Source organism: Rhodococcus sp. JG-3, from assembly GCF_000482405.1.
Classification (GTDB): domain Bacteria; phylum Actinomycetota; class Actinomycetes; order Mycobacteriales; family Mycobacteriaceae; genus Rhodococcoides; species Rhodococcoides fascians.
Genome location: NZ_KI519398.1, coordinates 2,601,113 through 2,645,143, shown reverse-complemented (window position 1 = coordinate 2,645,143; position 44,031 = coordinate 2,601,113). Strand labels below are relative to the sequence as shown.

The following is a 44,031-nucleotide window of genomic DNA, read 5'->3' as shown; positions in this document are numbered from 1 at the left end:
GATGTGTGCGTGTTCTCCCAGGACGCGACCGTCTTCGGCGGCAGTTTGGGGGAGATCTACGGCGAGAAGATCGTCAAGGTGATGGACCTGGCGATCAAGACCGGGCGGCCGTTGGTGGGTATCAACGAAGGTGCCGGGGCCCGCATCCAGGAAGGGGTGGTCTCCCTCGGGTTGTACGGGGAGATTTTCCACCGCAACGTCCGCGCCTCCGGGGTGATCCCGCAGATCTCGGTGATCATGGGTCCCGCCGCCGGTGGGCACGTCTACTCCCCGGCCCTGACCGATTTCGTGGTCATGGTCGATGGCACCAGTCAGATGTTCGTCACCGGCCCCGATGTGATCAAGACCGTCACCGGGGAGAACGTGACGATGGAAGAGCTCGGTGGCGCGCACACCCACATGGAGAAGTCCGGGGTCGCGCATTACGTCGCGTCCGGGGAGCAGGACGCCCTCGACTACGTCCGCGACCTCCTGTCGTATTTGCCGTGGAACAATCGGGCCGATGCCCCGCGGACGGCCGCGTCGGATCCTGTTCTCGGATCCATCGAGGATTCGTTGACTGCGGAGGATCTCGAGCTCGACACGTTGATTCCGGATTCGCCGAACACTCCGTACGACATGCACGAGGTGATCCGCCGGATCCTCGACGACGACGAATTCCTGGAAGTGCAGGAGGGGCGGGCCCGCAACATCATCGTCGGGTTCGGGCGGATCGACGGCCGGTCGGTGGGGATCGTGGCCAATCAACCCACCCAGTTCGCCGGCACCCTCGATATCGATGCCTCGGAGAAAGCAGCCCGGTTCGTCCGCACCTGTGATTGTTTCAACGTTCCGATCATCACGTTGGTCGATGTGCCGGGGTTCCTGCCCGGGACGGGGCAGGAATACAACGGCATCATCCGACGTGGAGCGAAGTTGTTGTATGCCTACGGGGAGGCGACGGTCGGGAAGATCACCGTCATCACCCGTAAAGCCTATGGCGGGGCGTACGACGTGATGGGGTCCAAGCACATGGGTGCCGATGTGAATTTGGCGTGGCCGACGGCGCAGATCGCGGTGATGGGTGCCTCGGGTGCGGTCGGGTTCGTCTACCGCAAGCAGTTGCTCGAGGCCGCGAAGAACGGTGAGGACGTCGATGCGTTGCGGCTGACGTTGCAGCAGCAGTACGAGGACACGTTGGTCAACCCGTACGTCGCTGCCGAACGCGGGTATCTCGATGCGGTCATCCCGCCCAGTCACACCCGCGGTCAGATCGTGACCGCGTTGCGACTGCTCGAACGCAAACAAGTCACCCTCCCACCCAAGAAACACGGAAACATCCCACTATGAGCGACACGAATCATGACGCAGTGAGCGAAGCGAAGCATGACGACGTGAACGACGGTCAGGCCGATGCCACCTCGGGCATGTCCGCGGCAATCAGGGTCGTCAAGGGCAATCCGGACGACGAGGACGTGGCGGCTCTGGTGGCGGTGTTGACTGCGGCGCAGAACGATTCGGCATCGAGCGCGGATTCTCGGCCTCGGGAATTGTGGGGTGCACCGTCGTCGATGCATCGCGGCTTCGCGGCGCAGTCGGCGTATTCGTACGCCGCGTCGGGCCGATACTCGCGGTGACGGTGCCGCCCGTGACGACCCGGGCCGATTCGGTACGACTCGTTCTGGCGTCGGCGTCACCTGCTCGCCTCGGGGTTCTTCGTAGTGCCGGCGTGGAGCCGATCGTCCGGGTGTCGGGAGTCGACGAGGACGCGGTGACGGCCGAACTGGGGCCGTCCGCGTCCGCCGCCATCGTGGTCACCGAACTCGCGCGGGCCAAGGCCGCCGCAGTCGCCGAGACGTTCGCGGATTCTTCGGCGGATCTGGTGATCGTCGGGTGTGATTCGATGCTGTCGATTGCCGGTGAGCTGCACGGTAAACCGCACACCGTCGAGGTGGCCCGTGAGCGTTGGCGGACCATGGCCGGGTCGACCGGGGCGCTGTTGACCGGTCATGCCGTTCTGCGAGTGACCGCCGGAGTCGTGGTGGCGCAGGCTGCAGCGCACAGCTCGACAACGATTCGTTTCGCAACCCCGTCTGCTGTCGATCTCGACGCGTATCTGGCGTCCGGCGAACCTCTGCAGGTTGCGGGAGCTTTCACGCTCGACGGTCTCGGCGGCTGGTTCGTCGACAGCATCGAGGGTGATCCCTCGTCGGTGATCGGCATCGGCTTGCCGCTGGTTCGTACTCTTCTCGAGCGGGTGGGTACGTCGCTTGCCGCCCTCTGGGACGGCTCGCCGGACGACCCGATCGGGATCTGACCGGCGAGACCTACCTCAGGGCAACAGATCGATCAGCTCGCGAGCCCAGTCCTCGGCCATTGCCTTGGGCTTGATGTTCGACGAGCTGTCGTGCCGAGCGTGGGTGCCGACCTGCTTCGCACCGAGCTCGGTGAGCTTTTCGGCGATGATCTCGCCGCCGCGGTTGAAGGTGTCCTCGTATACCTTGTCTCCCAGACCGAAGACTGCGAACTGCAGTCCTGCGAGGTCGGGGGCATCCTCGACGAGTGCCTCGTAGAACGGCTCCGCGCCGGTGGGGAGCTCTCCGTCGCCGTAGGTGGAGCAGATGACGACGTGGAAGTCGTCCGTGTCGATGTCGGAGACCTCGTACTCGAGCATGTCTCGCACCTCGGCATCGTGATCACCGAGCACGTCCGCGATCTTGTCGGCGACCTCCTCGGCCGTACCGGTCTCGGACCCGAACAACACGACCACTGCCATGGATCGCTCCCCTTTCTCACATGCGCTCGAACACTCGAACAGTCGCAAAAGCATAGCCGTACCGGGGATCCCGCCGAAAATCCGCGTACGCCCGATGTTGTGATTTGTCTCGAGGTCACCAGAATTCGGCAGTCAGGCCCCAGTTCGTGTACTCGGCCTCGACCAGCCCACGCAGGTGCTCTTTGCTGGGGAACGCGTCCGGGTCGAGACCGGTGACGCACAGCGTCGCGCGGTCACCCGAGTCGTTCCACCAGGCACTGACCCCGCCGGCGGTGCGACGGAGCAACGCCACATCGGTGTTCTGGGTGATCGACCGCATCGCCACTGCCGCGGCGTCGACGCCTCCGATGGTGCGCAGTCGCGCGCCGCGATCGCCGAGGTTCGAGCACAGACACAGAGGTGCCGAGCCCGATGCCGCCAGCTTGGCGACGACGACGTCGGGCAACACCTGCATCAGTGGTTTGAGCAGCTCGAACACCGATGTCACCGTACTGTCGGCCTGGTCGGTGAACGCCTGCTTGCTCGATGCGCGGATGGCCGTCAGATCGTCGCGGTAGCCCTGTCCCCCGTCGACGTGAATGGACACCCCGGACGTCGCGTTGGCGCGACTGTCTCCGGGTGTTCGGGTGCTGACAGGAAGGGCCACCCGTACCCGGTCCTGCGGACCGACGCGTCCACTCGCGGTGAGAATGCCGAGCACGACCGCGACAAGGAGACTGTTCGAGCTCCCGCCCCTGCTCGCTGCGGCCGCGGCCCAGTCCCCCGATGCGCAGTCGACGACCACCGTGCTCGGTACCCACTTGCCTTCTCGAGCCGCGGTGACGGCCAGGGCACGGCTCGGCGTCGGGCCGGGTGCCGTGGAGCCCGCTGCTACCTCGCCGGACGAGGTTCGCGAACGTACCGCGTCCACTGCCGTACGTCCGAGCGCTCGCGCCATCCCGGACAATGCCGCACCGATCTGTCCGACGCCGTCCGCGATGTCGGCACGTACCGACGACCGCGGGGGAACGTGGTCGAGCCCGCCGCGAACGAAGTCGTCCGGAGTCGCCCGACCGGCGAGAGCTGCTGCCGCCGCAGAGGTCAGGGCACCGCCGTCACCGACCACGTGCGATCCGACGAGAGAGACCACCGTGCCGCCGCCGTCGACCGAGGTCGCCGACAAACGCCACGCAGGTCCGTCGATGGGGTCCAGCGTCACCGCTGCCTCGTTCTCGATCCACAGATCGATGCCGTCCCGGGCGATCGCGTGTCCGATGACGACCGGGGCGGCGGGCGTGCGGGCCGTGATCCAGCCATCGCGGGCACCGGGCACCGCCGAGCGTCGTACGGAGCGATCCAACGGGCCGGTAGCAAGCAACTGCCACATGGATTCGAGTGCGTCGAGCGGGACGGCCGAGTCGAACCGCCACACGATCTGATTGACCACGGGCACTTCGAGTACGCACTCCATGCGCAGGAACAGGTCGTCGTCGTACGTCAATCTCTCCACCACGAGAGACTATCCCTGCCCGCCCACGTAGGTGGAACGGCCGCAAATGTGTTTCCCGCCATATGTTTTCGTATCGGCTCGGTTCGGACGGTGCTGATAGGTTGGGGCTCTTCCCCACGCCGACACGTCTGCGAGTGCGCCTGTGAAGTTCGTGATGCCGTTCAACGGAAGCCGAGGCGACGTGACCCCCGGTATCGCTCTCGGGCTCGAACTCGCAGATCGCGGGCACGACGTGCTGTTCGGTGCCCCACCCAATCTCACCGATGTCGTGTCGGCTGCCACGGCATCCTCCGAACGTATCGAGGTTCAACCGTTCGGGCCCGACACGCAGCAGCTGTTGGAGTCCGATCTGGTCAGAGTGCGTATCAAGTCTCGAAACCCGCGGACCCGCTTTGCTGCGCTGTCCGAGCTGGCTCATCACGGCTGGGACGACATGACGTCCGAGCTGAACCGAATGGCGGCAGGGTGCGACGGAATCGTCACCGGCTCGCTCGGTCAAGAGATGGCTCTGAACGTGGCCGAATCGCACGGCACAGCGTTTGTGTCCCTGCACTACTGCCCCCTCAGGCGCAACGATGCAGTGTCGATCACACCGGGCGTGAACCTACCTGCCGTCGTCAATCGGTCGATGTGGGCGGCCCTCGAGGCACTGCGCTGGAAGTCGATGAAGAAGCGCGACAACGCGCAGAGGGCATCACTGGGTTTGCCTCCCACCACGGAGTCGACGCCCGTGAGGTCGGCGCGCTACGGCGGTATCGAGATTCAGGCCTACGAATCGGCGCTGTTCCCCGGGCTTGCCCGACAGTGGGGCCCGCTACGCCCGTTCGTCGGCTTCATCGGCCTGGTCGACGGAGTCACCGAGACGGATCCCGCGTTGCGCCGATGGCTCGACGCAGGAACTGCGCCAGTGTATTTCGGCTTCGGCAGCATGCCGGTGCCCGAACCGGCTGCACTGATGCGCATGATCGACAACGTCACCGATCGATTGGGCGTGCGCGCCCTGGTCTGCGCGGGCTGGAGCGATCTGCTGGAGTCCAATTCAGCCGTCCATCGATCGAACCCGAACGTCTTCGTCGTGAAATCGGTCGATCACGCGACGGTCTTTCCGCGCTGTCTGGCCGCGGTTCATCACGGCGGCGCAGGGACGACTGCAGCCTCGGCACGAGCCGGGCTGCCGACCCTGGTGTGCTGGTTCAGCGCCGACCAACCGTTCTGGGGATCCGCGCTGCGGCGCGTAGGAGCCGGGTCGAGCACGAAGTTCTCGACGTTGACCGAATCCGTTCTACAGCAGGGCATTTCCGATCTCATGACCGAAGACGCCCGGCTGGCCGCGCGAGCGCTAGCCGATACGATGACGCCTGCTCGAACGGCGACGGCCGCTGCCGCCGACATCACCGAAGCAGCAGCGCGCGACCGCTGACCCGCTCACCAGAAGCGTGCCGAGAGTCCCCATCTCCGAAGCGCCTCGGTCAGGTGTTCACGTAGTACGTGCTCGTCCGGGCATCGGTCGGGGTCCATGGCGTGGACGGTCACGGTCACACTGGTGCCGGTCTCGCTCGACCATGCGGTCAGACCGCCGTCGAGCGAACGAGCGAAGTCGGCGTCGGCTCCGGCGAACGTCGCTCGACCGGACACCGCCCGGGCAGCGATCCCCGCCACCGTCGTGAAGTCGTCGGGAAGAGAACCGAGGTTCGACGCCAGCCCTTCGGCACCGTCGCGGGGCTGCGGCACTCGTGCGACCACCGCGTCGGGCAGCATTTGAACGAGTGCCTGGGACAGGCCGTCCGGAGCGGCACCGGCGGCCTGAGCAGCGGCGAAAGCCGTGAACGCCGATTTGCTGGCGGCGCGGATCGGGCGGAGGTCCAGATCGGTCGGGTCGGCGATCGGCACGTCGATCTTGACGATCTTGGTGGCGTTGGACCGTGTGTCGGATGCGTCGCCGCGATCACTGACGGGCAGGGACCACTGCACCGTGTCTCCCACCGAAGCACGGCCGGCAAGTCCGGACGCAGCAGTCAGGACCGCCACGAACAGCGAATTGGATGTTCCTCCCCAGCGTTCCGCAGTCGATCGCCATGCATCGGCGTCCACCTCGGCAACCACGTGCGGGGATGTCCAGTCCGCCGCAGCCGCTCGCTCGGGAGCTGCCCGGTGTGGTTTCGGCCTCGACTGGGTGGCATCGGCAGGCTCGGAGCGTCCGGACAGAGGCAGAGCCTGCACCGCCGCGTTCACCAACCATCCACCCGCGGACCGAATTTGCTCGACGGCGTCACCGAAGTCGGAAGCGAGGGCCTCGAGGCCACCCGAGGCGGAGGCGACACGGGACGCGACGGAGTCGGAGTTCGCGGCACGGAATGCAGCGATCAGGGCACCACCGTCGGCGACCATGTGCGAGGCGACCAACGACAGCACCATGCCGCCGTCGCTCAGTCTCGTCGCCGCGAGTTGCCAACCCAATCCGGTCTCGGGGTCGATATCGGGATCGATACGGCCGTCCGCCCATTGCCGCACCATCGTCGGGTCTATGAATTCTGGATGAAAATCCAGTGAATGAGAGGCGGCCGACGGCACCCACCGATCTCGGGCCGTCGGAATTGCCGATCCCACCACCCTGCGCGCAAGCAGACCGTCGGACAGGTTGTCACGCAGTCTTTCCAGGTCTTCTCGCTGCACGACGTCGTCGAACCACCACAGGAACTGGTTGTAGACGGGAAATCCGATGCCGTGGTGCATTCGCAAGAAAAGGTGATCGGCAAATCCAATTCGAGTCACGCGCCGAACCTACTACATCGAAAGAAACGGGAAGGTGGTGCTGTTTTTCGTCGGTCGATTCATTCAATGTTTGCAATAAGTGCCATTCCACCGAGCGGACGCGCGAATGTGACTCCGGTCTCGGGGTGCCGGTCCGGCCCGAGGTCTGGGTTCCGAACCCGTCACCCGGATCGGCTCTCTCGAATCATCGGGCCCTGACGTGCGGTTACGCTGGAATCACAGTGCCGACGTGTGCGAGAATCAGTTTTCCGACCGACGTTCCACCCGTCGGTCAACCCCCTCGACAGTGACAAGAATTACTTTTACGCGTCGCGAAATAGTTTCGCTTTCGCCCTATTGTGAGTGCCGTACTCACGTCGACCGGACGGCGACTTCACGGTCCGTCGAATAGTTGTTCTTTCAATGTCGAAAGCATTGCGAGTGCACCCGATAAAAGCGAGCCGGACCGACGACTTCCGCCGTTACATCCACCACTCGACCGTAATCGAATGCCGATAGACACCACTACTGCCGAATACCGCTGGCCGAGCCCGGAACGGAAGAGGACACCATGGAATACACCGAACTCGCCGACTATCCACTTCCCGCCGGACGCTTGACCGAGTGGGTTCCCCGCGTCGACGACGCCCAGTGGGCTCTCGATCCCCGCGGGCTGTCGTTCACGCACGAGGACCATTGCGAGCGCAGCGCGCCGGGCTCCTGGATCGGCACGGTATTCGAGATCCATCGTCGCTACGACGTCGAGGCCGTACGCCGCACCATCGCCGCGTACATGGGTCGGCACGAGGCGTTCCGAACCAAGGTTCGTCGTGACGACCAGTCCGGTTCGTGGCAGCGCTTCACCGCACCGGTCGACGCCGTGCAGGTGACAGATCGCCCACACGCGGAGTCGCGATCGGAAACTCAGGTGTTCGGCCATCTGCAGTCGTGGTTCGGCGACACCGTGTCTCCGACGGCATGGCCGCATTTCGTTCTCGCCACCATCGAACCCGACGACGCGTCCCGCACTCTCGCCGGTGGGCCCGAGGAATCGTTCCTGCTCGCCTTCGCGGCCGATCATTCGGTCATGGACGCATACAGCCAGATCTATGCGATCAACGAGATCGACCGGCTTTACGCGCAGGCCCTCGACGGCATCGACCCGGAATTGCCCGAGGTGGGTAGTTACGTCGACTTCAGTCAGTCCGAACGGGCACTCGGCGACACCCTGACGGCGGATCACGGTGCCGTGCGAACGTGGCAGGACTTCCTCGCTGTCGAGGACGGCCGCTTCCCTGCTTTCCCGCTTCCGTTGGCGGGCGACCGGCCCCGCGCCGACACCGGCCCTGCGCCCCAGAGCAGCATCTCGTCGTGGCTTCTGACCTCCGAACAGTCGGACGGCTTCAATGCGGCGTGCCGCGCTGCCGGATACAACATGCAGGCCGGAATTCTTGCGGCGCTCGCATTGACGAATGCTCGCCTGTCCGGCAGTCGGTCTCTGCGCACGGTGATGCCGATGCACACCCGCGACGAGCAGAAGTGGGCCGCGTCGGTGGGGTGGTACGTCGGCATTCTTCCGATGGAGATCCAGCTCGACAACGCCTGCACCTTCGTCGAGGCACTCGAGGCCGCGGCCACCGCGGGCGCTGCGAACAAGGGCCTGGCCCGTATGCCGTACTCGAAGATCGCCAAGATCCTCGACTCCACCGAAATTCCCCGGTTCGTGGTCTCGTACATCGACCTGCGGTTCCTGCCCGACGCCGCCCAGTGGCAGGGGCGCAAGGGGCGGGCGCTCAGGAGCAACTGCCACGCCGACGACGAGGTCTACTTCTGGGTCAATCGCACACTCGAAGGGCTCAACATCTCGGCCCGCTTCCCCAGTTCGGATGTCGCGTCGACCAATGTCCATCGGTTCATCACCGAGTTCGTCGCGGTTCTGACGGCGGTCATCGACTCCGACGGCGGTAGCGATACGGTGCTCGCGGCGGCCCCGCCGTCGGTCGTCGTCGCCGCAGAATGAGCGTGGACGCAGAATAGGCGTGGACGCAGGAGAAGTGGATGCGCAGAGGACGGAGACGGCGGCGTAGGCAGCCGGTACGTTCCGTCCACTGCGCCCCGACCGGAAGAGTGAAGCGAACATGATCATCACCGCAATGGGCCGCTGGAACCCCGCGCCCGGCCGACTGCTCGAGTGGCATCCCACCGCGGCCGCACAGGCGAGCGCCGCTGCGGCACCGATCGATTCGACTCCACCGTCGTTTCTTCAGGAAGACCACCTGAAGGCAGCGTGGGCAGCGCGCGCACGTGGCGACGTGCACACGGCGTACACCGGGGTGGCCACCGAGATCGACGGCGACATCGACACCGAGGCGATGAGCCGTGCGCTGACTGCGTATGTGCTGCGGCACGAGGGTCTGCGGTGCTGGTTCGAGGTGGACGGCACCGACGTGGTTCGACACCTCGGCGGCCAGGAAGTTGCTCGTTTCGATACCGTCGACGCAGGTGAGACATCCGACGACGAGCAGTTCCAACACTATGTGCGGCAGCGCTTCTCGACCGAGGCCACCGCCGACATCTGGCCGGGGTTCGTCGTCGGAGTGGTATCGAGGCCGGGCAGCTTCACGCTGTACTACGGTGCCGATCACGCGTTCACCGATGGTGGTTCACAGGCTCTGGTCATCAGCGAACTGGCCGATCTGTACGCGATCGAGATCGGGGCGGATGTTCCGCAACCGGCTTCGGCGGGAAGTCACCTCGAGTACGCCGCCGACGAGCGCGCCCGGGCCGCGACGTTCGGTGCAGACTCCCCCGAGATCGCCGCGTGGCGCGACATCTTCACCAGGCACGAGGGCCGTATGCCTCGGTTCCCACTCGATCTGGGGCTTGCACCCGGCGAACGCGCCCCGGTCCGCATCGTCGAACGCCACCTGCTGGACCGAGAACTGACGGCAGCCTTCGATGCCGCGTGCAAGGCCGCCGGAGCACGGATGAGCAGTGGAATCTTCGCTGCCGTCGGCATCACCGACTTCGAGCTCGCGGGGAACGCGGAGTACTTCGGGATCACGGTGCTGAGCACTCGCCACCACGGTGACTACGGACAATCCCAGGGTTGGTTCGTCAACTTCGCGCCGGTCGCGTTCGACATCGCCGGTCACGAGCGCTTCTCCGACGTCGCCGGCCCGGCGCATGGGGGTTTCGAGCGGGCCAAGCAGATCGCCGAAGCACCGGTCCATGCGGTACTCGGCGCTCTCGCCGCAGACGGCACGCTCGGAAGCGAACTCGCCGTGAGCCCGAACATGCTCTCGTACATCGACTTTCGCTGGTTCCCCGGCGTCGGGCGAGATGCGGACACTCGTGCCAAGCATTTCACCGGCGAGGGCGCGACCTCCAACGCGTCGATGTGGATCAACCGCGACGGTGAGCATCTGTATCTGGTGGCGCAGACCCCCGACACGGCCGTCGCTGCCGAATCGGTCGAGCGGTACCACGCACACCTGGCATCGGTACTGGAAAAGATAGCGCGCACAGGCGATTACGTCCTGACGCCCGGTTCGGTTCAGGAGCGGGTCGGTGCGGGTCACCTCGATCACTGAGTACCATCCCGCGGCCGGTGTCGTCGTCGAATTCACCGCCGACGTCACCGGGGATGCACAACGGTCCCCGATTCCACCGTCGTTCAATCAACGGTTTCATCTGGGCGATCTGGGCGAGGCTCGGCGAGTATGGATCGCGGGCACGTTCGATGTGCCCGGCCGCATCGATGTCGACGCTCTCGCGTGGGCGTTCGCTCGACTGATCGACAGACACGACACTCTGCGCAGCTCGTTCGTCCAGGCGACCGACGGCCTGGACAGGATGCTCCATCGCCCCGGTTCGGTCGAGATCGCGGTGTCGAACCGGACCGAATTCGGTTGCCCGACCGAGCTACGTGAGCATCTCCGCCGAATACTCGAGTTACGTTGCGACGCACGACGGTTCCCGTCGTACACGTGCGTCGCGATCGACCGGCCGGACGTCTCGACGGTGGTCTGCGCATTCGACCACTCGAACGTCGACGCGCTGTCGATCGCGGTGACCGTGGACGAGGTTCGTGCCTGGTACGACGCGTACCGGCGCTGCCCGTCGAGTCCGAACATCGAGCTGAGTCCGGTGGGAGGATTCGTCGACTACTGCCGTATCGAAGCAACCGAGCCGGCAGTGGATCGCCATGACGAGCGCATGGTGCGGTGGTCGGAATTCCTTGTCCGGTGCGGTGGTACGACGCCGAGTTTTCCGTTCGACCTGGGACTGGCGGACGGTGAGACTGCTACGCAGGCAACCCTTGTCGCGCCGATCCTCGATGCCGACCGCACTGCCGAGTTCGAGCGCCTGTGTACTCGGTCGGGCGGCGGGATGTTCGCCGGGGTCGTGGCTGCGATCGGTCAGGCCTGCGCCACCATCGGCGGACCGCGGCAGATACCGTTCCTGTTCCCGTTGCACACCCGTCACGAGGATCGGTTCCGGCGGGCGCTGGGCTGGTTCACCACCAACGCCCCGATGACCGTGGACGTCGGCGACGTGCTCGTCGACACGATCGCCGCGGCCCAACGGGAGTTTCGTGCTGCGCTACCGCTGAGCACAGTGCCCATCCCCCAGGTGTTGGCATCCCTCGGAGACACGTTCACCCTCTCGCGAAACGACGTGTTCATGGTGTCGTACATCGACTACACCAGAATCGAGGGCCACCGCCGACTCGAAGAATCCAACGCACACCACGTCAGCAACGCGACGGTGTCCGACGACGCGCAGTTCTGGGTGTCGCGGACAGCCTCGGGTCTGGCTCTGCGGGCACGTTTTCCCGACACCGTCCTCGCGCACTCGGTCATGAATGCGTTCAGCGACGCGCTGGTCGCGCTGCTGGCCGAGGCGACCGACGAGGCCGCCACAACGGCCCTGACACGCTGAGACAGTACCGACGCAGCGCTCTGTGCCTGCGGCTCCCGCCACTCGGTGGCGGTACGGCATAGGATTGTCGACGGAGACCGTTCACCCCCGAGCGGGCCGCCAGCCGAATATCTTCCGTAGGAGCCGATACGTGCCTGTACCAACCGATTCCAACGCAATGTTCGCCGACTACGCGCATCCGGATCGTCTCGTATCCACCGAATGGCTGTCCGCTCATCTCGGTACGCCCGGGCTCCGCGTCGTCGAATCCGACGAGGACGTGTTGCTCTACGACGTCGGCCACATTCCCGGCGCGGTCAAGATCGACTGGCACCTCGACCTGAACGACCCGGTCACGCGCGACTACATCGACGGCGAACAGTTCTCGAAACTGATGAGCCGCAAGGGTATTTCACGTGACGACACAATCGTCGTGTACGGCGACAAGAGCAATTGGTGGGCCGCCTACGCACTGTGGGTGTTCACGCTGTTCGGACACCAGGACGTGCGGCTGCTCGACGGCGGACGTGATGCCTGGCTGTCCGAGAACCGTGACACCACACTCGATGTCCCCGAGTTTCCGGCGACCGACTACCCCGTCGTCGAGCGGAACGATGCACCGATCCGCGCATTCGCCTCGGACGTTCTCGGAGCTCTCGGCTCCGTGCCTCTGATCGACGTACGCTCCCCCGCGGAGTACACCGGCGAACGCACCCACATGCCCGACTACCCGGAGGAAGGTGCGCTGCGCGGCGGCCACATCCCCACCGCCGTCAGCATCCCGTGGGCCAAGGCAGCAGCACCGGACGGTCGATTCCGCTCACGCGCAGAACTGGACGAGATCTACTCCGAGACCTCGGCAACCGACGAGGTCATCGCGTACTGCCGCATCGGCGAGCGGTCGAGCCATACCTGGTTCGTGCTGACGCATCTGCTCGGGTACGAGTCCGTCCGCAACTACGACGGCTCGTGGACCGAGTGGGGCAATGCTGTGCGCGTTCCGATCGCCCGGGGCGAGGAGCCCGGATCGGCACCGGCCGCTCGATGAGTTCCCTTCCAGAATCGTTGGCCGAGATCGTCGAGGATTTCGCCGCAGTCGAGGGCCAGGACAAACTGCAGCTCCTGCTCGAATTCAGCCGGGAACTACCCCCGTTGCCGGATCACCTGGCCCAGGATGCGATGGAGCCGGTCCCCGAATGTCAGTCGCCGTTGTTCCTGTCGGTCGATGCATCCGATCCCGCCCGGATCGAGCTGTACTTCAGCGCGCCGCCGGAGGCTCCGACGACTCGCGGGTTCGCCTCGATCCTGGCGCAGGGGCTCGACGGTCTCAGCGCGCAGGAAATCCTCGACGTTCCGGACGATTTCTACTCGGCTCTCGGATTGAGCGATGCGGTGAGCCCCCTGCGTCTCCGAGGGATGTCGGCGATGCTTGCACGTATCAAGAGGCACTTGCGCTGACCTCGTGGTCGGCAGCGCCCGGCCTTCGTCTTGATCGATACACGCCGCCGTCGGTAGACTTCGGTAGTGGGCACCGTCGCCCGCTGTCCGAACAATCCCCCGAATGCGTCTGACGAAGGCTGGTTGCTGCCGATATGGAGTTCACCGAGTTGGCGGACTACGCGGTTCCCGCGGGCACGCTCACCGAATGGATTCCCAGTGTCGGCCCACACGCCCACACTCCCGAAGCCGCCGGGTGGCAGCCCGACCCTCGCCCGACGTCCTACGTCCACGAGGCGCACCTGCGTACCAGCCTGAGCAGCCCTCGCCGCGGACGCGAGTCGTGGCTCGGCGCGGCGTTCGAGATTGCCGGTCCCCTGGACAAGCAGGCTTTCCGGCGGGCGGTGCTGAACTGGATCGACAGACACGAAGCCATGCGGTCGAGCGCATCGATCGACGAGGCCACCGGTGAGATGACCCGGGTGACCGCTGCGCAGGGAGCCGTCGACATCTGGCAGGTCGAGCAGGAACGGTGTGCGCAATCGAGTGAAGTCTTCGAGCATCTTCAGTATCTCTTCGACGAGTTCACCTCGCCCCTGATCTGGCCCGCCTACGCGTTCGTCACTCTCGAACCACTGGACGAGACGCGGCCGATCACCGTCTTCTTCGCAGCAGATCACTCGATCATCGACGGCTTGTCCACTGTCCTGGTCGCCCACGAGATCGCGGCCCTGTACGGCGAGGAGCTGGGCGGGGCACCGGCCGCCCTGTTCGAGGCCGGCAGCTATCTCGACTTCGGGTCCTCCGAACGCGAGCGAAACGCCGAGTTGGAACATTCGCACGAGGCCGTCGCGATCTGGCGCGATCTGCTGATCGACGGGGAAGGCCAGCTGCCCGACTTCCCGCTCGACATCGGTGATCCCAGCCCGGACGACGTACCTCAGGGTGGGCTCTCTGCTTGGGTGCTCGACCCCGAGCAAGCCGATTCGTTCTCGGTCGCGTGCCGGAAGACCGGCAACAGTCTGTTCGCCGGATTACTGGGGGTCCTGGCCATCACCGGCGCCGAGCTGGGCGGGGGCACCCAATTTCGGACTGTCACCCCGGTACACACCCGGGACGAGCCGCAGTGGGCGTCGGCACTGGGGTGGTTCGTCGGACTGTGTCCCATCTCGTTCGACATCGCCGGCGCGGAGTCGTTCGGCTCGGTCGTGGCCGCAGCATCGGCCGAGGTGAAGAAGACCAAGCCGATTGCGCGGGTTCCGCTCGATCGGGTGTTCACCACCCTCGGCTACTCGGCCGGGCCACGTTTCGTCGTCTCGTTCATGGATGTGCGGTTCGCGCCGGCGGCAGAGCACTGGCCCGATTGGAACGCGCGTGCGCTGCGCAGCAAGCAGTACCAACACGACGTGTACATCTGGATCAACCGCACACCTCAGGGAATCAACATCGCGGCTCGCTATCCCAACACCGAGGTCGCAACTGCCCGGGTACACGAATACATAGGCACCTTTCGCGCCCTGCTGACCGAGGTGGCCGACACCGGTACCGCCTCCTTCTCTGCCGCAACGTCCCAGCATCCCGATCCCGGGCACTCCGATACCGGGCGGATCGCTACCAGCCAGTAGTCCCATCCTGTCGCCCTGGACGCGCCGCAGCGGCCTGGACCGATTGCAGCGACGACCGAGTCGGTGCTTAGACTCCGACGTGACGTTCGTGACGATGGATGCGAAAAACACATCTGTAGGAGGCTCAGTGCCCAGCCATGCCAGTGCTCAGATCACCAAGGTTCTTGTTGCCAATCGTGGTGAGATCGCGGTTCGGGTGATCCGGGCGGCCGCTGATGCCGGGCTGGCCAGTGTCGCTGTGTACGCCGAACCCGACGCCGACGCACCGTTCGTCCGCCTGGCCGACGAAGCATTCGCACTCGGCGGACAAACCTCCGCGGAGTCGTACCTGGTCATCGACAAAATCTTGGACGCCGCCGCCAAATCCGGAGCCGACGCCATCCACCCCGGCTACGGATTCCTCTCCGAGAACGCCGACTTCGCCCAAGCTGTCATCGACGCAGGCCTGATCTGGATCGGACCGTCCCCACAGTCCATCCGCGACCTCGGCGACAAAGTCACCGCCCGCCACATCGCCGCCCGCGCCAAAGCCCCCTCGGTCCCCGGCACCTCCGAACCGGTCAAAGACGCGGACGAGATTTTGGCGTTCGTCGACGAACACGGCCTCCCCATCGCCATCAAAGCCGCATTCGGTGGCGGCGGACGCGGCATGAAAGTGGCCCGCACCCGCGAGGAAATCCCCGAACTGTTCGACTCCGCCACCCGCGAAGCCGTCGCCGCATTCGGGCGCGGGGAATGCTTCGTCGAACGCTACCTCGACAAACCACGCCACGTCGAAGCCCAGGTCATCGCCGACCAACACGGCAACGTCATCGTCGCCGGCACCCGCGACTGCTCCCTGCAACGCCGCTTCCAGAAACTCGTCGAAGAAGCACCCGCCCCGTTCCTCACCGACGCCCAACGCAAAGAAATCCACTCCAGCGCCAAAGCCATCTGCCTCGAAGCCGGCTACTACGGCGCCGGGACCGTCGAATACCTCGTCGGCCAAGACGGCCTCGTCAGCTTCCTGGAGGTCAACACCCGGCTGCAGGTCGAGCACCCCGTCACCGAGGAAACCTCCGGCATCGACCTGGTGCTGCAGCAGTTCCGCATCGCCAACGGCGAAGAACTGACCATCACCGAAGACCCCGAACCGCGCGGGCATTCGTTCGAGTTCCGGATCAACGGCGAAGACGCCGGGCGTGGGTTCCTGCCCGCCCCCGGACCGGTCACCACCTTCACCGCCCCCTCCGGCCCGGGAGTCCGCGTCGATTCCGGTGTCGAATCCGGCTGTGTGATCGGGGGCCAGTTCGATTCGATGCTCGCCAAACTGATCGTCACCGGAGCCACCCGCGAAGAAGCCCTCGCCCGCTCCCGCCGGGCGTTGGCCGAATTCACCGTCGACGGGTTGGCGACGGTGATCCCGTTCCACGCTGCGGTGGTCTCCGATCCCGCGTTCATCGGCGACGGCGACTCCTTCTCCGTCCACACCCGGTGGATCGAAACCGAATGGGACAACCAGGTTCCCCCGTTCACCGCCGGGCAACCGATCGACGACGACGAGGCCCTGCCCCGGCAGTCCGTCATCGTCGAGGTCGGAGGCCGACGCGTCGAGGTCTCCCTCCCGGGCGAGCTCACCCTCGGCGGTGGTAGCGGCGGGAATGCCGGTGCGGTGCGGCGTAAGCCCAAGGCCCGCACCCGTGGCGGTGCCGGAGCCGGCGCAGCCTCCGGTGACTCGGTGACCGCACCGATGCAGGGCACCGTGGTCAAAGTCGCCGTCGACGAAGGCCAGGAAGTCGCCGCCGGGGACCTCGTCGCCGTCCTGGAAGCGATGAAAATGGAAAACCCCGTCACCGCCCACAAAGCAGGCACCATCACCGGCCTGAGCGTCACCGCAGGCGACGCCATCACCCAAGGCACCGTCCTCGCAGAAATCAAGTGACACCGACGTTCGATGCCGAACGGATCGACCCCCGGGCGACTTTCGGCATCGAACGGCGGCGCGGATAGCGCTACCCTGTAGCAATGTCCGAGCTTCCGGAAATACGTATCGGTACCGCTGATCGGGAGAAGGCCCTCGATGTGCTGGGTCAGCACTTCAGCGAGGGCCGCCTGACGGTTCCCGAATTCGACGAGCGCAGTGCCACAATCGCATCCGCGACGACGCGTGGACAGCTCGAATCGGTATTCGTCGACCTCCCTGCCGCGTCCGGCACTGCGTCGGTCGCTCGATCCGGCACCGACGCACCGGCCGTGAAGGACCGCGGAATCGATTGGGCTGCAGTGGTGATGCCGATCGTCATCTTCGGATCACTTGCTCTGTTCTTTCTCACCGATTTCGACCAGAAGTGGCTTTTCTTCCTTCTCATTCCCCTGGCCGGAGCCATCCTGTCTGCGGTAGGACATCCGGCGGACAAGAAGAAAAAGAAGAAGAAGCGTTGAAAGCGCTGCTGTTCGACGTCTTCGGCACCGTCGTCGATTGGCGCACGAGCATCGCCCGCGAGGTCTCCGAAATCTGCGGTCCGGGAGTCGACAGCTATCGGTTTGCCGATCGGTGGCGGAGCCTCTATCAACCGGCCATGGAACAGGTGCGGTCCGGTGGGCGACCTTTCACTCGGTTGGACGTACTGCACCTGGAGTCCCTGCGAACGGTGCTCTCCGAGTTCGAGATCGACCTGGATGCGGACGCGACGACCGCACTCAATTTCGCGTGGCATCGACTGGAGCCGTGGCCCGATTCCGTTCCCGGGCTCACGCGGCTGCGCACCGAGTTCGTCGTAGCACCGCTCTCGAACGGCAACATCTCTCTGCTGCTGGACATGGCCAAGAATGCCGGCCTTCCCTGGGACGCCATCCTCGGCGCAGAACCGGTGCAGGCGTACAAGCCCATGCCCGACGCCTACCTGCGTACCGCGGACATCCTCGGGCTCCGTCCCGACGAGTGCATGATGGTTGCCGCCCACAACAGCGACCTCGCCGCCGCAGCCGACTGTGGCTTCGCCACCGCATTCGTCGCCCGCCCGCTGGAACACGGCCCGACGCAGACGTTCGACCTTGCTCCCGAAGCCGAGTGGACCTACAGCGCAGACTCGATCGAGTCCCTTGCCGACCGACTCAACTGCTGACAGACGCGGTTCAGAATCTCGCCGCCGGAACCAGTCGATCGGCCAGCCATCTGTTCACTTCTGCGTGCGATCGGAATCGCACGATCGTCAGGTCCGGTCGGCGCATGTTCAGTCGCTGAACTCGCGCGGCCGTCATCCGATGCGTGTTCCAGGCCCACCGGACGACGTGCTCGCGATCGAGAAATATGCGATACAGCGGTGGCTCGAAGTTGCCGTTCCACAGCACTGTTCGACCCAGCCGTCGACGCACCGTTCGAATCACGATCTGCCGCATCACCGTTCGACGAGGCAAATCGAGCCACAGGCAGAGGTCGGCCCGATCGGCGAGTCGATCCCGCACAACGCTGTACTGCCACTCGGTGACCCAGGCCGGGCGGGCGATGAACTCCTTCACGTCCTGCTCGAACGTGACACGGGGCGTCCAGTCAGGCCCGTGATAGAGGCTGTCGATCTCGATGTGTTCGATTCCCAGAATCGATCCGAGACGAGCCGACAACGTGGTCTTACCGGAACCGGATGTTCCTGCCACCACGATTCGCGAGGGGCGACGCGATACCACGTCGTTCGGTCCGAGAATCACGACTTCTTTCGCCCGCTACGGTTGAGCACAGAGCGCTACGATCGCGTCCGCCATGTTGCTCACGAAGTGTCGACGCGCCGTTTCGGGCAGCCGGTCGAGTGAGAGGTACGGGTTCAGGTCTTCGAGCTCGACCAACAGCAGCGTTCCGTCGACGGTGCGGCATGCGTCCACCCGCGTGATTCCGTGGTCGATGTCGTTCCAGTCGACGAAACGTTGCGCGAACTCTTCGTCCTGAGCAGTACTCGAGTACGGCTCCAACTCCCAACGTCGGCCGGGGTCCGGGGCGTACAGGGCGTATTGCACTGTGCGGCCGATGAAGTAGAACGACACTTCGTAGACAAAATCGATCCGCGGCTGAATCAATGTGCCCGGCTCGACTTCCGACAGTTCGGCGCGTCCGATCTGACGCATGCCGATCGAGTCGGCACCCCATTTCGGTTTCACCACATAGGTATTCACCTCGGGTAAGCGCGAGACGCCCCGCGGATCGTCGACGGTAGGTATGACCGGAAAACCATCTGCGAAAAGATCGACCAGGTACTGCTTGCCTCTCTGGTCGCCTTTGCCGGTCAGCTGGGTGAAAACCTTCGTGCCGTTCTCGCGCGCATGGCGAGCAAACGCGTCGAACGCGTCCTGGTATCCCAGCACAGGCCCGGAGTTCCGGATAACGACAGCATCGAATCCGTCCATCAGTGCCAGCGCATCGAGCGGGTGACACAGCGCGATGTCGACCCACTCACGAAGCTGCGAAGACAAGAAGATGTCTTCGTCGCAGTAACGTCGGCCCCTCGACACATACGCCAAGTCGGTCACGAACAGAACGCGTGGACGGGGTGCGCACATCGGGCAGATCTTACCGATCGGTGCGGTAGCCAGTAGGACATCAGCGGCAATGCCTGTCGCGTTCCTGCGCTATCGGTCTCGAGATGTCACGATGTTCGCCTGCGCGCCATCAGAAATGCTTGCGGCGTCGATTCGTATCCCACCGGAGCCCGGTGCACACGGATGTCCAGTTCGAAGTCGGCGTCGACCACCATCTGTGCAATGGCGTCGGGGTCCAGTCGATACGCGTCGTACGAGACCGAGTGTCCGTACACATGTTCCAGTCGCACCCGCTCGTCCCCGGATTGAAATGCCAACAGCAGCAGTCCATCCGGACGCAGCACCCGATGCAGTTCGGCGAACACCTGCGGCAGCTGGGCCGGCGGGGTGTGGATGATCGAATACCAGGCGACAATTCCCGAGACGGTGCAGTCGCCCATGTCGAGCGACTGCATCGCGCCGACGACGAAACGGACGTCTGGAAATTCACGACGCGCAACGTCGATCATGCTGGGCGACAGATCGATTCCGGTCATTCTCAGGCCCAGGCGACGTAGATGGCCCGCGATGCGTCCCGATCCGCATCCCACGTCGACTACGTCCCCAGCGTCGACACGCTCGGCGAATGTGGCCAGCAGCGCCTGTTCCAGATGCTTGCCGTCCAGCTCGTCGCGAACCAGGTCCGCATAGCTTTCTGCGACGGTGTCGTATGCCGCCCTCGTCATCGAAACGTGCTGCTGTTCGGCCACAACCGTCACGGTACAGACTCGCCCGGTTCGGCCAGGTACGAGCGCGTCAGCATCTCGAAGAAGTGGCCGGTGGGGTCGCGAAAGTACACCCCTCGACCGCCATGATCGGTGTTGATTACCCCGGGCCGAGTCATCCGTGGATCGGCCCAGTGTTAGACGCCCATACCGACGAGCCGTGTGTAGGCGGCGTCGAAGAGGTCGTCGGTGACTCTGAATGCGTAGTGCTGGAATTGAATATCATCCACCGGTGGTTCGGCGAACTGAATCAACGTCCCGTCGGTGAGTTGTACGTTGACGAACGGGCCCCACGAGGGTGCCTCCGGCAGGTCGAACAGTTCGCGAAAGAACGCCGCCGACGCAGCACTGTTCTTCGCAGCAATGATGGTGTGATCGAACGAAACGGACATGCGCTGCCTCCTGGGCAGTACGACGCCTCCATGCCTGACGCAGTCCGTCATCGACACGCGACGCTGCCGTCGATGCTCGCACGGCCCCCGAATCCGAGTCAACCGGTGAATTCACGGCCGCGATTCGGTCTCCTTCTACGACAGCATTGTCGAGGAGAGGATCTCAGCATGGTCGGCCGACTTCTGTTCGTTCACGGTGCCGGCGGCTTCGTCGACGACACCGAGCTGGCGCAGGGGTTGGCTGAGGCGCTGCGCCTGGACCTCGTCATGCCGGAACTGTCCGACAGCAGTATGGGTTACGAGGCCTGGGCTGTGCCGGTTCGGAAGCTGCTCGACGACGCAGGACCTGCGGACCGCGTTGTCGCGCATTCTTTCGGAGCCACGATCGTGGTTCGGGTCCTGGCCGAAACGATGCGCGCCCATCCGGAGCGAGCCACACTGCTGGCCATGCCGGACTGGAGTCCGCAGGGCTGGGACGTGGCGCAGTACGCGCTCACCGGCGAACTGCGGACCGACCTGACGTTGCTGCACTGCCGAGACGACGAGGTCGTCCCCGTGTCGCATCTGGCAATGAACTCGAAGGCTCTGCCGTCGGCGACAGTGATCGAGTTGCCGACCGGTGGTCACCAGTTCGACGGCGTGACCGAGACGATCGTTGCCGACATTCGGTAGCTACCGGTAGTCGTGGTCGATTCCCGTTGCCCACTGCGAACATTCGACGGCGATCACGTCGTCCCTCCCCCGCAGGAAGTCCCGCGCCCCCGAGTCTCCCGACGCCGATGCCGCAGCTGCCTCGAGGTGTCGACGCGCCAGAACGACCGGGTGACCCGGACGGCCGTCGAACACGGCTCGGGCGAGACCGGTCTCGTGCGCGGCGTCGAGGACTGCCCGCACCACGTCGGACCCGACATCCGGGGTGTCGACCACGTGCAGCACTGCGTACGCCGCATCCGATGCTGCTTCGAGCCCGGCGGTGAAGGATGCGCTCATTCCCTGCTCCCAGTGGGGAGCGTGTACTGCGGTGGCGCCATCGGGCACAGTGACGTCGGCCGCGCCCAGTACAACGATCACCTGGTCACAACCACCATCGGTCAGTGCCTGCACAGCCGTGCGAAGCCACAACCCGTCGTGAGCGAGCACTTTGGGCGATCCGTATCGCGTTCCGGCACCTGCAGCCAGGACCACTCCCACGACAGCGTCGGACATCGTCACTCCTTCTGTCGTCCTGCCGAATATTGGATGATCGCACAACACGCGCCTCGAGCGCGGCGGAAACTTTGTGCTCGCTCGACTGGCGGCAGCGGTCGCAATGACCGATTCTTGGTGCACTTCTCCTGCAGCGTCGCAGGAATCCACCCTGTTGCGTCCGCGAGGTGCCCACCGATGTCCGTCAAGCCCATCACACGCAAGCGCGTCCATCCCGTCGACGAAGTGCTTCCTGTTCCCAAATTGGCCGCGTACGGGTTTCAACACGTGGTCGCGTTCTACGCCGGTGCCGTTCTCGTACCGATCATCATCGGCAGTGCAATCGGGCTGACCAACGAACAGCTGATCCATCTCATCAACGCGGACCTGTTCACCTGCGGTATCGCGTCGATCATTCAGTCGGTCGGGTTCTGGAAGATCGGTGTCCGGCTCCCACTTCTGCAGGGCGTCACGTTTGCCGGTGTGTCGCCGGTGATCGCGATCGCACTGGCCAACGGCGGCGGCACCGAGGGGTTGCTGTACGTCTACGGTGCCGTCATCGTCGCCGGTCTGGTCACGTTCTTCATGGCACCGTACTTCAGTAGGCTGCTGCGCTTCTTCCCACCGGTGGTGACCGGAACCGTCATCACGATCATCGGTGTCGCGTTGCTGCCGGTAGCGGTCAACGATGCGGTGACCAATCCTGCGACACACGAACAGGATCCGACCAACGGTCGATGGATGGCGTACGCGATCGGAACGCTGCTGATCATCGTGCTGATCCAACGGTTCTTCAAGGGCTTCATGGCCACCATCGCCGTCTTGCTCGGTCTGGTCATCGGCAGTGCCGTCGCATTCGTGTTGGGGGACATGAACTTCGACGGCACCGCGGAAGCATCGTGGGTCGGATTCACCCAGCCCTTCCTGTTCGGTGTGCCCAAATTCAGTGTCGTCGCCATCATTTCGATGATCGTCGTCATGCTCATCATCGCGGTCGAAACCACCGGCAGTGTCTATGCGACGGGTGAGATCGTCGGCAAGCGCATCAAGAAGGACGACATCGCTGCGACGCTGCGGGCCGATGGAGTCGCCACCGTCATCGGCGGCACGTTCAACTCGTTCCCGTACACGGCATTCTCGGAGAACGTCGGCCTGGTCCGACTGACCGGTGTGCGTAGTCGGTGGGTGGTCGCCAGCGCGGGCGGCATCATGATTCTGCTCGGTCTGCTGCCGAAGACGGCGGCCGTCGTCGCCTCCATCCCGCCACCGGTACTGGGCGGTGCCGCACTGGCCCTGTTCGCGACGGTCGCCGTCGTCGGAATCCAGACTCTGTCGAAGGTGGACTTCACCGACCATCGCAACTTGATCATCGTCGCCACCAGTCTCGGACTGGCGATGCTCGTCACCATCCAACCCACCGTTTCGCAGGGCGTACCGGATTGGCTCGAGATGCTGTTCGGCAGCGGAATCGTCCTGGGCGCCGTCTCTGCCATCGTCCTCAACGTCCTGTTCTTCCACATCGGAAATCGTGGTCAGGCCGTGGCCGGCGGTCCGGGTGCAGGTATCACCCTCGACCGGGTCAACGAGATGTCGGCCGAGGAGTTCGCCGCCACGTTCGGCGGTCTGGTGCAGGGCACCCCGTGGGTAGTCGAGCGTGCGTATCAGCAGCGCCCGTTCGCCGACGCCCACGGTCTGCGTGAGGCATTCCAGGAAGCCTTGTTGGCCGGAACTACCGAGGAACAGATCGAGCTGATCAACAGCTACCCCGACCTCGGCAGCGAGGATGCGACGGGCACCCTCAACGCTGCCGATCACGTCGGATTGTCCAACCTCGAGGAGGACGAACACGAGAACATCGTTCAGCTCGCCGCCGAGTATCGGCGACACTTCGGATTCCCGTTGGTGATCTGCGCCCGAGAGACCGAACGCTACGATCGAGTTCTGGCCAACGGATGGTCGCGGGTGGAAAATGCGCCGTCGGCGGAGCGATCTTTCGCGATGATCGAAATCGCCAAGATCGCGAACTATCGGTTCGACGATCTGGTTGCGGACGCCAACCCCATCGCGGCCGCGCGGTTCGGCCGGATCAACGACTTCAGATAGCGAGCGAGATGTGCTGCACGAATGGATAGGACTCGACGGGTTCAACAAGCTCTCCGATCGACAGGCGATGCATGCACTGTTCGAGTGCTGCGCGTCCTCGATCTGGGCCCGTCGAGTCGCCCAGGGTAGACCGTTCGCCAGCCGAGACTCTTTGTTGGACAGAGCAGATCGGGTACTTGCCGAGCTGCCGGAGGCCGAGATAGATCATGCACTCGACGGCCATCCCCGGATCGGGGGCACTGCGGACAACCCGTCGTCGAAGCGTGAGCAGGCTGCAGTGACCACTGCAGGCACCGAAGTACGCGAGAAGCTGGCGGCGGGAAACCGCGCGTACGAAGACAAGTTCGGGCACGTGTATCTGGTGTGCGCGACCGGCAGGTCGGCCGAGGAGTTGCTCGCTATCCTCGAGGAGAGGCTCGACAACGATGCCGAAACCGAAAGACGGGTGCTCCGCGTGGAACTGGCCAAGATCAACCGAATTCGCCTCGGCCGCGTGCTGGGACCGACGCAGTGACCGGGCTGTCCACGCACGTGCTCGACGCCACGGCCGGTACACCGGCGGTCGGCATGCGTGTGCGGCTGTTCCATTCCGTACAGGGCGAGATATCGACGGCCACCACCGACGGAGACGGCCGCATCGGTGAGGTGATTCCCGGACCTGTCGAACCGGGCGTGTACCGGCTCTCGTTCGACACGGAATCGTATTTCGAGGCGACCTCGACCCCGAGCTTCTACCCCGAGGTGTCCGTCTCCTTCACCGTCACCGACCCCGACGCCCACTATCACGTTCCGTTGTTGTTGTCCCCCTTCGCATATTCGACCTACCGCGGGAGTTGACATGACCGACCTGACCGGAAAGATCGTTCTGGGAGCCAATCAGTACGGCAAAGCCGAGAACCGGGTGGTGCGGATCTATCGAGATTCTCCGCGACACGAGATTCACGACATCAACGTATCGAGTGCGCTGCGTGGCGATTTCTCTGCCGCACACCTGGCCGGCGATCAGTCCGCCGTTCTGCCCACCGACACCCAGAAGCAGACCGCGTACGCGTATGCCAAGACCAAGGGTCTGCTCCACCTGGAGAGCTACGGGCTCGACCTCGCCCGTCACTACGTCGACGACGTCGAGCCCGTCGACGGTGCCCGTATCGAACTCGAGGAGTACGCCTGGGCGCGTGCGGTCGTCGACGGCGTCGAGCACGACCACACGTGGACCCGCAAGGGCGAGGAAATTCGCACCTCGGCCGTCACGGTCGAGGGTAAGGGCGAGGCGCAGCGAACCTGGGTCGTCAGCGGTTTCAAGGAGATGGTGATTCTCAAGTCGACGGGTTCGGAGTTCCACGGCTTCCTCGAGGACGATCTGACGATTCTCGAGCCCACGACCGACCGAGTGATGGCGACGTCGCTGACAGCGCAGTGGCGCTACACCACAACCGATGTCGAGTGGGATGCGGTGTACGCGGGCGTCAAGGCCGCGATGATCGAGCGATTCGCCAACCTGCAGTCACTGGCTCTTCAGCAGACCCTGTACGCCATGGGCGAGGCGGTACTGGAGAAGTATCCGTTCATTGCCGAGATCTCGATGTCGGCCCCCAACAAGCACCACTTCGTCTACGACTTGGGCAAGTTCGGCATCGAGAACAACCTGGAGGTGTTCAACGCCGACGATCGGCCCTACGGTCTGATTCAGGCAACGGTCGAACGAGAGGACGCTCCGGACGCCGGAAGTGCTTGGCGCACATACTCCGTCGTCGGGTAACACAGTGCGCTCACGTGTGCAGTGCCGCGGACCATTCCACCAGTGGGCTCAGAGCACGCCAGGCGTCGCGTACTTTCGTTGCTGCCTTGGGGCTTTCGAGCCACGCGGGTGAGCCGAAATGTTTGCCGGCAGTCAACGTCTTGTGCCGCAGCAGATCGATGCGCGGATGGTCGACCTCGTAACCCCGCGGCTTGGTCTTGAGCGTGTCGCCGCCGATCTCGAACCCGGATTTCGTCAGCGTGGCCAGTAGCGCCTCGAGTTCGGCTCCGCGTACGTCGTCGTCGACGGTCTTGCGGAAACGCGCGATCGAGTCCGGGGAGCTGTTGTAGAAGCCGCCTGCGACGAACAATCCGGCGGGGTCGATCTGGACGTAGTAGCCGAGGCTGTCGCCCCGTGCGACGAACCCGCCCTGGTGACTCTTGTACGGGGTCTTGTCTTTCGAGAATCGAACGTCCCGGTACGGCCGAAACAGTTTGGCGCTACCGAATTCGGGTTCCAGGTACGCCAGCAACGCGGTCATCGGTGCCTTGACGGCACTGTCGTAGACGTCCTTGTGTTCGTTCCACCAGAGTTTGCTGTTGTCGGCTTCGAGGTCTTCGTAGAAGTCCAGGGCGGTGAAGGGGATTCCGGTGAAGCCTGCAGTCATTTCCCCATTATGCAGCGCCGTGGGCCGACGCCCGAGGCATGGATTGCAGGGCGAGGTAGACATCCAGTCTGTCCGCAGTGGAGCCGAGATCTCGCCCCAGCAGTTCCTCCACGCGTTTGATGCGATATCGGACGGTGTTGAGATGGACGTGCATCGACTCTGCGGTTCGATGCCAGGACCCTCCGTTGGCCAGAAACTCCCGCAGCGTGTCGGTCAGGTCGGCGTCGGTGCGTCGGTCGTGCTCGAGCAGCGGCGCGAGGACGTGCTCGACGAACGATTTTCGTACGTCGTCGGGAAGCGCCGACATCATCGATACTGCCGAGGTCGGCTTGGTGCCTGCGGTGACCGTCACCGCCGCGGATCCCTGCCTGCTGAGTTCGAGAGCGTGACGAGCCGATCTCAGTGCGCCGTCGATGGTCAGCCCGGTGGCCACGGCGCTCACGCCCACATGTATTCGGCTGGGTCCGATCCCGGAGCGCAACCGGGACAGCCGAATGCGGATGGTCTGCGCGAACAGTGTGTCGTCGGTATTGACGACAGCGACGATGTCGCCGTGCGCGCTGCATCCGACACACCCACCGCCGAAGGAGGTCAGGGTGTCACCGACGACGGATCGGAGCATCTCTCGCAGGTCGACGCGACCGCTGTGGGCAACTCTGACGACGACGAGCGGCCTGTCGGGGTCGACTCCTGCCTGGCGCAGCCTGGTCAGCGCCTCGAATCCGGTGCTGTCGTGTTCGATCAACGCCACGGCTTGGTCTGCGATCTCACGCCGCACCAGACGTCCTTCTTCACGCCGGGCACGATCGAGCGCGGCGATGGCTGCGAGTTGCCCGAACGCCTCGGAGACGTCGGGAGAGAACGAATCCATGTCTCCGGCCACGGCCAGGAACCATCGCGTGGTGCGCTGTACGAGCGATGGCCCGACGCCGAAGACACTGTAGGTCGATCCGTCGGCCAGAACGGTTGTCGTAGGAAGCGTTTCGGACGAGAGTGCCGCGTGCGTCAAGGTGTCGACATCGGCGTCGGACAAAGCAGATGCCTCGGTGACCAACCGACGCCCGGTGGCGGTGTAGATCAGGCACGCCATTCCCGTTTCTCTGGAGATGTGCAGTGCCAATTCGTCGAGGGCTCTGCCGTCGGCGACCGCGGTGAGCAACTGGCGTTGGCGCACGAGCGAATTGTTCAGCGATGCAATGCGATCACCGGTGACCCGGCCGACGAGAAACTCGGTGACCTCACCGAACGACACCGTGTCGGGAACAGCGAGGAGCGGCAGACCGTGTCGCTCGCATGCGTCGACGAGATCGAGCGGAATGTGTCCGAGCAACCCCTCCCCCGCGGCCAATGCCGTCGCACCGGATTCGGCCACCGATCGAACGAACACTTCGCTGTCGTCGGGCGTGCGCCGCCATACGAGTCCGGTGATGACCAACTCGCCGCCCGCGATGTATCGGGACGGGTCGGGTAGGTCGGTGGTGAACGTCCACCGCAGGGTACGTCCGAGGGCGTCGCGATCGGAGGTGAGCAATCGGATGCCCAGGTGCGAGGCATCGAGTAGGTCTCCGACGTACATCGCTGAACCTCCCGCCTCGTGTGTTCGGCCGTGCCGGAGGCAAAGATAAGCGCGGGTTGTTTCCGCCGAGTTTCGGGCGTATCGCGTGAGCACCGAGATCGGTAACAGAAAGTCACTACAGTTCGAGAAGGCGCACCGGGCGGTGAATCCGGGCCGGCGAGAATGAGGTGAACGAAGCCATGGATCTCGGCACTGTCGATCGTGTTCTGCTTCCCCGCTCGCGTGCGGATCTGCCGCCGGGCAGCGCGGACGCCGCGGTAGTTGCGGGCGGCACGTGGCTGTTCTCGGAGAAACAGGACCACCTGACCACCCTGATCGACATCACGGCCCTGGGATGGGAGCCGTTGATCGTCGACGAGAACGGACTCGCAATCGCAGCGACGTGCACGATCGAGACTCTGGCTCGTTTCGAGTCCGCCTTCCCCGCAACCACTCTGTTCCCTCGGTGTGCAGCCGCCCTGCTGGCCTCGTTCAAGATCTGGAAGACGGCCACTGTCGGCGGAAACGTAGCGCTCGCCCTGCCTGCCGGAGCCATGATTTCGTTGACTGCAGCCCTGGACGGCGTCGCAGAGGTGTGGTCGGCACACGGCCCCGAGCACGATTACCGTCTGCCGATCGACCAGCTGGTCGTCGGCCCCCAGACCACGGTGCTCCGACCCGGGGATGTGCTGCGCAGCATCGACGTTCCACGGCACGCCCTCGAGTCGAGAACGGCGATGCGCACGCTGTCGCTCTCACCTCTCGGCCGATCGGCGGCGGTGGTGATCGGCCGCGTCGAGCCCGACGGCACATTCGTGTTGACCGTCACCGCGTCGACCGTTCGTCCGTTCGTGCTTCGGTTTTCGGCTGTACCGACGGCGCACGAGCTCGACGACGCCCTTGCCGACACTATCGGTCCGCAGCACTGGTACGACGATCCCCACGGTGCACCGGATTGGCGTCGACACATCAGTTGCGCTGCGGCGCAGTCCATTCGCGAGGAGCTGTCATGATCGTCGACATCAACGGCGTACCGACCGAGGTTGCCGCGCGACCGGGTCAATGTCTGCGCACCCTGCTCCGCGAACACGACCGTTTCGAGGTCAAGAAGGGCTGCGACGCCGGTGACTGCGGCGCATGCACGGTCCTCGTCGACGGAGAACCGGTGCACTCGTGCATATTTCCCGCCTACCGCGCGGCCGACAGGTCCGTCACCACCGTGGCCGGGCTCGGCACCCCGGAGGATCTGCACCCGATGCAGCGCCGGTTCGTCGAGGCCGCCGGATTCCAATGCGGTTTCTGTACGGCCGGGATGGTCGTGACCGCGTCGACCCTGACCGCGGAAGACAGGGACGAGCTGCCGGCAAGATTGAAGGGAAATCTGTGTCGCTGCACCGGGTATCGCGCCATTTCCGATGCCGTGTGCGGCGTGGTCAACACCGAGAAGGTGGCAGACGGTCCGGCATGCGGGCGTTCGCTCGAAGCCCCCGCAAGCACACGGGTAGTCACCGGAACCGAGCCGTACACGCTCGATCACTCCCCGCCCGGGCTGCTGCACGCCAGCGTTCTCGGCAGTCCGCATGCCCACGCGCGGATCGTCTCCATCGATACCACGGCCGCGGAACAGGTGCCGGGCGTGCAGCTGGTGCTCACCTCGAAAGACAGCCCGGCGGTGGCATTTTCCACTGCCAGACACGACAGCCGCGTCGACGACCCCGACGACACCCGGGTACTCGACACCGTCGTCCGGTTCATCGGCCAACGTGTGGCGATCGTGGTCGCGGAGTCGATCGCCGCCGCGCAGGAGGGCTGCCGCGCCCTCATCGTCGAGTACGAGGTGCTACCCGCCGTGTTCGACCCCGAGTCGGCACTCGCCCCGGATGCACCGAAGATCCACGGCGACAAGGACACATCGGCGCGGATCGCCGACCCGTCCCGGAACCTGGTGGCCGAACTACACGGCAGCACCGGTGACGTCGACGCCGCGGTACGTGATGCCGCGGCCGTGGTCACCGGGCGATGGACGACTCAGCGAATTCAGCACGTGCACTTGGAAACTCATGGCACCATCGGTTGGCTGGACGCCGACGGCCGGCTTCATCTGCGCACCAGCACCCAGGTTCCCTACCTGGTGCGCGACGAAATATGCGAGATCTTCGGCCTCCCCCGGGATCGTGTCCGCGTGTTCACCGCACGGGTGGGTGGCGGGTTCGGCGGCAAACAGGAACTACTGACCGAGGACGTCGTCGCGCTGGCCGTTCTGCGGACCGGTCGGCCGGTGCAGTTCGAGTTCACCCGCACGGACGAGTTCACGGTCGCACCGTGCCGACACCCGTTTCGCGTCGACGTCACCGCCGCCGCGAGCGCCGACGGCGTGTTGACCGCACTGTCGATCGACGTGCTGACCGACGCCGGGGCGTACGGCAATCACAGTGCCGGAGTGATGTTTCACGGGTGCGGCGAATCGGTGGCGATCTACCGGTGCGCCAACAAGCGGGTCGACGCGAAGACCGTGTACACCAACAACATTCCATCGGGTGCCTTCCGCGGCTACGGACTGGGGCAGGTCATGTTCGCGATCGAATCGGCCCTCGACGATCTCGCCCGAGAGCTCGATATCGACCCGTTCGAGTTCCGCCGCCGCAATGTCATCGTTCCCGGCGACGAGATCGTCGCCGCGCACCGCGAAGGCGACGACCTGCAATTCGGCAGCTACGGTCTCGATCAGTGCATCGACCTCGCCGAGAACGCCGTCAGGCAAGGCAACGGCGAGCCTGCGCCGCCCGGCTGGAAGATCGGTGAAGGAATGGCGGTGGCCATGATCGCCACCATTCCGCCCCGTGGCCACCGCGCCGAGGCCACCGCGTCGCTGCTGCCCGAGGGCGGCTACGAGATACGCGTCGGAACAGCGGAGTTCGGAAACGGGACCACCACCGTCCACACCCAGATCGCGGCCAGCGAGCTGTGCACGTCGGTCGACCGCATCCGCGTCGTGCAGTCCGATACCGAGTCGGTCACCTACGACACCGGTGCGTTCGGCTCGGCGGGGACCGTCGTCGCAGGCAAGGCGCTCTACGCGGCGGTGCGCGGGTTGTCGGCCCGCATCGTCGAGGTCGCTGCCACCGCGACCGGGCACCGCCCTTCGAACTGCACGTTGGGGCCCGAGGGGGTGCGGTGCGGAGATCGCTTCGTCCCGTTGGACGACGTACTGGCATCGGCGGGCGGCACGTTGACGGCAAGCGGCAACAGCGGCGGACTCCCGCGATCACTGGCGTTCAACGTGCAGGCATTTCGGGTGGCGGTCGACGAAGCGACCGGTACGGTCGCGATCCTCCAGTCGGTGCAGAGCGCCGACGCAGGCACCGTGATGAACCCGCAGCAGTGCCGGGGCCAGGTCGAAGGCGGTGTCGCGCAGGCCATCGGCAGCGCACTGTACGAGGAGATGCGCACCGACGGTGCGGGGCGGATCACCACCGACTCCATTCGGAGTTATCACGTCCCCCAGTTCGCGGACATTCCACGAACCCAGGTGCTGTTCGCGGACACCTACGACCGATTGGGCCCGTTCGGCGCGAAGTCGATGAGCGAGTCACCGTACAACCCCGTCGCCCCCGCACTGGCCAACGCGATCCGTGACGCGGTGGGAGTGCGCTTGCACCACTTGCCCATGTCCTCGGACCGCGTCTGGCGAGCGGTCAACGATCGTAGAACGTCTGCAGAATGATCGTGCTGCGCGTCTGCACGTGCGCCGTGGCGCGAATTTCCTGCAGTAGATGTTCGAGGGCGCGCGGCGACTCGACGCGCACCATCAGGACGTAGCTCTCCTCGCCGGCAACCGAGTGACACGACTCGATGGCGGTCAGATGCTTCAGTCGTGCGGGGGCGTCGTCCGGCCGAGCCGGATCGATCGGAGTGATCGCGACGAACGCCGACAACGGACGCCCCAGAGCTTCGGGATCGACCTGCGCCGTATAACCGCGAATGACTCGTCGCGACTCCAGGCGTCGAACTCGCGACTGAACAGCCGACACGGACAGAGACGCCTTCTCTGCCAACGTCGCCAACGTCGCGCGGCCGTCCGAGATCAATTCGTCGACGATCAGGCGGTCGACGCGATCGAGGTTTTCACTCACGTGCGCAATCTAGCTCAGATCCCCGCCGATGCCCCTCTGCCCGCACGAGACATGACCCTCTGCTCACACGAACAGCGGGGGCAGGGCCAGAACCATGACCGCCGACCAGCTGACATGCGTCAGGATCGGTGCCAGAATTCCGCCCGATGCCCGACGTTGCAGCCCCATCACGTAACCGAGCAGCACGGCGGCGAAGCCGAGCATCGGGTTGCCGGACGCGAGGGTGGCGATGGTGTAGACGACTGTCGAGATGATCACCGGATGTTTGACTCCGATGGCTGAGTACAAGGCTCCTCGGAAGAAGATCTCCTCGGCGACACCGTTGAGCAACGCGATGAACACGATCAGTACCAGCGACCCCACTCGGGCGTGTGCGAGCACGTTCTCGGTGAAATCGGCGAGCGGCGGAATCTGACGGACGACGAGGCCGCCGAGCATGAACACGCCACCGACGGCGAGACCGATGAGGATGGGGGTGACGATCGGCCGCCGGATGGACCCGCCCACCTTGATCCGTCCGAGGTGCAGCGGCCCCGACAGACATCCACCGACGATCCACACTGCGGCCAACACGAGCGTCAATGCGTAGAACGACGGGTCACCCGGTTCCACCTTGAGCGAGAAATACAGCACCGTCGCCCCGATCACCAGTGTGATCAGCACGATGATGCGCCGTTTCCTGAACGCCGCGTCGGACTCCCGGTGGTCTCGCTCGACAGGATCGACCAGAGCGGACTTCATCACGTTCAGCGCGGTCGTCGACCACGTTGCCATCATGCCTCCTCGGTATCGGTCAGTCGGCGCACGACCGACTTCGCGCGTCGGTTCACACTCGCAGCCACATCGAGGTTGGTACGCACTGCTGCTGCCACGGGCTTCGATGCCAGCAGTCGACGGCCGCCCAGAGCCTCGACCAGACCCCAGGTGCGGTCCGAGGACGCTGCCACGCCGTGCCGCCGGACGCCGAGCGCATCTCCGCCGCTCCATGCTGCGTCGGTGTTCGCCAGTCGCAGCGGGTCCTTCAGTGCACAGACCCCGGGCGGCTCGCCCACGGTTCCTCGCACGCTACGGGCCATGGCGTCTGCGATGGTGGTCAGACCACGGGGCGGATCAGGGACGAGATCCCGAATCCGGCTCTCCGACGTGGTCATCGTGTTGTGCAGTGAACCGACCAGATCCTCGGCGAGCCCGGCGGGCACAGGAATGATCTTTCCGATCACCTTGCCGGCGAGTGACGTCGGAACGAGCGGTACCGGTATCCCGATGCGCTGCAGCCCGGCGGCTTCGACGTAGGCGAACACCAGGTCGCGGTACGGCACCACGTCGGGGCCGCCGATGTCGTAGGAACCTGCTGGGACGGTGTCGGTATCGGCCGACGCCACCAGGTAGTGCAGTACGTCGTCGACTGCTATCGGTTGAACGGGCTCGGCGAGCCAGCTCGGCAACGGCAGCACCGGCAGGCGGTCCGCCAGATAGCGCAGCATCTCGTACGACGTGGAGCCGGCACCCATGACGATCGCCGCTCGCAACCACACCAGATCGATACCGTCCACCGTCAGCGCCTCACCGACGTCGGCGCGACTGGCCAGGTGCTCCGACAGGTGGGCGTCGTCGGGGACGAAGCCGCCCAGGTACACGATTCGACGCACTCCCGCTCGTGCGGCGGCCGCGGCGAACTGCTCGGCGGACGTCCGGTCCTGGGCACGGTAGTCGGCTTCGCCGATCGCGTGGACGAGGTAGTAGGCGACATCGATGTCGCCCGACTCTGCGAAGGCCGCGGCACAGGATTGTTCGTCAGTGACGTCGAGCGACACCGCGGTCACGGAATCGTAGAAGTCGAAAGTGCGCAGGTTCTTCGGAGTCCGAGACCCGACGACGACGTCCGTGTCGTCTGCCAACAGGGCCGCCACCAGCCGAGACCCGATGTACCCGCTGGCACCGGTGACGAGGACTCTCATGCGTCGAGGCTAACGGCAGTCGGGGCGTTGCGTCGGTATGGCATTGTCGCTCCTATGGCTCTCGTGTTGGCAGGTGTGGTCCTCCCCGACCCTCTCGGTACCGAAACGGTGCTTCGGCGAGGAGCCGCAGTGGCGCGGGCCGGTGTGAGCTGGATGTTCACCACGGCCGATTTCGCGCTTACCCTGCCCGGCAGAATCGAAGCACTGCTGAGCCGTATAGAGACATTGATGACACGAATCGACCATGTCATCGATTCGGCCGATGCCGTGGTTGCTCATGTACAACGGACGACCGGTGCCGCGGACACCGTGGTCGCGTCGGCATCGGCCGCCTCGCATACGGCGTTGGAGCTCATCGAGATGTTCGATCCCATCGCCAAGAAGTCCGAGCCGATGGCGCGACGCTTCGTCGACAACCTGTCCGACGCCGAGGTCGACGCAGCGATCGCCATGGTCGATCAGCTTCCCGGACTCCTCGACCACATGGAAGCTCTACTCCCCATCCTCGCGACCCTCGATACGGTCTCCCCCGAGATCCACGAACTTCTCGGAGTGACGAAGGACGTCAGGCGCGCCGTCATCGGCATCCCCGGATTCAAGCTCTTCCGCAACCGGGGCGAAGACAAGTTGAACGACGAGCTGGAAGACGAACAGCGGTAGTCGCTATTTGACGAACGCGAAATCTTCACCTGCGTGGAAACGGGCCAGGGTCTCCGAAATGGACCGCCGTGATGGCGGATGAAATGCGAACGCGTGCAATGCTGCTGCGACGTAGGCGATTTCGGGTGACTTGATGAAGCCGATCCCGCCCAGCGATTCGATGGCAGCCGAACTGCTGCGCACCAGTGCGTCACGAATCGCGATGCGGTTGAACAGCAACTTCACCGAGATGTCCTGTCCGCGTTCACCTTCGTCGAAGGCACGGGCCACGTTCTCGATTGCCGCCATGGACACCTCGAGTTCGGCCGCCGCTCGAACGTAGCCTTCGTAGTCACCCTTGTCCTGCTCGATCATCCGCTCGAGCAGAGAGGTCGCGGCGCCGATGTAGTTGGCGGAGATCAGCATCCCGAACCAGAGGTAGCCGGTCATCTCGTGCACGCCATCGGGATCGTCGTCCTTGTTGGGTAGGACGAGGCTTGCCGGTACTTCGACGTCTTCGAGCAACACTTCCTCGCTCTGCGCGCCGGCCAGAATGTCGGTGGTCCAGAACGGCTTCACACTCATACCCGGAAGGCCGGCCGGAATCAGCGCGACGGCGCGGTCACCGGAGTCGATCTCGACGCTGCAGGTCAGCAAGTCCATCGAACGTGCCAGACTGCACGGCTTCTTGCTTCCGTTGACGATGTAGTTGTCGCCCTTCTTCACGGCGGTCATCGTCGGAATGAACACGCTCCCGCCGGTGACGCCCTCGGAGAACCCGGAAGCGACGATCGCCTTCTGATCGACCAATCCCTTGATCAGTGCTCGGTCGTCGTCGGTGGCACCACGAGCGAATTCGGTCAGGGACGCGAGTGAGAGATGGTGCATCGTGGTTCCCGCGCCCAGAGAGGGTGAGCGAGACCCGATGGCCCTTTGCGCCCGAACCGCGTCGATGGCCGGAGCACCGAGACCACCCAGTTCGCCCGGGACCACCAAGCCGGTACCGCCGAATTCCCGAAACTTGTCGATCGCGTCCGAATCGCGCGACTCCAGTCGGTCCAGTGGGGTTGTGTCCAGATACTGCAGCAAACCCGGCATGTACTTCTCGAGCGTTTCTCTTTCGCGCACCATTAATCCAGTCACTGTTCATCTCCTTGTGTCACTAATCGATTGCGGCGTCGTCCAATTTGTACCATCAGTCGACCTGGACAAATCAGTCGAATATCGGCATGGACAGCGGTAAAGCAGGTGAATTCGCGCTGGACCCCGATAATACCCCGCCACCTGCGGCGATAAACTAAAGGTCTCGTAAAGTTTGCCCCTCGAAAGAAACCGAAGTTATTTTTCGGGGCGCATTTACCAACCGATTTCCGTCGCAAGAGCATCTTTTGAAACGCTGAATATTCTTCCGCCGAATACCAATCGCCCGCGCCGCCCGCTCCGAATGAACTCATGAATTCGCGACAATCCACAATCGACTCTGTGAGGAGTTCTGGTACACGATGGTTGTCAACAGATTGATGAAACGACTCGGCGGAGACGAGCGCGTGGATTTGCTGCGCGCTGTTCGAGACGCCGATGTGGTCCCGTACTTCCGCAAGATGGAATCGGCCGTTGCCCCGGTCGTTCGCGTCGAGGGCCGGGACAAGATCATGCTCGGATCCAACAATTACCTCGGCATTGCCGATCATCCCAAGGTTGTCGAGGGTGCCCAGCACGCGCTCGACACATTCGGCAGCGCAGTCACCGGAAGTCGTTTGCTCAATGGCACTCTGGACCTCCACCTCGAACTCGAGCACGAGATCGCCCAGTGGCACGGAACGGACGACGCACTCGTCTTCACCACGGGCTACCAGACGAACCTCGGAACGATCAGTGCGATCGTCGGCCCCGGTGACACGGTGATCGTCGATTCGGCGGCCCACGCATCGATCCGCGACGGCAGCACCCTCTCGGGCGCGTCGGTGGTCAAGTTCAAGCACAACGACATGGCCGATCTCGAAGCCAAACTCCAGCAACCCGTCGTCGACGACGGAGCCGTGCTGGTCATCGTCGACGGTCTGTACTCCATGGAGGGCGACCTGGCACCGCTCGACGTCGTCTCCGAGCTGTGTATCCGCTATCACGCAGCGCTGATGGTCGACGAAGCCCACAGCCTCGGTGTCTACGGGCCCGAACTCACCGGAGCGGCAGAGCTGTTCGGCATCACCAAGGACGTCGACGTCACGATGGCGTCACTGTCGAAGAGCCCCAGTTCCACCGGCGGGTTCGTGACCGGCTCGAGCGACTTGATCGACACCCTCCGGGTCAAGGCCCGCGCCTTCCTGTTCACGACCTCCGGTGTGCCTGCTGCGGTGGGTGCCGCATTGGCTTCCGTCCGCCTGATCCGAAGCGACGAGGGCAAGGATCGGGCTCGGCGCGTACTCGACAACGCCGAGATCCTGCGCGGCGGACTGCAATCGGCCGGCCTCGACGTGGCAGGCCGCTCGTCCACACCCCACGGCGATACGGCCGCCCCCATCGTCTCACTCCACATCGGCGACGACCTCGTGGCCATGAGTCTGTGGAAGAACCTCTACGACCGTGGCATCTTCACCAGCGCTGCCTTGCATCCCGCCGTGCCGAAATCCGGTGCCATACTTCGCCTGTGCGTGATGGCAACGCACACCGAAGAACACCTGTCGACCGCCACGGAACAGATCATCGAGGCCGTAGCGGAGCTGCCCTCATGAGTGAGCGCCACCGCGGCGTGCGTATCGCGGTCACCGGAGCCACCAGTGACTTCGCGGCCGCGATACTCCCGAGGCTGTTCGAGGATCCCGAGGTGGACGCGGTCGTCGGGATAGCCCGTCGCCCAGCCCGAATCACGCACCCGAAGTTCACCTCGCTCCGCTCGGACATTCGCTCTCCCGACCTCGAGGAGACGTTCGCCGAGTGCGACGTCGTGCTGCACTTGGCGTTCGTGGTCGAGGAGCTCAAAGACAAGACCGAGACCCACGACATCAACCTGCGCGGGTCACGCAACGTCATCGATTCCGCATACCGAGCGGGGGTGTCACGCGTGGTGATCGCCTCGAGCATCAATGCGTACGGTGCCGACATCGCTCCGGAGCCGCTCACCGAGAACAGTTATCCAGCAGGCGATCCCAATCGCTATTACTTCTACGACAAAGCCGAGGTGGAACATTACGCGGAGTGGTGGCTGCGTAGGCACCCCGGTGAGATGACCATCTCCATGTTGCGGTGCACGTACATCGTCGGACCCGACTTCGCCAACGACGGGATCGACCAGTTCACCGGGCCGATCGGCGCGTTCCCGGAAGCGGATCGGGCCTCGTATCAATTCTTGTTCCAGGACGACATGGCCGACGCCTTCCACCGCGCGGCCAAGACCGACCTCGTCGGTCCGTACAACCTGGGTCCGGTGGACTGGGTCGGCGTGCGCGAACTCGCTGCGATGCAGGGCCAGTTGATGTTCGACGTTCCACAGAAAGCGGCGACGCGTATCGCGAACATCGCCTTCGCCCTCGGCCTCACGCCGTTCTCCGGGCAGTGGGTCACGCCCGGAGAGCCCATCGTCGATTCGACCGCGCTCGGTGCTGCCACCGGTTGGGCACCCACCCTCACCTCCCATGAGGCTGCCGCCGTGATGATTCTGCTGCAGGGCAAGTCGCTGCTGAGGAGTCAGGACGCCCTCGAACGCGACCTCGCCTGCGAGGCAGCGTTGCGGCCGGCCTCCGACGCGGTCGCGCTCGCCCGCGCAGACGTCGCCGGCCTCGATATCGTGCACCGGCAGCTCGACATCGCCGGCGGGCGAGTGCACATCGAAGTACACCGATCGGCGACAGCCACCGACCAGTCGGTGGTGCTGGTTGCCGATACCGGTCTGCATGCCCGCTACCTGACACCCCTGGCCGAAGAGATCGCACGGGCAGGCGTCGACGTAGTGGTATTGGATCTCCCCGGCCACGGCCTGAGCACCGGGCTGCGCGGCCGATCATCGGCCACCCAGACCGTCGACGCTGTCGACGCCGCACTGCGCTTCGCTCGCACGCACCTCGACACCGCCCCGGTGGCGCTCCGCAGCGGAGTCCGGCACGCGACCGACACCGTGGTCGGCGGCGTGCGCCGGCGCGCAACCGGGTGGACGACACTGGAGGAACCGATGTGCCCCGACGGGCTGTTGCCTTCTCGAGTTCGCGTGGACGGTACAGCTGCGCTTCCGTTCGTGTCCACTGCGGCGGACGCTCTGGCCTACTGCGCCAGGACGATCGGACTCAGCGCCACCAGCTGAACCTGCTGCGAACGCGCGCGAACCACGATGCACCGTCGTGGTCCGCCGCCGAGGGCCGGCCCGACGTCACAGCCGACTCCGCGTCGTGCTGTCTTTCCAATCGGTCGACCTCGGTTCGATTGGTACGCCACCGGGACACCCATGTCTCGACATCCACGGGGCCGAGCGGCACGATCGGCGGGGTAGGAAAGCGAATCCACTCGACGATGCGAGCGTTGAGCTCGTCCAACACGTCTCGTACGGACTCCTCGCGCCGGAGACCGATCAACGTAGAGGGCAGCCGCTCGATCTCTTTGCGCAGGGCCAACGCCGTGGGCAAGAGCGCATCGACCGGCAGGTTCTCTCGCCTCAGATAGCCGCGAACCCACCACAGTTCGTCGTCGGGATCGCCCATCGGGATGGGTTTGCCGGTGCCGTCGAGTCCTTCGAATGCACCGGCGTCCTGCGCCTCGCGGATCTGTTTGTCGACCCAGGACTCGAACGTGACTCCTGGCTTCTTGCGTTCGGTCACTCCATCGACTGTAGAACCGGCCCCGGGTGTTCGCCAGGTGCGCCCGAGACGAGCGAGCCCCGATCCCATGCAGGGGTCGGGGCTCGCTCAAATGCGTCGGCTCAGCCGTATTCGGCGACCAAGCGGTCGAACTCGTCACGGTCGATCACCTGAGGCTCGTTGATGGCCAGCGCCTGGGCGTACTTGCTCGCCAGGTGGTAATCCCGGCCGAGTGGACCGTGCTCGGCGTCGTCCTCGTCCGATTGGATGCTTGCACCCGGCGGCACCTCGTTCTGCAGGCCGTTCGTCTTGCTGCCGAGCAGTGCGTCGAGTTTCGCGGAAATCTTCTGCATGATCTCTTGGTCGTCGGTCATGGCCACCGGGTACCCGAATCGGGCGAAACGACACCGCAGCGCACGAGCTTCGCGCTCCGGGGTTACCTGTCGGTGCCTCGGGGCATGATGGTGGGATGGCCACGCACAGTATCGGCACCGACATCATGGAGAAGCTGTCGCGGCCGACTCGCGAGTGGTTCAACGGCGCATTTCCGGCTCCCACGTCGGCGCAGCTCGGTGCGTGGTCGTCCATTTCCAGCGGATCGCACACCCTGGTGGTCGCGCCGACCGGCTCGGGCAAAACGCTGTCGGCGTTCCTGTGGGCCCTCGACGAGCTGGCCCAGCTGGGTGCGGACAGCACCCGCAAGACCAAGGTGCTCTACATATCGCCGCTCAAGGCTCTGGCAGTGGACGTCGAGCGCAACCTGCGAGCTCCGTTGGTCGGCATCACCCAGACAGCCAAGCGTCTCGGTCTGAACCCGCCGGAGATTTCCGTCGGAGTCCGCTCGGGCGACACCAGCGCTGCCGATCGCCGGACCATGATCAAGACTCCGCCGGACATTCTGATCACCACTCCCGAGTCTCTGTTCCTCATGCTCACCTCTGCGGCGCGGGACATCCTGGCCGAGGTCGATACGGTGATCGTCGACGAGGTGCACGCCGTGGCAGGCACGAAGCGTGGCGCGCACCTCGCGGTGTCCCTCGAGCGCCTCGACGCGATGCTGGACAAGCCCGCGCAACGCATCGGCCTGTCCGCGACGGTGCGCCCCCACGAGGAAGTGGGCCGATTCCTCGCCGGTGCCGCCCCCATCGAGATCGTCGCCCCACCCGCACCGAAGACTTTCGACCTGACGGTTCAGGTGCCCGTGGAGGACATGACCGAACTCGGCGTCACCGACCCGAATGCGGACACCTCCGCCGCTCCCCCGGCTCAGGGATCGATCTGGCCGCACGTCGAGGAGAAGATGGTCGATCTCATCCTCGAGCACAAATCGTGCATCGTCTTCGCCAACTCGCGCCGGCTCGCGGAACGACTCACCGCGCGGCTCAACGAGGTGTACGCCGAACGTATCGGCGGCGGAGTCGATACCGAGCACAAACCACCATCTCAGGTGGGCACCGCATCCGACGTCAACCACGGCGCCGATCCTCTGCTGGCACGGGCCCACCACGGCAGTGTCAGCAAGGATCAGCGCGCGCTGATCGAAGACGATCTGAAGACCGGTCGTCTGCGCTGCGTTGTGGCCACCAGCAGTCTGGAGCTCGGAATCGACATGGGCGCAGTCGATCTGGTGGTCCAGGTCGAGGCGCCGCCGTCGGTGGCCAGTGGTCTGCAGCGCGTCGGTCGCGCCGGCCACCAGGTGGGCGAGATCTCCAAGGGCGTGCTGTTCCCCAAGCACCGCACCGATCTCATCCATTGCGCGGTCACCGTCGAACGGATGACGTCGGGCAAGATCGAGGCCCTCTTCGTCCCGGCCAATCCCCTCGACGTCCTCGCCCAGCAAACCGTCGCAGCGTGCGCACTCGAACCCATCGACGCCGAGGACTGGTTCGAATCCGTCCGTCGCACCGGCAGTTTCGCCACTCTGCCCAGGTCTGCCTACGAGTCGACACTCGACCTGCTCTCGGGCCGTTACCCGTCGGACGAGTTCGCCGAACTACGGCCACGGCTCGTGTGGGACCGCGACGCCAACACTCTCACCGGCCGTCCCGGGTCGCAGCGACTGGCCGTCACGTCCGGCGGTACCATCCCCGACCGCGGCCTGTTCACCGTCTACATGGTGGGCGAAAAGCAGTCACGGGTAGGCGAACTCGACGAGGAGATGGTCTACGAATCGCGAGTGGGCGACGTGTTCGCACTCGGTGCCACCAGCTGGCGCATCGAAGAGATCACGCACGACCGGGTGTTGGTCAGTCCCGCATACGGCCAACCGGGCAGGCTGCCGTTCTGGCACGGCGACGGCCTCGGTCGACCGGCCGAATTGGGCCGGGCCCTGGGCGAGTTTCTGCGGAGCACCACCGACCGCAGCAACCTGGCCGAGCGGCTGAGCACCGACGGTCTCGACGCCAACGCAGTCAACAACCTGATCGCTTTGCTCGACGAACAACTCGAGGCCACCGGCCAGCTCCCCACCGACAAGACGATGATCGTCGAGCGCTTTCGCGACGAACTCGGCGACTGGCGATTGGTGCTGCACTCCACCTACGGTCAGCAGGTACACGCGCCGTGGGCCCTCGCGGTCGGCGCGAGGCTGATCGAGCGATACGGCATCGACGCCGCCCCCACGGCATCCGACGACGGCATCATCGTCCGGCTTCCCGATACCGACGACCAGCCGCCCGGCGCGGAACTGTTCGTGTTCGAGCGCGACGAGATCGCCGACATCGTCACCGAGCAGGTCGGCGGATCGGCATTGTTCGCGTCGAGATTTCGCGAATGTGCCGCTCGCGCACTACTTCTGCCCCGACGCAACCCCGGCAAGCGGGCACCACTGTGGCAACAACGGCAGCGTTCGGCACAGCTGCTCGACGTCGCTCGTAAATACCCAACGTTCCCGATCCTGCTCGAAACCGTGCGCGAGTGCCTGCAGGACGTCTACGACCTCCCCGCCCTCGAAGACATCCTGGCCCGCATCGGGCGACGCCAGATCAGGATCGTCGACGTCGAGACGCCGTCACCGTCACCGTTCGCGAATTCGTTGCTGTTCAACTACGTCGGCGCTTTCATGTACGAGGGCGACAGCCCGCTCGCCGAACGGCGGGCCGCCGCCCTGTCTCTCGATTCGGCGCTGCTGGCCGAGTTGCTCGGACGCGTCGAGCTGCGAGAGTTGCTGGACGACAGCGTCATCACCACCACCGAGCTCGAGTTGCAGCGACTGCCCGAGGACAGACACGCCAAAGACATCGAGGGTGTTGCGGATCTGCTGCGGCTGCTCGGTCCGCTGACCGCCACGGAAGTCGGACAGCGCACCAACGGGAACGAATTCCCGCAGTGGCTCGCCGAGTTGGCCGATGCAAAGCGGGCAATGGAAGTTTCGTTCGCCGGCCAGAACTGGTGGACGGCCATCGAGGACGCGGCTCGCTTGCGCGATGCACTCGGTGTTCCGCTACCGATCGGCACTCCCGCCGCGTTCATCGAGCCCGTCGACGACCCACTCGTCGACCTGATCAGCCGGTACGCCCGAACCCACGGACCGTTCACCCTCGACGACGCAGCCGCGCGGTTCGGCGTCGGTACCGCCGTGGTGCGTGACGTTCTGCGCCGACTGGCCGTGGACAAACGCGTCGTCGAGGGCGAATTCCGTCCCGGTGCAACGGGCAGTGAATGGTGCGACGCCGAGGTTCTTCGGCGATTGCGGCGGCGATCTCTGGCGGCGGCACGGCAGGAAGTCGAACCCGTGTCCACCGCCACGCTCGGCCGCTTCCTGCCGGCGTGGCAGCACGTGGACAGTCGCCGGTTGAGCGGCATCGACGGTGTGGCAACGGTCATCGAACAGCTTGCGGGCGTGCCCGTTCCGGCGTCGGCGTGGGAATCTCTCGTGCTCGCCTCCCGGGTGAGCGACTACAGCCCCGCCATGCTCGACGAGTTGACCTCCACCGGTGAGGTGTTGTGGGCGGGACACGGTGCAATCTCGTCCAAAGACGGCTGGGTGAGCCTGCACATGGCCGATACCGCGCCACTGACCCTGGTGCCCGCCGCCGAATCCGACCTGTCCGAGTTGCAGATTCGAATTCAGGACGCCGTCGCGGGCGGCGGTGCGTACTTCTTCCGGCAGCTCTCGGACACCGTCGGCAGCACCGACGACACGGCTCTGCAGGCTGCGCTCTGGGAGCTGGTGTGGGCCGGACGGCTCAGCAACGACACGTTCGCGCCACTGCGAGCGCTGTTGAACTCCACGGCCACTCGCTCCGCCCCGAGTCATCGAGCACCGCGTCGAACCCCGCGCCTGCGTTCCTACCGTCAGTTCGAGCGGCCGTCCCTGCCCACCCGCACCGGCCCCCCGACGGCCGGCGGCCGATGGTCGCGATTGCCCGAACTCGAACCGGACCTCACCGTCCGGGCTCATGCCACCGCAGATGTACTTCTCGAACGCTATGGCGTGGTGACCCGCGGTTCGGTCATGAACGAAGGTGTCCCCGGCGGATTCGCCACGATGTACAAGGTGCTGACGGGGTTCGAGGATTCGGGTCGCTGCCGCCGCGGCTATTTCGTCGATTCGCTGGGCGGCGCTCAGTTCTCCACCTCCGACGTCGTCGACCGGTTGCGTAGTTACGACGAACCGAAGAAGAAC

Annotated in this window: 40 protein-coding genes (1 of these 40 running past the window's edge); 24 read left to right on the top strand and 16 right to left on the bottom strand. The window is 64.8% G+C overall.

Going from position 1 to position 44,031, the window contains the following annotated elements; genetic code table 11:
• The 3 genes from K414_RS29405 to K414_RS0113895 form a co-directional block, all read left to right on the top strand.
• The coding region (locus K414_RS29405; protein ID WP_037220188.1) for an acyl-CoA carboxylase subunit beta at positions 1-1,329 on the top strand (1,329 nt) is incomplete at its 5' end.
• A complete protein-coding gene (locus tag K414_RS26980; protein WP_037219243.1) occupies positions 1,326-1,616 on the top strand; it encodes an acyl-CoA carboxylase epsilon subunit in 291 nt (96 codons plus the stop codon). The genes K414_RS29405 and K414_RS26980, both read left to right, overlap by 4 nt.
• A gap of 11 nt (positions 1,617-1,627) precedes the next feature.
• On the top strand, positions 1,628-2,296 hold the full coding sequence (locus K414_RS0113895; RefSeq protein ID WP_037220186.1) for a Maf family nucleotide pyrophosphatase: 669 nt from the start codon (positions 1,628-1,630) through the stop codon (positions 2,294-2,296).
• Between the two features lie 15 nt (positions 2,297-2,311).
• Here K414_RS0113895 and K414_RS0113890 read toward each other — a convergent pair whose 3' ends face one another.
• Both K414_RS0113890 and K414_RS0113885 read right to left on the bottom strand, forming a co-directional pair.
• A complete protein-coding gene (locus K414_RS0113890; RefSeq protein ID WP_027496480.1) occupies positions 2,312-2,755 on the bottom strand; it encodes a flavodoxin domain-containing protein in 444 nt (147 codons plus the stop codon).
• 115 nt (positions 2,756-2,870) lie between these two features.
• Positions 2,871-4,244 carry a hypothetical protein gene (locus K414_RS0113885; RefSeq protein ID WP_027496479.1) on the bottom strand — a complete coding sequence of 458 codons (1,374 nt, stop codon included), beginning with the start codon at positions 4,242-4,244 and terminating at the stop codon, positions 2,871-2,873.
• 142 nt (positions 4,245-4,386) lie between these two features.
• Between K414_RS0113885 and K414_RS0113880 the strand changes: the two genes are divergently transcribed.
• On the top strand, positions 4,387-5,664 hold the full coding sequence (locus tag K414_RS0113880) for a glycosyltransferase (RefSeq protein ID WP_027496478.1): 1,278 nt from the start codon (positions 4,387-4,389) through the stop codon (positions 5,662-5,664).
• 5 nt (positions 5,665-5,669) lie between these two features.
• Here the strand turns inward: K414_RS0113880 and K414_RS0113875 are convergent, their stop codons facing one another.
• Positions 5,670-7,016 carry a hypothetical protein gene (locus K414_RS0113875; protein WP_152530428.1) on the bottom strand — a complete coding sequence of 449 codons (1,347 nt, stop codon included), beginning with the start codon at positions 7,014-7,016 and terminating at the stop codon, positions 5,670-5,672.
• 550 nt (positions 7,017-7,566) lie between these two features.
• On the opposite strand from K414_RS0113875, the gene K414_RS0113870 reads away from it, so the two are divergent.
• The 9 genes from K414_RS0113870 (at position 7,567) to K414_RS0113830 (ending at position 18,084) form a co-directional block, all read left to right on the top strand.
• Positions 7,567-9,015, top strand: coding sequence for a condensation domain-containing protein (locus tag K414_RS0113870; protein WP_027496476.1), 1,449 nt, complete (start codon positions 7,567-7,569; stop codon positions 9,013-9,015).
• 118 nt (positions 9,016-9,133) lie between these two features.
• Positions 9,134-10,588, top strand: a complete 1,455-nt coding sequence (locus K414_RS0113865) for a condensation domain-containing protein (protein WP_027496475.1) — start codon at positions 9,134-9,136, stop codon at positions 10,586-10,588.
• Positions 10,566-11,939, top strand: a complete 1,374-nt coding sequence (locus tag K414_RS0113860) for a condensation domain-containing protein (protein ID WP_027496474.1) — start codon at positions 10,566-10,568, stop codon at positions 11,937-11,939. Before K414_RS0113865 ends, K414_RS0113860 begins: the two co-directional genes overlap by 23 nt.
• Positions 11,940-12,069: 130 nt before the next feature.
• Positions 12,070-12,966, top strand: coding sequence for a sulfurtransferase (locus K414_RS0113855; RefSeq protein ID WP_027496473.1), 897 nt, complete (start codon positions 12,070-12,072; stop codon positions 12,964-12,966).
• Positions 12,963-13,376, top strand: a complete 414-nt coding sequence (locus K414_RS0113850; RefSeq protein WP_027496472.1) for a SufE family protein — start codon at positions 12,963-12,965, stop codon at positions 13,374-13,376. Before K414_RS0113855 ends, K414_RS0113850 begins: the two co-directional genes overlap by 4 nt.
• A 134-nt stretch (positions 13,377-13,510) precedes the next feature.
• Positions 13,511-14,980 carry a condensation domain-containing protein gene (locus K414_RS0113845; protein WP_027496471.1) on the top strand — a complete coding sequence of 490 codons (1,470 nt, stop codon included), beginning with the start codon at positions 13,511-13,513 and terminating at the stop codon, positions 14,978-14,980.
• Between the two features lie 127 nt (positions 14,981-15,107).
• Positions 15,108-16,901, top strand: coding sequence for an acetyl/propionyl/methylcrotonyl-CoA carboxylase subunit alpha (locus K414_RS0113840; RefSeq protein ID WP_027496470.1), 1,794 nt, complete (start codon positions 15,108-15,110; stop codon positions 16,899-16,901).
• Between the two features lie 83 nt (positions 16,902-16,984).
• On the top strand, positions 16,985-17,401 hold the full coding sequence (locus K414_RS0113835; RefSeq protein ID WP_027496469.1) for a DUF1707 domain-containing protein: 417 nt from the start codon (positions 16,985-16,987) through the stop codon (positions 17,399-17,401).
• Positions 17,398-18,084, top strand: coding sequence for a haloacid dehalogenase type II (locus K414_RS0113830; protein ID WP_027496468.1), 687 nt, complete (start codon positions 17,398-17,400; stop codon positions 18,082-18,084). The genes K414_RS0113835 and K414_RS0113830 overlap by 4 nt, the downstream gene beginning before the upstream one ends.
• 10 nt (positions 18,085-18,094) lie before the next feature.
• On the opposite strand, the gene K414_RS0113825 is transcribed toward K414_RS0113830, so the two are convergent.
• From K414_RS0113825 to K414_RS29815, 4 genes are all read right to left on the bottom strand, one after another.
• Entirely contained in the window at positions 18,095-18,661 is a 567-nt protein-coding gene (locus K414_RS0113825) for an AAA family ATPase (RefSeq protein ID WP_081701702.1), read from the bottom strand.
• 18 nt (positions 18,662-18,679) lie between these two features.
• A complete protein-coding gene (locus K414_RS0113820) occupies positions 18,680-19,420 on the bottom strand; it encodes a hypothetical protein (protein WP_237606184.1) in 741 nt (246 codons plus the stop codon).
• 173 nt (positions 19,421-19,593) lie between these two features.
• On the bottom strand, positions 19,594-20,235 hold the full coding sequence (locus tag K414_RS0113815) for a class I SAM-dependent methyltransferase (RefSeq protein ID WP_027496465.1): 642 nt from the start codon (positions 20,233-20,235) through the stop codon (positions 19,594-19,596).
• A 152-nt stretch (positions 20,236-20,387) separates the two neighbouring features.
• Positions 20,388-20,642 (bottom strand): hypothetical protein, encoded by a 255-nt coding sequence (locus K414_RS29815; protein ID WP_343294187.1) that lies wholly within the window; start codon positions 20,640-20,642, stop codon positions 20,388-20,390.
• 168 nt (positions 20,643-20,810) lie between these two features.
• Here K414_RS29815 and K414_RS0113805 point away from each other — a divergent pair, with 168 nt between their 5' ends.
• Positions 20,811-21,314: an alpha/beta hydrolase gene (locus tag K414_RS0113805; RefSeq protein WP_027496464.1), complete on the top strand. Its 504-nt coding sequence runs from the start codon at positions 20,811-20,813 to the stop codon at positions 21,312-21,314.
• Here the strand turns inward: K414_RS0113805 and K414_RS0113800 are convergent, their stop codons facing one another.
• A complete protein-coding gene (locus K414_RS0113800) occupies positions 21,315-21,848 on the bottom strand; it encodes an NTP transferase domain-containing protein (protein ID WP_027496463.1) in 534 nt (177 codons plus the stop codon).
• 177 nt (positions 21,849-22,025) lie between these two features.
• On the opposite strand from K414_RS0113800, the gene uraD (K414_RS0113795) reads away from it, so the two are divergent.
• Genes uraD (K414_RS0113795) through pucL form a run of 4 tightly spaced genes read left to right on the top strand, consistent with a single transcriptional unit; the run spans position 22,026 to position 25,689 of the window.
• Positions 22,026-23,930 (top strand): 2-oxo-4-hydroxy-4-carboxy-5-ureidoimidazoline decarboxylase, encoded by a 1,905-nt coding sequence (gene uraD, locus K414_RS0113795; protein WP_027496462.1) that lies wholly within the window; start codon positions 22,026-22,028, stop codon positions 23,928-23,930.
• 10 nt (positions 23,931-23,940) lie between these two features.
• A complete protein-coding gene (uraD, locus tag K414_RS0113790) occupies positions 23,941-24,444 on the top strand; it encodes a 2-oxo-4-hydroxy-4-carboxy-5-ureidoimidazoline decarboxylase (RefSeq protein WP_027496461.1) in 504 nt (167 codons plus the stop codon).
• The gene (uraH, locus tag K414_RS0113785) at positions 24,441-24,767 is read left to right on the top strand and encodes a hydroxyisourate hydrolase (RefSeq protein ID WP_027496460.1); all 327 of its coding nucleotides are present in this window, start codon (positions 24,441-24,443) and stop codon (positions 24,765-24,767) included. Before uraD (K414_RS0113790) ends, uraH begins: the two co-directional genes overlap by 4 nt.
• Position 24,768: 1 nt before the next feature.
• Positions 24,769-25,689, top strand: coding sequence for a factor-independent urate hydroxylase (gene pucL / locus K414_RS0113780; protein WP_027496459.1), 921 nt, complete (start codon positions 24,769-24,771; stop codon positions 25,687-25,689).
• 10 nt (positions 25,690-25,699) lie between these two features.
• Here pucL and K414_RS0113775 read toward each other — a convergent pair whose 3' ends face one another.
• The gene (locus K414_RS0113775; RefSeq protein WP_032372722.1) at positions 25,700-26,335 is read right to left on the bottom strand and encodes a DUF2461 domain-containing protein; all 636 of its coding nucleotides are present in this window, start codon (positions 26,333-26,335) and stop codon (positions 25,700-25,702) included.
• Positions 26,336-26,342: 7 nt separating this feature from the next.
• On the bottom strand, positions 26,343-27,911 hold the full coding sequence (locus K414_RS0113770) for a PucR family transcriptional regulator (protein WP_027496457.1): 1,569 nt from the start codon (positions 27,909-27,911) through the stop codon (positions 26,343-26,345).
• 179 nt (positions 27,912-28,090) lie between these two features.
• Here K414_RS0113770 and K414_RS0113765 point away from each other — a divergent pair, with 179 nt between their 5' ends.
• Both K414_RS0113765 and K414_RS0113760 read left to right on the top strand, forming a co-directional pair.
• Complete coding sequence (locus K414_RS0113765) at positions 28,091-28,903, top strand: FAD binding domain-containing protein (protein ID WP_027496456.1); 813 nt, start codon at positions 28,091-28,093, stop codon at positions 28,901-28,903.
• On the top strand, positions 28,900-31,614 hold the full coding sequence (locus K414_RS0113760; RefSeq protein WP_027496455.1) for a molybdopterin-dependent oxidoreductase: 2,715 nt from the start codon (positions 28,900-28,902) through the stop codon (positions 31,612-31,614). Before K414_RS0113765 ends, K414_RS0113760 begins: the two co-directional genes overlap by 4 nt.
• Here K414_RS0113760 and K414_RS0113755 read toward each other — a convergent pair.
• The 3 genes from K414_RS0113755 to K414_RS0113745 all read right to left on the bottom strand — a co-directional run bounded on the left by K414_RS0113755 (position 31,586) and on the right by K414_RS0113745 (position 33,981).
• On the bottom strand, positions 31,586-32,023 hold the full coding sequence (locus K414_RS0113755) for an Lrp/AsnC family transcriptional regulator (RefSeq protein WP_027496454.1): 438 nt from the start codon (positions 32,021-32,023) through the stop codon (positions 31,586-31,588). The two genes, K414_RS0113760 and K414_RS0113755, sit on opposite strands and share 29 nt — an antisense overlap.
• 63 nt (positions 32,024-32,086) lie before the next feature.
• Complete coding sequence (locus K414_RS0113750; RefSeq protein WP_027496453.1) at positions 32,087-32,797, bottom strand: type II CAAX endopeptidase family protein; 711 nt, start codon at positions 32,795-32,797, stop codon at positions 32,087-32,089.
• Positions 32,797-33,981 (bottom strand): NAD(P)H-binding protein, encoded by a 1,185-nt coding sequence (locus K414_RS0113745; protein ID WP_027496452.1) that lies wholly within the window; start codon positions 33,979-33,981, stop codon positions 32,797-32,799. The genes K414_RS0113750 and K414_RS0113745 overlap by 1 nt, the downstream gene beginning before the upstream one ends.
• A gap of 54 nt (positions 33,982-34,035) precedes the next feature.
• Between K414_RS0113745 and K414_RS0113740 the strand changes: the two genes are divergently transcribed.
• On the top strand, positions 34,036-34,641 hold the full coding sequence (locus tag K414_RS0113740; RefSeq protein ID WP_027496451.1) for a hypothetical protein: 606 nt from the start codon (positions 34,036-34,038) through the stop codon (positions 34,639-34,641).
• 3 nt (positions 34,642-34,644) lie between these two features.
• Here K414_RS0113740 and K414_RS0113735 read toward each other — a convergent pair whose 3' ends face one another.
• Positions 34,645-35,763 (bottom strand): acyl-CoA dehydrogenase family protein, encoded by a 1,119-nt coding sequence (locus tag K414_RS0113735; RefSeq protein WP_027496450.1) that lies wholly within the window; start codon positions 35,761-35,763, stop codon positions 34,645-34,647.
• A 359-nt stretch (positions 35,764-36,122) separates the two neighbouring features.
• On the opposite strand from K414_RS0113735, the gene K414_RS0113730 reads away from it, so the two are divergent.
• Entirely contained in the window at positions 36,123-37,352 is a 1,230-nt protein-coding gene (locus K414_RS0113730; RefSeq protein ID WP_027496449.1) for an aminotransferase class I/II-fold pyridoxal phosphate-dependent enzyme, read from the top strand.
• Positions 37,349-38,914, top strand: a complete 1,566-nt coding sequence (locus tag K414_RS0113725) for an NAD-dependent epimerase/dehydratase family protein (RefSeq protein ID WP_027496448.1) — start codon at positions 37,349-37,351, stop codon at positions 38,912-38,914. Before K414_RS0113730 ends, K414_RS0113725 begins: the two co-directional genes overlap by 4 nt.
• Here K414_RS0113725 and K414_RS0113720 read toward each other — a convergent pair.
• The gene (locus tag K414_RS0113720) at positions 38,898-39,425 is read right to left on the bottom strand and encodes a DUF1992 domain-containing protein (RefSeq protein WP_027496447.1); all 528 of its coding nucleotides are present in this window, start codon (positions 39,423-39,425) and stop codon (positions 38,898-38,900) included. The two genes, K414_RS0113725 and K414_RS0113720, sit on opposite strands and share 17 nt — an antisense overlap.
• 101 nt (positions 39,426-39,526) lie before the next feature.
• Entirely contained in the window at positions 39,527-39,778 is a 252-nt protein-coding gene (locus K414_RS0113715; RefSeq protein ID WP_027496446.1) for a hypothetical protein, read from the bottom strand.
• Positions 39,779-39,873: 95 nt separating this feature from the next.
• Between K414_RS0113715 and K414_RS0113710 the strand changes: the two genes are divergently transcribed.
• A protein-coding gene (locus K414_RS0113710) for an ATP-dependent helicase (RefSeq protein ID WP_027496445.1) crosses the window boundary here: on the top strand, positions 39,874-44,031 show its 5' portion. Its footprint extends 384 nt past the window's final position; the window shows 4,158 of its 4,542 coding nt (coding positions 1-4,158); its start codon is at positions 39,874-39,876; its stop codon lies beyond the right edge, outside the window.

What these genes read in the sequence shown, in the direction of transcription:
- K414_RS26980 (WP_037219243.1), top strand. Translation starts at nt 1,326, where the DNA reads ATGAGCGACACGAATCATGACGCAGTGAGCGAAGCGAAGCATGACGAC.
- K414_RS0113890 (WP_027496480.1), bottom strand. Translation starts at nt 2,755, where the DNA reads ATGGCAGTGGTCGTGTTGTTCGGGTCCGAGACCGGTACGGCCGAGGAG.
- K414_RS0113870 (WP_027496476.1), top strand. Translation starts at nt 7,567, where the DNA reads ATGGAATACACCGAACTCGCCGACTATCCACTTCCCGCCGGACGCTTG.
- K414_RS0113865 (WP_027496475.1), top strand. Translation starts at nt 9,134, where the DNA reads ATGATCATCACCGCAATGGGCCGCTGGAACCCCGCGCCCGGCCGACTG.
- K414_RS0113850 (WP_027496472.1), top strand. Translation starts at nt 12,963, where the DNA reads ATGAGTTCCCTTCCAGAATCGTTGGCCGAGATCGTCGAGGATTTCGCC.
- K414_RS0113845 (WP_027496471.1), top strand. Translation starts at nt 13,511, where the DNA reads ATGGAGTTCACCGAGTTGGCGGACTACGCGGTTCCCGCGGGCACGCTC.
- K414_RS0113835 (WP_027496469.1), top strand. Translation starts at nt 16,985, where the DNA reads ATGTCCGAGCTTCCGGAAATACGTATCGGTACCGCTGATCGGGAGAAG.
- K414_RS29815 (WP_343294187.1), bottom strand. Translation starts at nt 20,642, where the DNA reads ATGTCCGTTTCGTTCGATCACACCATCATTGCTGCGAAGAACAGTGCT.
- K414_RS0113805 (WP_027496464.1), top strand. Translation starts at nt 20,811, where the DNA reads ATGGTCGGCCGACTTCTGTTCGTTCACGGTGCCGGCGGCTTCGTCGAC.
- K414_RS0113800 (WP_027496463.1), bottom strand. Translation starts at nt 21,848, where the DNA reads ATGTCCGACGCTGTCGTGGGAGTGGTCCTGGCTGCAGGTGCCGGAACG.
- uraD (WP_027496462.1), top strand. Translation starts at nt 22,026, where the DNA reads ATGTCCGTCAAGCCCATCACACGCAAGCGCGTCCATCCCGTCGACGAA.
- pucL (WP_027496459.1), top strand. Translation starts at nt 24,769, where the DNA reads ATGACCGACCTGACCGGAAAGATCGTTCTGGGAGCCAATCAGTACGGC.
- K414_RS0113775 (WP_032372722.1), bottom strand. Translation starts at nt 26,335, where the DNA reads ATGACTGCAGGCTTCACCGGAATCCCCTTCACCGCCCTGGACTTCTAC.
- K414_RS0113770 (WP_027496457.1), bottom strand. Translation starts at nt 27,911, where the DNA reads ATGTACGTCGGAGACCTACTCGATGCCTCGCACCTGGGCATCCGATTG.
- K414_RS0113765 (WP_027496456.1), top strand. Translation starts at nt 28,091, where the DNA reads ATGGATCTCGGCACTGTCGATCGTGTTCTGCTTCCCCGCTCGCGTGCG.
- K414_RS0113760 (WP_027496455.1), top strand. Translation starts at nt 28,900, where the DNA reads ATGATCGTCGACATCAACGGCGTACCGACCGAGGTTGCCGCGCGACCG.
- K414_RS0113750 (WP_027496453.1), bottom strand. Translation starts at nt 32,797, where the DNA reads ATGGCAACGTGGTCGACGACCGCGCTGAACGTGATGAAGTCCGCTCTG.
- K414_RS0113745 (WP_027496452.1), bottom strand. Translation starts at nt 33,981, where the DNA reads ATGAGAGTCCTCGTCACCGGTGCCAGCGGGTACATCGGGTCTCGGCTG.
- K414_RS0113740 (WP_027496451.1), top strand. Translation starts at nt 34,036, where the DNA reads ATGGCTCTCGTGTTGGCAGGTGTGGTCCTCCCCGACCCTCTCGGTACC.
- K414_RS0113730 (WP_027496449.1), top strand. Translation starts at nt 36,123, where the DNA reads ATGGTTGTCAACAGATTGATGAAACGACTCGGCGGAGACGAGCGCGTG.
- K414_RS0113725 (WP_027496448.1), top strand. Translation starts at nt 37,349, where the DNA reads ATGAGTGAGCGCCACCGCGGCGTGCGTATCGCGGTCACCGGAGCCACC.
- K414_RS0113715 (WP_027496446.1), bottom strand. Translation starts at nt 39,778, where the DNA reads ATGACCGACGACCAAGAGATCATGCAGAAGATTTCCGCGAAACTCGAC.